The organism is Aliinostoc maniaoense (genome assembly GCF_058172895.1).
The window spans coordinates 2,132,228-2,189,898 of sequence record NZ_CP187952.1; the positions used below are offsets into that span (position 1 = coordinate 2,132,228).

The 57,671-nt window shown below is 41.5% G+C and carries 52 protein-coding genes (2 of these 52 running past the window's edge); 18 read left to right on the forward strand and 34 right to left on the reverse strand.

Annotated features, from left to right (window positions below; translation table 11 throughout):
• Both rppB and rppA read right to left on the reverse strand, forming a co-directional pair.
• A protein-coding gene (rppB, locus tag ACPZ3T_RS09500; RefSeq protein ID WP_490275533.1) for a two-component system sensor histidine kinase RppB crosses the window boundary here: on the reverse strand, positions 1–970 show its 5' portion. 503 nt of this gene lie to the left of the window's left edge; only the first 970 of its 1,473 coding nucleotides appear in the window; it begins with the start codon at positions 968–970; its stop codon lies beyond the left edge, outside the window.
• Positions 903–1,601: a two-component system response regulator RppA gene (rppA, locus tag ACPZ3T_RS09505; protein ID WP_490277171.1), complete on the reverse strand. Its 699-nt coding sequence runs from the start codon at positions 1,599–1,601 to the stop codon at positions 903–905. The genes rppB and rppA overlap by 68 nt, the downstream gene beginning before the upstream one ends.
• 127 nt (positions 1,602–1,728) lie before the next feature.
• On the opposite strand from rppA, the gene ACPZ3T_RS09510 reads away from it, so the two are divergent.
• From ACPZ3T_RS09510 to ACPZ3T_RS09520, 3 genes are all read left to right on the forward strand, one after another.
• Positions 1,729–2,349, forward strand: coding sequence for a permuted SH3 domain-containing protein (locus tag ACPZ3T_RS09510; protein WP_490275535.1), 621 nt, complete (start codon positions 1,729–1,731; stop codon positions 2,347–2,349).
• 5 nt (positions 2,350–2,354) lie between these two features.
• Positions 2,355–5,483 carry an efflux RND transporter permease subunit gene (locus ACPZ3T_RS09515; protein WP_490275537.1) on the forward strand — a complete coding sequence of 1,043 codons (3,129 nt, stop codon included), beginning with the start codon at positions 2,355–2,357 and terminating at the stop codon, positions 5,481–5,483.
• Between the two features lie 462 nt (positions 5,484–5,945).
• Positions 5,946–7,790, forward strand: coding sequence for a bifunctional serine/threonine-protein kinase/formylglycine-generating enzyme family protein (locus ACPZ3T_RS09520; protein ID WP_490275539.1), 1,845 nt, complete (start codon positions 5,946–5,948; stop codon positions 7,788–7,790).
• 210 nt (positions 7,791–8,000) lie between these two features.
• Here the strand turns inward: ACPZ3T_RS09520 and hisC are convergent, their stop codons facing one another.
• Positions 8,001–9,047, reverse strand: a complete 1,047-nt coding sequence (gene hisC / locus ACPZ3T_RS09525) for a histidinol-phosphate transaminase (RefSeq protein WP_490275541.1) — start codon at positions 9,045–9,047, stop codon at positions 8,001–8,003.
• Positions 9,048–9,070: 23 nt separating this feature from the next.
• A complete protein-coding gene (locus tag ACPZ3T_RS09530; RefSeq protein WP_490275543.1) occupies positions 9,071–10,012 on the reverse strand; it encodes a DMT family transporter in 942 nt (313 codons plus the stop codon).
• Positions 10,013–10,214: 202 nt separating this feature from the next.
• Between ACPZ3T_RS09530 and ACPZ3T_RS09535 the strand changes: the two genes are divergently transcribed.
• Entirely contained in the window at positions 10,215–10,565 is a 351-nt protein-coding gene (locus tag ACPZ3T_RS09535; protein ID WP_490275545.1) for a hypothetical protein, read from the forward strand.
• A gap of 425 nt (positions 10,566–10,990) precedes the next feature.
• Positions 10,991–11,770 carry a hypothetical protein gene (locus ACPZ3T_RS09540; protein WP_490275547.1) on the forward strand — a complete coding sequence of 260 codons (780 nt, stop codon included), beginning with the start codon at positions 10,991–10,993 and terminating at the stop codon, positions 11,768–11,770.
• A 156-nt stretch (positions 11,771–11,926) separates the two neighbouring features.
• Here the strand turns inward: ACPZ3T_RS09540 and ACPZ3T_RS09545 are convergent, their stop codons facing one another.
• Positions 11,927–13,252 (reverse strand): DUF58 domain-containing protein, encoded by a 1,326-nt coding sequence (locus tag ACPZ3T_RS09545; RefSeq protein ID WP_490275549.1) that lies wholly within the window; start codon positions 13,250–13,252, stop codon positions 11,927–11,929.
• 251 nt (positions 13,253–13,503) lie between these two features.
• On the opposite strand from ACPZ3T_RS09545, the gene ACPZ3T_RS09550 reads away from it, so the two are divergent.
• Complete coding sequence (locus tag ACPZ3T_RS09550; RefSeq protein WP_490275551.1) at positions 13,504–13,836, forward strand: winged helix-turn-helix transcriptional regulator; 333 nt, start codon at positions 13,504–13,506, stop codon at positions 13,834–13,836.
• Positions 13,837–14,109: 273 nt separating this feature from the next.
• Here the strand turns inward: ACPZ3T_RS09550 and ACPZ3T_RS09555 are convergent, their stop codons facing one another.
• The 6 genes from ACPZ3T_RS09555 to ACPZ3T_RS09580 all read right to left on the reverse strand — a co-directional run bounded on the left by ACPZ3T_RS09555 (position 14,110) and on the right by ACPZ3T_RS09580 (position 17,904).
• The gene (locus tag ACPZ3T_RS09555; protein WP_490277172.1) at positions 14,110–14,520 is read right to left on the reverse strand and encodes a salt stress protein, Slr1339 family; all 411 of its coding nucleotides are present in this window, start codon (positions 14,518–14,520) and stop codon (positions 14,110–14,112) included.
• 98 nt (positions 14,521–14,618) lie between these two features.
• A complete protein-coding gene (locus tag ACPZ3T_RS09560; protein ID WP_490275553.1) occupies positions 14,619–15,224 on the reverse strand; it encodes a vWA domain-containing protein in 606 nt (201 codons plus the stop codon).
• Between the two features lie 39 nt (positions 15,225–15,263).
• Positions 15,264–15,869 carry a vWA domain-containing protein gene (locus tag ACPZ3T_RS09565; protein WP_490277173.1) on the reverse strand — a complete coding sequence of 202 codons (606 nt, stop codon included), beginning with the start codon at positions 15,867–15,869 and terminating at the stop codon, positions 15,264–15,266.
• 22 nt (positions 15,870–15,891) lie between these two features.
• On the reverse strand, positions 15,892–16,497 hold the full coding sequence (locus tag ACPZ3T_RS09570; protein ID WP_490275555.1) for a vWA domain-containing protein: 606 nt from the start codon (positions 16,495–16,497) through the stop codon (positions 15,892–15,894).
• 68 nt (positions 16,498–16,565) lie between these two features.
• The gene (locus tag ACPZ3T_RS09575; RefSeq protein ID WP_490275556.1) at positions 16,566–17,402 is read right to left on the reverse strand and encodes an FAD-binding domain-containing protein; all 837 of its coding nucleotides are present in this window, start codon (positions 17,400–17,402) and stop codon (positions 16,566–16,568) included.
• Positions 17,403–17,559: 157 nt separating this feature from the next.
• Positions 17,560–17,904: a hypothetical protein gene (locus ACPZ3T_RS09580; protein WP_490275558.1), complete on the reverse strand. Its 345-nt coding sequence runs from the start codon at positions 17,902–17,904 to the stop codon at positions 17,560–17,562.
• 88 nt (positions 17,905–17,992) lie between these two features.
• Here ACPZ3T_RS09580 and ACPZ3T_RS09585 point away from each other — a divergent pair, with 88 nt between their 5' ends.
• Both ACPZ3T_RS09585 and ACPZ3T_RS09590 read left to right on the forward strand, forming a co-directional pair.
• The gene (locus tag ACPZ3T_RS09585) at positions 17,993–18,838 is read left to right on the forward strand and encodes a sulfurtransferase (protein WP_490275560.1); all 846 of its coding nucleotides are present in this window, start codon (positions 17,993–17,995) and stop codon (positions 18,836–18,838) included.
• 3 nt (positions 18,839–18,841) lie between these two features.
• Entirely contained in the window at positions 18,842–19,429 is a 588-nt protein-coding gene (locus ACPZ3T_RS09590; protein ID WP_490275562.1) for a nucleotidyltransferase family protein, read from the forward strand.
• A gap of 297 nt (positions 19,430–19,726) precedes the next feature.
• Here ACPZ3T_RS09590 and ACPZ3T_RS09595 read toward each other — a convergent pair whose 3' ends face one another.
• The 9 genes from ACPZ3T_RS09595 to ACPZ3T_RS09635 all read right to left on the reverse strand — a co-directional run bounded on the left by ACPZ3T_RS09595 (position 19,727) and on the right by ACPZ3T_RS09635 (position 28,438).
• Complete coding sequence (locus ACPZ3T_RS09595) at positions 19,727–20,884, reverse strand: glycosyltransferase (RefSeq protein ID WP_490275564.1); 1,158 nt, start codon at positions 20,882–20,884, stop codon at positions 19,727–19,729.
• A 35-nt stretch (positions 20,885–20,919) separates the two neighbouring features.
• On the reverse strand, positions 20,920–22,089 hold the full coding sequence (locus tag ACPZ3T_RS09600; RefSeq protein ID WP_490275566.1) for a glycosyltransferase family 4 protein: 1,170 nt from the start codon (positions 22,087–22,089) through the stop codon (positions 20,920–20,922).
• A gap of 816 nt (positions 22,090–22,905) precedes the next feature.
• Positions 22,906–23,427: a rhodanese-like domain-containing protein gene (locus tag ACPZ3T_RS09605; RefSeq protein WP_490275568.1), complete on the reverse strand. Its 522-nt coding sequence runs from the start codon at positions 23,425–23,427 to the stop codon at positions 22,906–22,908.
• 355 nt (positions 23,428–23,782) lie between these two features.
• Complete coding sequence (locus ACPZ3T_RS09610) at positions 23,783–24,043, reverse strand: hypothetical protein (protein WP_490275570.1); 261 nt, start codon at positions 24,041–24,043, stop codon at positions 23,783–23,785.
• Between the two features lie 16 nt (positions 24,044–24,059).
• Positions 24,060–24,932 (reverse strand): CoB--CoM heterodisulfide reductase iron-sulfur subunit B family protein, encoded by an 873-nt coding sequence (locus tag ACPZ3T_RS09615; RefSeq protein ID WP_490275572.1) that lies wholly within the window; start codon positions 24,930–24,932, stop codon positions 24,060–24,062.
• On the reverse strand, positions 24,929–25,510 hold the full coding sequence (locus tag ACPZ3T_RS09620) for a 4Fe-4S dicluster domain-containing protein (RefSeq protein WP_015141188.1): 582 nt from the start codon (positions 25,508–25,510) through the stop codon (positions 24,929–24,931). The genes ACPZ3T_RS09615 and ACPZ3T_RS09620 overlap by 4 nt, the downstream gene beginning before the upstream one ends.
• An 11-nt stretch (positions 25,511–25,521) precedes the next feature.
• Positions 25,522–26,586 carry an FAD-dependent oxidoreductase gene (locus ACPZ3T_RS09625; RefSeq protein WP_490275574.1) on the reverse strand — a complete coding sequence of 355 codons (1,065 nt, stop codon included), beginning with the start codon at positions 26,584–26,586 and terminating at the stop codon, positions 25,522–25,524.
• Positions 26,587–26,673: 87 nt separating this feature from the next.
• Positions 26,674–27,720: a heterodisulfide reductase-related iron-sulfur binding cluster gene (locus ACPZ3T_RS09630; RefSeq protein ID WP_490275576.1), complete on the reverse strand. Its 1,047-nt coding sequence runs from the start codon at positions 27,718–27,720 to the stop codon at positions 26,674–26,676.
• Between the two features lie 19 nt (positions 27,721–27,739).
• Positions 27,740–28,438 carry a 4Fe-4S dicluster domain-containing protein gene (locus tag ACPZ3T_RS09635; RefSeq protein ID WP_490275578.1) on the reverse strand — a complete coding sequence of 233 codons (699 nt, stop codon included), beginning with the start codon at positions 28,436–28,438 and terminating at the stop codon, positions 27,740–27,742.
• 511 nt (positions 28,439–28,949) lie between these two features.
• Between ACPZ3T_RS09635 and ACPZ3T_RS09640 the strand changes: the two genes are divergently transcribed.
• A complete protein-coding gene (locus ACPZ3T_RS09640) occupies positions 28,950–29,261 on the forward strand; it encodes a hypothetical protein (protein WP_490275580.1) in 312 nt (103 codons plus the stop codon).
• Positions 29,262–29,458: 197 nt separating this feature from the next.
• Here the strand turns inward: ACPZ3T_RS09640 and ilvB are convergent, their stop codons facing one another.
• Complete coding sequence (ilvB, locus tag ACPZ3T_RS09645; RefSeq protein ID WP_490275583.1) at positions 29,459–31,357, reverse strand: biosynthetic-type acetolactate synthase large subunit; 1,899 nt, start codon at positions 31,355–31,357, stop codon at positions 29,459–29,461.
• 222 nt (positions 31,358–31,579) lie between these two features.
• Between ilvB and ACPZ3T_RS09650 the strand changes: the two genes are divergently transcribed.
• Positions 31,580–31,774, forward strand: a complete 195-nt coding sequence (locus ACPZ3T_RS09650; RefSeq protein WP_490275585.1) for a hypothetical protein — start codon at positions 31,580–31,582, stop codon at positions 31,772–31,774.
• Between the two features lie 38 nt (positions 31,775–31,812).
• Here the strand turns inward: ACPZ3T_RS09650 and ACPZ3T_RS09655 are convergent, their stop codons facing one another.
• The 3 genes from ACPZ3T_RS09655 to ACPZ3T_RS09665 form a co-directional block, all read right to left on the reverse strand.
• Entirely contained in the window at positions 31,813–33,078 is a 1,266-nt protein-coding gene (locus ACPZ3T_RS09655) for an MFS transporter (protein WP_490275587.1), read from the reverse strand.
• A gap of 279 nt (positions 33,079–33,357) precedes the next feature.
• Positions 33,358–34,002: a hypothetical protein gene (locus ACPZ3T_RS09660; protein WP_490275590.1), complete on the reverse strand. Its 645-nt coding sequence runs from the start codon at positions 34,000–34,002 to the stop codon at positions 33,358–33,360.
• Positions 34,002–34,148, reverse strand: coding sequence for a hypothetical protein (locus ACPZ3T_RS09665; protein ID WP_490275592.1), 147 nt, complete (start codon positions 34,146–34,148; stop codon positions 34,002–34,004). Before ACPZ3T_RS09665 ends, ACPZ3T_RS09660 begins: the two co-directional genes overlap by 1 nt.
• A gap of 288 nt (positions 34,149–34,436) precedes the next feature.
• Between ACPZ3T_RS09665 and ACPZ3T_RS09670 the strand changes: the two genes are divergently transcribed.
• From ACPZ3T_RS09670 to ACPZ3T_RS09680, 3 genes are all read left to right on the forward strand, one after another.
• Complete coding sequence (locus ACPZ3T_RS09670) at positions 34,437–35,552, forward strand: ferrochelatase (protein ID WP_490277174.1); 1,116 nt, start codon at positions 34,437–34,439, stop codon at positions 35,550–35,552.
• A 637-nt stretch (positions 35,553–36,189) separates the two neighbouring features.
• Positions 36,190–36,891 (forward strand): conjugal transfer protein TrbI, encoded by a 702-nt coding sequence (locus tag ACPZ3T_RS09675; RefSeq protein ID WP_490275594.1) that lies wholly within the window; start codon positions 36,190–36,192, stop codon positions 36,889–36,891.
• A 425-nt stretch (positions 36,892–37,316) separates the two neighbouring features.
• A complete protein-coding gene (locus ACPZ3T_RS09680; protein ID WP_490275596.1) occupies positions 37,317–38,558 on the forward strand; it encodes an S-layer homology domain-containing protein in 1,242 nt (413 codons plus the stop codon).
• A 403-nt stretch (positions 38,559–38,961) separates the two neighbouring features.
• On the opposite strand, the gene ccmS is transcribed toward ACPZ3T_RS09680, so the two are convergent.
• Both ccmS and ACPZ3T_RS09690 read right to left on the reverse strand, forming a co-directional pair.
• Positions 38,962–39,399: a beta-carboxysome assembly chaperone CcmS gene (ccmS, locus tag ACPZ3T_RS09685; protein WP_490275598.1), complete on the reverse strand. Its 438-nt coding sequence runs from the start codon at positions 39,397–39,399 to the stop codon at positions 38,962–38,964.
• Positions 39,400–39,700: 301 nt separating this feature from the next.
• Positions 39,701–39,889 carry a hypothetical protein gene (locus ACPZ3T_RS09690; protein ID WP_490275600.1) on the reverse strand — a complete coding sequence of 63 codons (189 nt, stop codon included), beginning with the start codon at positions 39,887–39,889 and terminating at the stop codon, positions 39,701–39,703.
• A 706-nt stretch (positions 39,890–40,595) separates the two neighbouring features.
• Between ACPZ3T_RS09690 and ACPZ3T_RS09695 the strand changes: the two genes are divergently transcribed.
• The 5 genes from ACPZ3T_RS09695 (at position 40,596) to purT (ending at position 46,571) form a co-directional block, all read left to right on the forward strand.
• Positions 40,596–41,438, forward strand: a complete 843-nt coding sequence (locus tag ACPZ3T_RS09695) for a prohibitin family protein (protein ID WP_490275602.1) — start codon at positions 40,596–40,598, stop codon at positions 41,436–41,438.
• A gap of 100 nt (positions 41,439–41,538) precedes the next feature.
• Positions 41,539–41,955, forward strand: a complete 417-nt coding sequence (locus ACPZ3T_RS09700) for a DUF1824 family protein (RefSeq protein ID WP_490277175.1) — start codon at positions 41,539–41,541, stop codon at positions 41,953–41,955.
• 318 nt (positions 41,956–42,273) lie between these two features.
• Positions 42,274–44,214, forward strand: a complete 1,941-nt coding sequence (locus tag ACPZ3T_RS09705; RefSeq protein ID WP_490275605.1) for an ABC-F family ATP-binding cassette domain-containing protein — start codon at positions 42,274–42,276, stop codon at positions 44,212–44,214.
• Between the two features lie 449 nt (positions 44,215–44,663).
• On the forward strand, positions 44,664–45,158 hold the full coding sequence (locus ACPZ3T_RS09710) for a pentapeptide repeat-containing protein (RefSeq protein WP_490275608.1): 495 nt from the start codon (positions 44,664–44,666) through the stop codon (positions 45,156–45,158).
• Between the two features lie 240 nt (positions 45,159–45,398).
• On the forward strand, positions 45,399–46,571 hold the full coding sequence (gene purT / locus ACPZ3T_RS09715) for a formate-dependent phosphoribosylglycinamide formyltransferase (RefSeq protein WP_490275610.1): 1,173 nt from the start codon (positions 45,399–45,401) through the stop codon (positions 46,569–46,571).
• 214 nt (positions 46,572–46,785) lie between these two features.
• Here purT and ACPZ3T_RS09720 read toward each other — a convergent pair whose 3' ends face one another.
• The 8 genes from ACPZ3T_RS09720 to smc all read right to left on the reverse strand — a co-directional run.
• Positions 46,786–48,468 (reverse strand): sodium:solute symporter family protein, encoded by a 1,683-nt coding sequence (locus tag ACPZ3T_RS09720; RefSeq protein ID WP_490275612.1) that lies wholly within the window; start codon positions 48,466–48,468, stop codon positions 46,786–46,788.
• 9 nt (positions 48,469–48,477) lie between these two features.
• Positions 48,478–48,732: a DUF4212 domain-containing protein gene (locus ACPZ3T_RS09725; protein ID WP_490275613.1), complete on the reverse strand. Its 255-nt coding sequence runs from the start codon at positions 48,730–48,732 to the stop codon at positions 48,478–48,480.
• Between the two features lie 330 nt (positions 48,733–49,062).
• Positions 49,063–50,487 carry an aldehyde dehydrogenase family protein gene (locus tag ACPZ3T_RS09730; protein WP_490275615.1) on the reverse strand — a complete coding sequence of 475 codons (1,425 nt, stop codon included), beginning with the start codon at positions 50,485–50,487 and terminating at the stop codon, positions 49,063–49,065.
• Between the two features lie 153 nt (positions 50,488–50,640).
• Complete coding sequence (locus ACPZ3T_RS09735) at positions 50,641–51,684, reverse strand: nitrilase-related carbon-nitrogen hydrolase (RefSeq protein WP_490275617.1); 1,044 nt, start codon at positions 51,682–51,684, stop codon at positions 50,641–50,643.
• A 165-nt stretch (positions 51,685–51,849) separates the two neighbouring features.
• Entirely contained in the window at positions 51,850–52,140 is a 291-nt protein-coding gene (locus ACPZ3T_RS09740) for a hypothetical protein (RefSeq protein ID WP_490275619.1), read from the reverse strand.
• Between the two features lie 439 nt (positions 52,141–52,579).
• Positions 52,580–53,242 carry a hypothetical protein gene (locus ACPZ3T_RS09745; RefSeq protein WP_490275621.1) on the reverse strand — a complete coding sequence of 221 codons (663 nt, stop codon included), beginning with the start codon at positions 53,240–53,242 and terminating at the stop codon, positions 52,580–52,582.
• Between the two features lie 257 nt (positions 53,243–53,499).
• Positions 53,500–54,483, reverse strand: a complete 984-nt coding sequence (locus tag ACPZ3T_RS09750) for a PRC-barrel domain-containing protein (RefSeq protein ID WP_490275623.1) — start codon at positions 54,481–54,483, stop codon at positions 53,500–53,502.
• A 58-nt stretch (positions 54,484–54,541) separates the two neighbouring features.
• Positions 54,542–57,671, reverse strand: partial view of a chromosome segregation protein SMC gene (smc, locus tag ACPZ3T_RS09755; protein WP_490275625.1) — the 3' portion only. The gene runs 512 nt beyond the window's last position; 3,130 of the gene's 3,642 nt are visible here — the last part of the coding sequence; the start codon falls outside the window, past its right edge — the gene reads right to left on this strand; its stop codon occupies positions 54,542–54,544.

Here is a 57,671-nt window from a genome sequence, read left to right on the forward strand (position 1 = left end):
GAAAAGGTTTTGAGGATGAATTTTGCTCCAGACTGGTTAACAAGAGTAAATCAGCGATCAAATGGCTCAACCTTCGCCCCTGTCGCTCAACAGTATGAAGCATGATTTGCATATCTTGTTGATTTGATTGCGGTATGCGGAGGATAGCTTCTACAGTTGCCAATAGGCTGGCGAGAGGCGATCGCAATTCATGGGCAGCATTAGCGGTAAACTGTTGCTGTTGCTGATAGGACTGGTAAATTGGCTGCATTGCTAATCCTGAAAGCCACCAACTGGAAGTAGCAACCAAGCTCAGAGCAATAGGCAAACCAATCGCCATAATCCATTGAATCCGCCTGATTTCCGCATCAAAATGTTCTAAAGTGCGGCCAATTTGCAAATAGCCCCAGGATGAATCAGCATTGGCTGTATTAGCTAAAGGATGGGTATTGGCACTATGCAAAATCGTGGTGAATTGGTGATAGCGAATGCCGTTAGCCGTGCGAAAGGTTTGCCATGAAGTGCGGTTGAGAGTTGGCGGCAGAGATAACGGTTGATTAGGTGAAAAAGCTAGGAGCTTGCCTTGATGATTGAACAGACGAATATAATATGTGGTGCGATCGCTGATGCCGATGGTGTGCCGTTGAATCAGCGTTGGGGTAGCCTTGCAAGGTTGTCCACTCAAACAAAGATCGGGAAAAATTTGTTGCAGCACAGCAGTCGGTTCTTCGGAAGCAGGAAGCAGTGGCTCGACGCTATCGTGTAAAGTTCCAGCAATTGATTCAATCTCGCGCTCCATTGCTGCCCAGTTGGTTTGTACCATTGCGCGATACATCCCCAAGCCAGAAACACTCAAAATCACGCCCATGACTCCGGCATACCAGAGGGCTAACCGTAGACGACTGCGCCGAAAAAGTGAGTAGCTATTCATGTTGAGAGTTAAAGCGATAGCCAGCACCCGGAACAGTTTCAATAGGGCAGGGACAGCCATGATTTGCTAACTTGCGACGTAGTAGGCGCATTTGTGCTGCAACTACATTACTAATCGGTTCTTCATCCATGTCCCAAAGTTGATGACGCAATTTGCTACCGGGAATGATGCGATTGGGGTTCTGCATCAAATACATGAGCAACTGAAATTCTTTGGTGGTTAGGGGAATGACTAAGGGCGTAGATCCATCTGAATTTACTCGTAAGACATTGTTTGCTGTATCTAAAGTAAAACCTGCAACAGTCAGGGTAGACGGTTGTAGTTGAGGCGATCGCCTCTGAAGGGCGCGCAACCGTGCCAGCAATTCTTCCATGACAAACGGTTTGACTAAATAATCATCAGCTCCCGCATCCAGTCCCGCCACACGATTTTCCGGCTGACCTAAAGCAGTCAGCATCAGCACTGGTAAGGGATTTTGGTGTAGTCTGAGCTTTTGACATAACTGTAATCCCGACATTTCGGGCAGTAGCCAATCAACAATAGCAACTGTGTAGTCTGTCCACTGGCTTTCCAGGCACAGCCATGCTTGAGTGCCATCTGTTACCCAATCCACGACATATCTTTCGTTAATTAAGACTTGCTTGATTGCCAGTCCCAAATCCGCTTCATCTTCCACCAGTAAAATTCGCATCACTCCAAGAAAATCAACCATGAGCCTGATCTTACAAAAACATCTGCCATTTCACCTGGATTTCATCTGCCCTTTGGCAAACTATGGAGAACTTTTGTTTAACCCGTATCCATTGTGAGGAGTGAGTATGAAACCTTTTATGTTAGTGAGTTCTATTCTGGCAGCCAGTTTAATGATCAGTGCGCCCACAGTTGTGTTTGCTCACGTTGGACATGGTGATGAATTTCAAGCAACGGGCGGCATTAATCGCGTCAAAGTCAATCCCCAAACCGATCAACTATTAGGCATTGTGGTAACACCGATCGCCTCCTCTGCAAAATCTGGATCTGCCGTGATGATTCCGGTGACAGCATTGGTTGATGCCAATGGTAAACAAATAGTCTTTGTGCGGTATGAGAATTTTTATGAGCCGGTGGAAATTACCACTGGCGAGACTAAAGGCGAACTAATCGCAGTGACCAAAGGATTGTCAGTTGGCGAAAAACTTGTTACTCAAGGTGGTTTGTCGCTCTATGCTGAATCGCGCAAAACCCAAACCGCCAGTCCAGCAGCGATCGCCACTCCCAAAACAGAAACTGAACACCAACAGGCACACAATCAAGGTACTGCCCATAGCCATAACACCACAGAGCAAGCAAGTGGTGGATTGCGGATGGGCATCTTAGCAGGAGTCGGCGGTGGAGTCGTCCTTGTGGGTGGAGCGATCGCTGTTATCGCAGGCAATCGCAAGAACAAGGGAGGCGTTTAATTGCGATGTTGAACTCCATTCTGAATCAGATTCTCAAAAACTCCATTGCCCAGCGTTGGTTCATAGTTATCTGTGCGATTCTAGTAACGGTGTGGGGAGTGTTCACTGTCACTCAGATGCCACTGGACGTGTTTCCTGAATTTGCGCCCCCCCAAGTGGATATTCACACCGAAGCGACTGGACTAGCTCCAGAGGAAGTAGAATCACAAATTACCGTGCCGATTGAAAGCGCGGTGAATGGTTTGCCAGGGGTGACTACGGTGCGTTCTTCCTCTAAAGTCGGACTGTCGATGGTACAGGTAGTGTTTGACCAGGATGCCGACATTTACAAAGCTCGGCAATCAGTGACAGAACGACTCCAGCAGGTAACAAATCAGTTACCTGAAGGGGTGCATCCACCGGAAATTTCACCGTTAGCATCGCCATTAGGCACAATTTTACAGTATGCCTTTACTGTGAATGGACAGGGGAAAACCTCGCTGATGGATTTGCGCCGTCTGGTAGATAGCACCCTGAGCAACCAAATTTTGTCTGTGCCGGGAGTTACCCAAGTCACCGTTTACGGTGGGGATGAACGACAGGAACAGGTGCTAGTCGATCCAGCAAAATTGCGATCGCTCAATGTTTCCCTGACCGAAGTTACCAATGCTGCTAAGGGTGCAAATTCTAACGCCCCTGGTGGATTCTTGATTGGTGGTGGTCAAGAACTGTTGGTGCGCGGTATTGGGCAGGTAAAATCAATTGCAGACTTGCAGCAATCTGTGGTGAAGGTGCAAGATGGGAAACCGATTTTGCTCAAAGATGTAGCGGAAGTAAAAACGGGTGCAGCACTGAAACGGGGGGATGCTAGTTTTAATGGGCAGCCGGCTGTGGTGATGATGGTTAACAAACAGCCTGATGTTGATACTCCCACGGTGACAAAAGCAGTAGAAGCGTTGTTGCAATCCTTGCAAGCGACATTTCCCCCTGATGTACAAGTAAAACGGACATTCCGGCAGTCCAACTTTATTGATACTGCTATTGGTAATGTCAGCAGTTCCCTGATTCAAGGCATCATCATTGTATCGGTGATTATGCTGTTATTTCTGATGAATTGGCGTACCGCCGTAATTACTCTGAGTGCGATTCCTATGTCATTGTTGATTGGCTTAATGTTCATGAAAGCTTTTGGCTTGGGCATTAACACCATGACCTTGGGCGGTTTAGTCGTAGCCATTGGCTCAGTTGTAGATGACTCAATTGTGGACATGGAGAACTGCTATCGGGGATTGCGAACCAATCAGGCGCAGGGAAACCCGAAGCATCCATTTCAAGTAGTGTATGACACATCAGTGGAAGTACGGTTAGCCGTGATTTTTTCCACGGTGATTATCGTAGTCGTGTTTGCACCAATTTTTAGTTTGACAGGCGTTGAAGGCAACATTTTTGCCCCAATGGGTTGGGCGTATTTGCTTTCCATCTGCGCGTCTACTTTAGTGGCCATGACCCTTTCGCCTGCCTTGTGTGCAATTCTGTTGGCAAACCAAACCCTACCGCAAGAAGGTACATTCATTTCCCGTTGGGCAGAACGGTTATATCGTCCATTGTTAAATCTATCGCTGCGATGGCCGCAAATGATTCTGGGCGTGGCACTGGCAGCATTGGTTGCTGCTTTTGCGATTATTCCCTCCCTGGGACGGGTGTTTCTGCCCGAATTTCAGGAGAAATCATTGGTCAATTCAATGGTTTTATTTCCGGGGGTTTCCCTCGATATGACCAATCGGGCAGGGATAGCACTGTCTACTGCGCTCAAAGATAATCCTTTGTATGAGTGGGTGCAAGTACGGGCAGGACGCACTCCAGGAGATGCAGATGGGGCGGGAGTGAGTATGGCTCATGTTGACGTAGAACTGAGCGATCGCGCCCTCCAAGACCGGGAAGCCAGCATTAAACAATTGCGCCAAGAGTTCAATCAACTGCCTGGTGTGGCATCTAACATTGGTGGATTTATTTCTCACCGTATGGATGAAGTGTTATCTGGAGTCAGAAGTGCGATCGCTGTGAAAATCTTTGGCCCGGATTTAATTGAACTGCGAAAGATTGGCGAACAAGTGCGAGATGTGATTGGTCCCATCGCTGGCGTTGTAGACTTGCAGCTTGAACCTCAACTGCCCATTCGTCAGGTACAAATACATTATGATCGCGCGGCAGCCGCTACTTATGGATTGAGTATGGAGCAGTTATCTAATGTGGTAGAAACTGCTCTAAATGGTCGTCTAGTGTCGCAAGTAGCAGAAAATCAGCAGCTTATTGATATTTCTATCTCCTTGACGGAGAAAGCCCGCAATAGTTTAGATGCCATTCGCGCTATTCCTCTGATTACCCCAACTGGGCAAAACATCCAACTGGGTGCTGTAGCCAAAGTAGACTACGGGATGGGGGCGAATGTTGTGAATCGGGAAGATGTATCACGGCTGATAGTTGTTTCCGCAAACGTTGCCGAGCGCGATTTGGGCAGTGTCGTTGGCGATATTCAGTCCCAAATTCAACAGAAAATCAAACTCCCCAATGGCTACTTCATCCAGTACGGTGGACAGTTTGAATCGGAGCAACGTGCTACTAATAATCTACTGGTATTTAGTATCTTGGCAGCGATTGCGATCGCGGTGTTGATGTTCTTCTCCGTTAAATCGCTCTCCGCGACAATCGCTATCATGCTCAATCTGCCCTTGGCGTTGGTGGGTGGTATTGTTTCCATTGCCTTGAGTGGCGGTGTGATTTCGATCGCTTCTTTGATTGGATTTATTACCCTATTTGGTGTTGCTGTCCGCAATGGCTTGTTGTTGGTAGACAACTATAACAATAAGTTTGCTCAGGGAATGCCCCTCAAAGATGTGATTATCAACGGTTCTCTAGAACGAGTGAACGCCATTCTGATGACTGCACTCACTTCTGCACTAGGGATGCTGCCTTTGGCGATCGCTAGTGGGGCTGGAAATGAAATTCTACAACCCTTGGCAATTGTAGTTTTGGGCGGTTTATTTACATCTACAGCTTTGACTTTATTGGTTATTCCGGCTCTCTACGCCAAATTTGGCAAACAGTTGATGCCTCAACAGAAACCTGTTTTGATTAACCAAACCTGGTCAAACTAATAACAACATTTTTACATTTTCAGGTTGACAATCCCCACGGCTTTTAGCTGGGGGATTTTTGCTACCCTGCGGAAACACTCCGTAAACACTAGAATTTTATTGATTTGAGAGTAACTATACAACTTTAAAAATATTGAAATTAATTCGCTCTTGACAATGACAATATATATTAATTTGGCATAATTACTTGTATAACCTGCTCAATTTTCCATTGGTATTAGACAAGTTATTGACAACTCCAACGCCTTAGTTATATGATTAATTTATTCATGAAAATATGGTTACTAATATCAATAGTAACCCAAAAAAAGTAACAAATAAATCAAACTGCTAAATATGTATATTTTGATAGCAAATATATATACATACCAAGCAGTAAGAAAATTGTATTTGTTTCAATATCAGTTTCCAATTACATAATATTGGGGCTAAATTTGGACAAGATGCTACCCTCTCCTCATTATGCAAATTTGCCAAAATCCCAATTGCTCAAATCCATTCAATCCTGATGGCAATAAATTTTGCATGACTTGCGGACATAGCAGCTTTGGCCAATTGCTGAGAAACCGCTATCGTGTATTGCGGCTATTAGGTGAAGGTGGATTTAGTAAAACCTACGCAGCCGAAGACGTAGACAGACTGAATGCGCCTTGTGTGATCAAACAATTCTTTCCCCAAATTCAGGGAACAGGGCAACGAACTAAAGCCGCCGAGTTCTTTAAAGATGAAGCTTTTCGCTTATATGAACTGGGGGAAAATCATCCTCAAATTCCCAGATTATTGGCTTACTTTGAACAAGGTTCAAGCTTATATTTGGTACAGGAATTTATTCCGGGCTTAACTTTGTTGCAAGAGTTACTAAAACAGCCTTTTAATGAGGTGCAAATTCGCCAAGTTTTGTTTGATTTATTACCAGTTTTAGACTTTATTCATTCTTGTAATGTTATTCACCGGGATATTAAACCAGAAAATATTATTCGCCGTGACAGTGACGGCAAATTAGTATTAATAGATTTTGGTGGTGCTAAACAGGTGACACAAACTAGTGTAGCTAGACAAGCCACAGTAATTTATACCCTAGGTTATGCCCCAACAGAACAGATGGCTGGGTTTGCTTGTCCGGCTAGTGATTTATATGCTTTGGGTGTGACTTGTGTGCGTCTTTTAACTCAATGTTTGCCCATACAAAATCTTTATGGCAATATCGATGATGGTCTTTATGATCCCATGAGTGCCAAGTGGTTATGGCAAGATTATTTAGAGAAAAAAGGCATTATTGTTAGTGATAATTTAAGCAAAGTTTTAGATAGATTAATTCAACATTTACCGAATGATCGATATCAGTCAGCTACAGAAGCATTAGACGATTTAAAAAATACAACTATTCCTGATATTGAAACCCAAATAGTATTAGTTAGCCAACCAACTTTAGTGCCATTACAGCCAAGTTTACCGAAAACTAAATTGCCCTTACCATCCTTAGAAACCTGTGAATTTGAGGTAGTGACAGTAGATACAGGGGGAAGGGAAGTAAACCGCGATCGCTATACTACCCAATTCTTTATAGAAGAAATCAGCAAAGACATCACCCTAGAAATGATAGAAATTCCTGGGGGTGAGTTTATGATGGGTTCGCCCAACTTTGAAGGCGACGCTGACGAACGCCCACAACATCAAGTAGCGATCGCACCTTTGTTCATGGGTAAATATCCCATCACTCAAGCCCAATGGCGGGCTGTTGCTGCTTTACCCAAAATCAACCAACCGCTAAATCCTTATCCCTCCAAATTTAAAGGTAACAATCGGCCAGTAGAAAACGTTTCTTGGCACGAAGCTGTGGAATTTTGCGCCAGATTATCCGAAAAAACCGGGAGAGACTATCGTTTACCCAGTGAAGCGGAATGGGAATATGCCTGTCGTGCCGGGACGACTACATCCTTCCACTTTGGCGAAACCATCAGCCCAAATTTAGTTAACTATAGCAGTGGCGACAATACAGACAAAGAAGCCAAAAACCGCTACCGCAGAGAAACCAGTGATGTTGGCAGTTTTCGCGTAGCTAACGCCTTTGGATTGTACGATATGCACGGGCTAGTGTGGGAATGGTGCGCCGATCCTTGGCATAACAATTATCATGGCGCGCCTACTGACGGTAGTGTCTGGGAAGAAGGCGGTGACATATATCGGCGAGTGCTGCGCGGTGGCTCATGGAACTTTGCGGCGGAACTATGTCGCAGTGCCAGCCGCAGTTGGAATGAGTCAGACGGGGGATTGAGGATTTGCGGGTTTAGGGTTGTGATTAGTTGATGGGCATGGGGCATAGGGCATAGGGCATGGGGCATGAGTGAATAATATTGTCTAATACCAATTCTCTATGAAGTTGCGCCAAATAAATGATGTAGAGACGTTGCATGCAACGTCTCTACAGTACAGAATAAAGTGCATCTATGGCTACGCCAGGCAAGCTACATCAAGAAACGGTATAACTCTCCAAGTTTATTAATTACGAATTACGAATTACGAATTAAATAAGGCTTTTACCAAAATTTGATTTTGCTCATCAGTGCCAACGGTGATGCGTAATTTATCATCTAAGCCTGGTTGTTTGAAATAGCGAATCAGGATGTTTTGTGCTTTGAGTTTTTGGTAGAGATATTCAGCATTGTTTTGGGGAGGTTGCACTAAGAGGAAGTTGGTTTGAGAATCCCAGACGCGAAAGCCTAATTGCTGTAATTCTTGGGCTAACTTGTGGCGAGAGGCTGTGATTTTGGCGATGCACTCGTTTTTATAAGCTTGATCGATGATGGCGGCTGTCCCAACTTTACAGGCGATCGCATCAATGTTATAACTATCCTTGACTTTAAATAATCCTGCCAATAATTTGGGATTGGCTATACCAAAGCCTAAACGTAACCCCGCTAAAGAATAACCTTTAGATAGGGTTCTAATCACTATCACGTTTTCAAATTCTTGCACCACATCTAAAGCGTTCTCATCAGCAAAGTCTGTATAGGCTTCATCAATTACCAGCACCCCTGATAAATTACTCGCTAATTTTCGTAAGTCATTTTTGGGGACAACGTGACCAGAAGGACTGTTAGGTGAAGCAATAAATGTTACAGCCCCATCTGCGGTGATTAATTCTGTAACTGGCAAACTGTAATCTTCTGGGTAAGGAATCTCAATAATTTCCGCAGCTTGCATTTGTGTTAATGTACGATATAACACATATGTTGGCATAGGATAAACTACCTTTCGCCCCGGTTCAGCAAAGGCGCGAATTACAATACTCAAAACTTCATCGCTGCCATTACCAACGATAATCCAATCACTGGGAACTCCTAAGACTTGGCTAACAGCTTGGCGAAATTGTCCGCCAAAGGGTTCTGGATAGCGTCGCAACCATTCACCATCAATCGTTTGCAGTGCTGCTAGTGCTTGCGGTGATGGGGGATAGGGGTTTTCATTACTGTTGAGTTTAATGATTGGTGTTTCCCGTGGCGGCTGTTCACCAGGAACGTAGCTAGCCATTGCCTCAACATTAGCCCGGAAGTAGTTCGACATAGTTTCTGTAATACCCAGTGCAGTCAGATATTGTAAAACAATAATGCAATACCCACGATCGCAATTATCACACCTGCGATCGCTCGCCAACTCACTTTCTCACCCATCCACATCGTGAGAGGAATCACGAATAAGGGGCTAGTCTGTAACAGTGTGGAAGCAATACCCGCAGCCGTCAATTTAATTGCTGTCTGTTGTAGCCAAATGCCTAAATACGTACCACAGAAAGCAGCAAAACAAGTAATAAAAATTACTCTTGATGATTGCCCGTAGGGGGAGGACAATTCTAGGTTTTTTCTCTCCAAACATAGCCATACTACAAGAATTAACTCGGCTGCACCCAACCGCAATAAAGCCGCCCATAAAGGTGTAACACCACCAGTAGCAAAAGCACCACGAGCAATCACCGTGGCGATCGCATTAGTCAAGGCTGATAATAACCCAAAGCCAATACCTGGCCATAGTTGCACTTGAGTATTTTCGCTGTTATCGGCAACTCTTTCTGTAATTACCCAGGCAACTCCTAAGATGGTGAGTAAAATTCCACACCAAGCTCTAATACTCAGCTGTTCTCGTAAGAATATATTAGCAGCGATCGCTGTCATGGGAGGTGCAAGAGTTCCCATGAGTAAAACACGGCGCGCCCCTAAATGATTTATCGCTGCTAAAAAGGCTGTATCACCCCAACTAATACCGATTACTCCGCTTAAACACAGCATCAAAATCGGTATTGGGGCAGAAATCGGCAAGGATTCTCTAGTAAATAGGATAGTCAAGATTAAAAAAGCGATCGCTATGATTCCCTTGAGCAAATTCAGCTTCAGAGGCGGAATCTGTTGCCCCACAATCCCATATACCACTGAAGCTATCGCCCATAAACCAGCAGCTAATAATGCGGCTAACTCACCCTTGCCCTGAGTAATTATAAAACTTAAATAATTATTAAAAATGAAATATTTCTCCAAAAAAATGAACGAAACTCTTTAATAATACATCAAGACAACTGCCTAAAAAATTAGCACTCAACCCTAACAAGTGCTAATTTCTCAAGAACCTAAATACCTAATAAATAGGTAAATCATCTAATTTTCCCAGGTAAGATTCAGGGAATTATATTCACACAATCCATGTGTTCCCTACCACTAATTAACTATTGGGAGGAATGGAATGAAATATACTTTTGATCTAGTCGGTGTGTCTCCAGTTTGGCAATTTTTCACTCACCAACAGGAAAGCTTAGAAAAGTCACAACCTCAAGCCATAGAATATTTATCAACCTATAAATGTACACTCGACGCATTCATAGAATGTGTAGAACCAGTACCAATCAAATGGGGTTGGAATACAGAACAAGTAATAGATACTGTTGTACAGTTTTGGTTAAATAACTCCGAAACTATCAGTTATTGGAAAGCCCGTTTAACTGACGCAGGTAATGATAATATCTTGGTGGCTAGGCTAGCAGATATTACCGCGTTGCAAGCTGAATTTGAATCTCTACTAGGCAAGAATTGGTAAATCATCAGCTATAGGAATCCGGTTTCGTTTCTGAAAAATCTATAGGTAGTGGCGCGTCTAGACTAAAATAGTGCATTAGATGTAGGTTGGGTTGAGCTTGGCGAAACCCAACATGGATATCGGTGTTGGGTTTCCTTACGTCAACCCAACCTACAGTTTTTTTGGTATTTTGTATTGCAACATTTAAGGCTTGTCACGCCAGTAGGGTGTGTTAGGCGTAAGCCGTAACGCACCGCCCCAAAGTTTTCACTGCCGTACTCTCCCTGCTAACAAACCCTACCTGCGAAACATCAAATATGAGTTCCATATGCAACAGGTGCAATCATTGGTTGCTCCTGTGTCAAGAAAATTAATATACAAAATCCAGAAATTGTATTGTAAGTTAACAAGTAGCCAAAAAAACTAGCCACTTGCGGAGATTATTAATGCAGCTGCTTCAATTCCCCAGTGTCCCAGTTATAGCAGGAGAGAATGCTGTTACTGTGGCGCAACTTCCTTCTATCTGGCAAGACATAGCTAAAGGTGCAGTTAATACCGGCACCAGCAATCCACAGATTTATGTTGAGATGGCACAATTGTTCTTATACAAGTTAGAACAGGGTGATGTTGACTTATTTAACGAACGCCCAGAACTTAGCCACCTCAAGCCATCTTTTTGTCAGTTATTTGCACAATTAGCACAAGAAACCCTAGAGTTCTATGGTCATGATTTCCTGACTTATAATTATCCTAATTTTGCAGAAATTTTACAGAATTTAGAGTTAAAGGGTTCTGATTACGCTGATGAAATAAAAGTAGCGCGGATTGGTTTAGAACTGTTCGGTGAATTTGGTTACGAACTCCCAGCTAGTTTTTATCATGTGCATTTAGCACCAATTTATCGAGATCATGTATTTGAAGAACGCGCCTTAAGATTTGACAAGCGGGATATAGAACATAAACGTTCTTGGGATGCCATACTTCATGCTTGTAAAGTATTTGCCATGCAAATGAAGGTACAAAGTATCGCCTCTAAATATGGTTTTACATATCAGCATGGTTGCGGTTGTAACTCCCATCTTTCAGCGATTGATTTATCTCATGGTAAATTTGAGTATGAATTAAGCCCAGAAAAACGCGATCGCTGGATTCGCAGTTTTATCTGGACTGCTTGGTATGAGTATGCTTTCTTTCCTATTGTGCCGAATACTAGTTATTTGGTCTAATTGGGCATTGGGCATGGGGCATTGGGCATGGGGCATTGGGCATGGGGCATTGGGCATGAGTTATTCTCTCCTTTGTCTACCCTACACCCCTACACCCCTATACCCCTATACCCCTATACCCCTACACCCCCACACCCCCACACCTGCCCCCTTTGCCTACAACAGATTCCTCGTTTTAAGATGCAGATATCGTTCCACTAACTGATCAGTAATTTGATTAGCTGGTGCATCTAATACCAACACACCTTTTTGTTTTAACTGGGCAAAAGCAACTTGACGCTGTGCTAATAAATCTAAAGCGACTGCACGGGCGTAAGCTTGCGTAATATCATCAGTAAAAGTATGGGCTAAATGATCTACTTTAGGATCTCTCAAAGTGACGCAAAATGGTAGATACCGGGGTGCTAACCGAGTCAAAGCCGCTAGCATTTCAGTAGAGGCGGTGACATCAACTAAATCTGTAATAATGACTACTAGCGATCGCCTGGTTTGTTTCTGGACTACATGAGTTACAGCCCCCAAGTAATCTGATTCTTGTAAAACCGGTTGAATTGGCGTTAAACGGTCGATAATTTGATTTAAATGATTTTGTCCTCGTTCTGGGGGTATCCATGTGTGCATTTGGTGATCAAATACACCCACACCCACGCGATCGCCTCGGTGTAATCCTGCTAAAGCCAGAGATAAGGTTGCATTCAAACCCCAATCAAAGCGTTGTAAACCCTGGACTTGAGAGGTCATCAATCGCCCACGGTCTAGTAAAATCAATAAAGTTTGTTCCTGTTCTGGTTCTAGCACCCTCACTAAAGGGGGTGTATTTCCATGTGTTCCCACGCGCCTAGCTGTAGCTTTCCAATCAATGAGGCGCAAATCATCACCGGTGCGATAATTTCGCAGTTCAGCAAATTCTGTGCCAATACCTAATCGTCTAGATTGGCGAATAGCACCAGATGATTGTAATGTCAAGCGAATGGAGAGCGATCGCAACCCAATTAAATCAGGATAAACTTTAACTGTAAGACCGTGGCGAATCTGCCAATCATCCCAAGCCAAACCCCAAGGGCTTAATTGTCTGACTTGAATGTTACCCCAATTAAACTCACCTCGTTGTCTGGGGTGGACGGTGTAAGTTAATTCTTGGGTAGTGTTGGCAGCAATAGTAGTATTTAATGTAAGCGTTGATACACCAAAATCGGCGGGGTAATAATCCCGGATTTGCAGGATAGCGTTAGTTTTCTGGGATGTAATTGTCAATATCACCGGATTATCTCGCCCAATAGAAAAGCGGGATGGTAACTGGCGAGTGATTTGCACCCGCACAGGCTTGACACGCGAACCATCGACAATCATCAAAACCAAGACAGCGATATCATAGATGAGAGTGATAGCGATGCTAGCAGAAATACTGATGAACAAAGATAATAAAATAGCGATCGCTAAACCCAAAAGTAATAAGAAGTAAACCCTTTTAGCAGCAACCATAGATTTTTTTGTAAAACTTGATTATACCTGCCATTACCTAATTCGTAATTCGTAATTCGTAATTCGTAATTCGTAATTCGTAATTAATAAGAATTGATATAATGTTTATCACTAATTAGTGAGGCACTTCAAGCTAGAGATTTAAATGATCACTAATAACTATTAAAAATACTTGCCCAATAGTCTTTAAACTATATAAGCTTAATAAAAAAGTACGTATTTAAAAGTAAGCTAATTACTCAAAAGTAACTATGAAAGCTGAAGCAGAAAAACATGATAGGCTCACTTGTGAAGTTGAAACAACTTTAAAAGTTATTGGCGGACGCTGGAAAGTTTTAATCATCAGAGAATTAATGTCAGGTGTACAACGGTTTGGTGAGTTACAGCGTTCCTTACCTGGAATTACACAAAAGATGCTTACGCAACAACTGCGAGAATTAGAAGAAGATGGAATCATACACCGAGAAGTATATGCACAAATCCCTCCCAAGGTGGAATATTCTTTAACTTCTTTAGGGGAAAGTTTACAACCAATTCTCTATGCCATGCACGAATGGGCTGTTAAGCATTTTCATCAGAAATAGGGGATGGGGCATGGGGCATAGGGCATGGATGAATCTTTCTAAGTATTAGTTTTTTATTTAAATTTCAAGTTATAGCATTGGCTTAGATAGATTAGGACATCAAAGCCTGACAATAAATCCAAATTAATTTATAGCGTTTCTTACTCTGCTGAGGTACTGAGTACACCACTAATAAAATTGGGCAAATCTCCGCGCACCTCTGCGTTTTCCTCTGCGCCCCTCCGCGTTTAAAAACATTATTTCTGTACCTCACTTAAATAGGAATCGCTATATTTACTGAGTTTGTAAATATTCAATTGCGGCTTCTAACTTAGAAGCATAGCTTTGGGCGAATCTTTCAAACCAAAGTCCTTCAGGAGAAAACGGATCTAACTTGGCTAGCCAATCTTGTGCCTGCTTTTGCAAAGCTTGGCGTTGTTTTGCTTTAATTTGTTCTTGTCGAATCCTTTCTTGTTCTAGTTCTTCCTGCTTTCTCAATTCCTCAGCTTGATCTTGGGCTATGATATCAGCCTGAACCTCTGCCAAGAGATTGTCGATAAAAGAGCCTGATTTATTAGCAGGTGGAGCAGGCGGAGCAGGTGGAGTATAAGATTTACCTACATCCGGTTTTGGCTTTGGCTTTTGTTGTTGTTCGCTATCATATTCAGCCTTAATTTGTGCTAACAATTTATCGAGAGAATCCATAATTAATTTGTCCCCCTTGTCTCCCTTGTCTACCTTGTCTCCCTTGTCCCCCTTGTCTCCCCCACACCCCCACACCCCCACACCCCACCCCACACACTCTAATCAGTAATGGCATTAAGTAGCACTTCTGAAAGACTTAAATCTTCCATATCTTCCATTGTAATGGTGTCGCAAATATCAAATTTTGCTCCAGCACTTTGCAATTCATCATCTAATACTTTGAGAAAGCGGGTAGCTTGAGCATCTTTACCAACTTGGATAAAAGAAATAGCTAGTTCTTCATCTCTATCCATGCGGCGGGAAGCTTCTATAATGACCTTCATTACCGCTTTGCGATCGTCTGGTTCACCATCAGTCACAACTAAGATTGTTTCACCATTGGGTTTAGTTTGACCAGAAGTTTTACGTTGAAAATAATCATCAGTGGCGTGTTTTAAGACGGCTGCTAAATCAGTCGTGCCAGAGGGATCATTTTCCATGAAAATTTGCGCCACCTTAGCAGCAGTAACATTTTCATATCGCTTAAATCTACCAGAAAAGACATACACAGTAATGCCATCTGGATCAAATTGTTCACACTTACTTGCTAAAGCTAAAGTGGATTCTTGGGCAGTTACCCATCTATTTCTACCACCCTTTTGGTCTGGGGTAGCCATGCTACCACTTTTATCAATAATTAGAGTGTAATCACGATTGTCTAGCATGAAAAACTTCTCCTATTACAACCATAAACTCTAGAATTATTAGTCAGTTATCGCTTTAATCAATACATCTGATAAACTAGTTGTTTCTAATTCATGTAAAGTGATAGTGTCACAGATATCAAACTTAGCACCAACACTTTGCAGATGATCATCTAAAGCTTTGAGAAACTTAGTCGCTAGGGAACTTGAACCTACTTGAATCAGGGAAATTCTCAATTCATCAGCACTTTCTACGCGATGAGTCGCTTTAATGATAACTTCACATACAGCTTGGCGGTCATCTGTTGAAGCATCTGTAATGACTAAAATTACTTCTCCTCTAGGCTTTGTTTGGCCTAGAGATTTGCGCTGAAAGTAATTATTGATAGCATCCTGGAGTACACCAGCCAGGTTTGTGCTTTCATGAGGAGAATTTTGTGCAAGTAGCTGTTTAATTTGTTCAGAGGTTACATGATCATAGCGGTGAAAACTTTTAGAAAATAAATACACAGTGAGTCCATCAGCATCAAACTCTTCGCATTTTTGAGCTAAAGCCAAGGTAGATTCTTGTATGGCCTGCCATCTGGTATTGTTGCTATCATCATCTAGCCAAGCCATACTGCCACTATGGTCAATAATGAGGGTGTAATCCCGGTTTTCTAGCATAATGTTTAGTGTTAAGTAATGACTAGTCAGTAATTGCATTCATTAACACATCTGCCAGACTCATATCTTCTAAATCATCTAGGGTGATAGTATCGCAGATATCGAATTTAGCCCCTACACCTTGTAGTTGGTCATCTAAAGCTTTGAGAAACTTAGTAGCTTGAGGATCTGAACCGACTTGAATCATGGAAATCCCTAATTCTTCATCACGATCCATTTGGCGTGTAGCATGGATAATAACTTCAAATACGGCTTTGCGATCGTCTGGTTCGCCGTCCGTAATGACTAAAATTGTCTCGCCATTGGGTTTAGTTTGGCCAGATGCTTTGCGTTGAAAGTAATTGTTGAGTGCGTCTTGGAGGACACCGGCTAAATTTGTAGTTCCGGCTGGGTCATTTTCTTGAAATATCTGAGCTACTTTGGCTGTAGTCACATCATCATAGCGTTTAAATCTACCAGAAAAAACGTAAACAGTAATCCCATCTGGGTCAAACTGTTCGCATTTTCTGGCTAAAGCTATGGTTGATTCTTGGGCTATTTCCCATCTGCTTCTACCACCAGCTTGGTCAGGGGTAGACATACTACCACTTTTGTCGATGATTAGTGTGTAGTCACGATCGCTCATCATAATATTCCTTAAATTATTACCCTGTGTGTTCTAGTCTAGCCGCTCGTTGACACTCCATTCAGGGAGTATCACTTTTTCCTCCCCTTTTGCCAACTTTGACTGTTGGGTTGTTTGGTAAATTCTCCTTTGGGAAACAGGCGTTGTTCTAATTGTTCATAACTACCTTCAAAGTCACAATGACCATATAGAGAACACTGTTGACAATATACACCCTTAGTGTAGCGTTCTAAATTCTCGCGGTTGAAAAAATAAGGTTTATGGCTAAAGGTGCTGCCTACCCATTGCCATGACATATTATTACTGGCAGGATCACCGTCTAATAAATGTTCTAGAAACCATTTTGCACCTGCTTGCCAACGAATCCGTCGCCAATGAATAATATAGGCTGCTAACCACATCCGCATATGGTTATGTAAGTAGCCTGTTGTGCGTAATTCCTGACTGAAGTTATCTATACAAACTAAGCCTGTGTTACCGTCTTTAATATCTGCGGGTAATTCCGGTGCATATTCTGCTGTGGTGTAGCCTGTTTTGTATTCTTCTTGGTCTTGCCAAATCTTATTTCCTAGCTTGATATATAATCTTTGCCAGTAGTCGCGCCAACCTAATTCATTAATCAGTTTGGTGGCATCATCGGGGTTTTGAACTTTATCCAGGACATAATCACGAATTTCCCGCAGACTCAAGACACCATAACGAATGTAGGGTGAAAGTCTAGTTACGTCACCTGTTAAAAAATTACGTGTTTTGGCGTAGGATGCTGGATTAATTTTTTTTAAGGCTGTTTCGGCGGCTTTTCTTCCTCCCACCGTGTCGCTAATATGATGATCTCGTTCGGCAGCTTGGGGGAATTGTTCCCGTAGATAGGTGATTAATTCATCTCGACTGGCAAATTCACGCTGCATAATACATATTTACAAAATTTAAATTGTAACTGGATTATCTCTAAATTTTCTTTGTTGATACTGTTTCTTGATGAAGTAGAGACGTTGCATGCAACGTCTCTACATTATTGTGTTTGGCGCAACTTCATAGAGAATTGGTATGAGTATGAGAACTGCGTCAGCGAGTATTTTTACTTCGTGAATGAGTATCAGAACTGCGTCGGCGAGTATTTTTATCTCGTGAATGAGTATCAGAACTGCGTCGGCGAGTATTTTTACCTCGTGAATGAGTATCAGAACTGCGTCGGCGAGTATTTTTACTTCGTCGATGAGTATCAGAACTGCGTCGGCGAGTATTTTTATCTCGTGAATGAGTATCAGAACTGCGTCGGCGAGTATTTTTATCTCGTGAATGAGTATCAGAACTGCGTCGGCGAGTATTTTTACTTCGTCGATGAGTATCAGAACTGCGTCGGCGAGTATTTTTACTTCGTGAACAGCTAAATCTTCTCCCCTCAGACAATCAATATTTGTGATTATGTAAATTTCATACCAAAGTGCAAATTAACAGAGGGCGATAATGCCTAATGGTAAGATAACAGTTGGAAAGCGTGAATACAAAACTCCTCATTTCTCCTCAAGAACTCACGTTTCTGTTAACAGAAAAATCCCCAAAAACTGTCATTATAGATACACGCTCACCAGAAGAATATGCTGTAGGTCATATTCCTGAATCTATAAATATTCGAGAGTTTTTTACTTATCTTTTAGACAATTCATCACTTACTGGCTTAAAACAATTGCAAGAGCATTTTGCCAAAATTATGAGCGAGGTAGGAATTTCCGGTAGAGAACGTTTAGTTGTGTATGAAGATGCTTGGAATAAAAGTTATGGTCAATCTTGTAGAGCCGCTTTTTTATTAAAATATTTGGGTTGTCCTCATGTCTATGTTTTACATGGAGGATATCAAGCCTGGTTAGCGGCAGAATTACCTACTACTGATGAAGTCCCGGAAGTTGAAAGCAGCATCTTTCGATTGCATCCTCAAGCTGAGATGATGGTGACAACGATGGAAATGTTGGAGGCTATCAATAATCCAGCAATTATAAAATTAGATGTGCGCGATCGCAATGAATGGGAAGGACTGAGTTCTTCACCCTACGGTGCTGATTTTTGTCCTCGCAAGGGGAGAATACCTAACGCTATTTGGCTAGAATGGCATAGGTTGATGATAACTGATTCAGGAATCCCCTTGTTTCGCTCTCCGGCAGAGATTTTAGAAATTTGTCAATCTGTGGGTATAACTGGGGAATCAGTTGTTTATATTTATTGTTTTAAAGGTTCGAGAGCTGCTAATACACTATTTGCTTTGCAAGAGGTGGGAATTAATGCCAAAAATTATTTTGGTTCTTGGAATGAATGGTCTCGTGATTTCTCGTTACCAATTGAGAGTTGACAATTGACAAACTTTGCTATTGTTTTAGCTGCGGGTAAATCCACTCGCATGGGTATGTGCAAAACCTTACTACCCTGGGGTCAAAATCAAACTTTATTAACTTATCAACTCACACAGTGGTTAAGTATTGGTGTGACACCTGTGGTAGTTTTGGGTTTACATAACATTGACCGACAAAAAGATTGTCTAGGGGGGAGTTTAGTGATTATCAATCCTCATAGTCATGTCGGGAAGACAACTTCTATTTTGGCAGGCTTAGAAAATATTACTCAGGACTGGCAAATTTTAGCAATTTCCGCAGTTGACCAACCGAGAACAGCAGAGGTTTATCAAACACTAATACAAGCACATCAAGACAATTCAGCATTAATTACCGCACCCATATATAACCATAAAATGGGGCATCCTTTATTATTTAGTCATCAAATGCGATCGCACTTAGCAAATATTCAGGAAGAAACTCTAGGTTTACGTCAAATTATCCAAGAATTTCACAGTCAAATTATTAAAATTCCCTTTGATAATCCGGCTATATTATTAGATATTAATACACCAGAACAACACGAAAATTATAACTCCTATTCCATGTAATCAGGATTTACAAAAAGCAGGGTGTAGGAGATGGAGAGAAAACTTTATAGCGATTCCCAGTTAAGTGAGGTACAGACAATATTTTGAAACGCAAAGGGGCGCAAAGTAAAGCGCAGAGGTACGCAAAGATTTGTACCTCACCAGAGTAGAAAACGCTATATTTTCAATTCCACACTTTTAAACGTGGGTCACTACACCCTACACCCTTTTGAACTGAGTCCTCTTAATTACAAATTTCCTCTCTTAAACTCTCACTCTCTGCGCCTCTGCGCCTCTGCGTGAAACAAATTCATATTTTCAATCAGCAACGCCCGAATTACGAATTAAATGAATGGTTTCAGCTAATTGCTGATTCACATTTGCTACATTAAAACGCTGACTAGCAATATTTCTTGCTTGACTAGCAATAGTTGCTGTGATTTCTGTTTCTTGTACACAAGTATTAATGGCTTGTGCTAATTCTTGGGGTTCTCCTGGTGTCACCAAAAAACCGTTTACCCCATGTTCTACTAATTCCATTGCACCACCGGCTTTAGCAGCAATTACAGGTGTACCGGACAGCATCGCCTCAACAATGACTCTACCGAATGGTTCGGGTGCGGTGGAAGTATGGGTAACTAAATCACAAGCTGCCATTAGTTGGGGAATATCGGCACGAAATCCTAAAAATTTGATGCGATTTTCTAGCCCCAATTGGTTAATTTTTTGGTGTAATTGCTGCACATACTCTTGCTCACCAAACAAAGCATCTCCTACTAAAATTGCTGTTACCTGTGGGGGACATTGAGCTATTGCCTCAATTAAGATATGTTGACCTTTCCACGGTGAAAGGCGGCTAAAATGTCCAACTACGAATTTATTTTCTATTCCCAATTCTTGCCGTAGTTTTTGGATATCTTCATCGGCAGTTTGATAAATTTGGGGGTCGAAACCGTTATAGATAACTTTAGTAAGTTCTCGCTTTCCTCCCGCTTGGACAAATGCCTTTTGACTAGCTTCAGAATTAGCGATAACTAAAGATGCAAATCGATTAGCTAAGTTAATAGCAACTCGGAGGTTAATTTTACTAAAGTGTTCTAAAGACAGAATATCATGTAAATGATATACCAAAGGACGACGAGTGATAAAGCTAGCGATCGCACCTACAACTAAAGCTTTTTGAGTGTTGGCATAGATGAGATCATATTGATAAGCTTTTGCTACTACTTTGGCTATAAGTGGGGCAATTTGTCCTACACTTGCGCCAGCTTGGAGTAAGTTGCTTTGTTTACGAACATTAATAGATTTATTAGTGAGAACTTCAACGGGAATGTGATTTTGTGCTAATAAATTTTTAAAATCACCATCAGCAAATAAAGCCACCAAAGCCTGATCACGATAGGGTTTAGCAATATCAATTAAACACAGTTCCGCGCCGCCAGGTTTACCACTTTGGTCTAAAAATAATATTTTCATATGACTGAATTAATAGAAATTAAAGAACTCAATTTTCAAGCTAAAATTACTTGTCGTACTCGCTGACCAATTTTTGCCCAATCAAAGTTATTGATTGTATATTGACGACAATCTTGCCGTGAAGGAATAGGCAGTTTTTCGAGTAATATTTGTTCTAACTTTTCAGCAATGGCTGAAGTTTCAGGAGAACTAGTAATTAATTGTGGTGAAAATGGTTGTAAAATTTCTGGCATTCCCCCAATTGGTGTAGATAAAACTGGAGTACCACAAGCTAAAGATTCGATAATTGCTAACCCAAAACCTTCAAAAGATTGGCTAGGCATGACAGTTAAGTCAGCAGCTTGGTAAGCTAAAGGTAATTGCTCATCAGGGAGAAAACCTAGAAATTTGACGTTATTTTCTAGACCTAATTCTTTAGCTTGTTGTTGGAGGGTAGCTTGCAGATGACCACGACCGGCGATCGCTAACCACACATCAGGTATTCTGGGTTTAATGATGGCTATGGCTGCTAAGAGTTTATCTAGTCCCATGCGCTGCACTAACCGCCGGGATGTAAATAAAATCGGACGATTCTCCGGCCATTCTAGTTGTTGGCGCGCCTCTTGGGGTGATAAGCTAGGCTGGAAACGATCAGTATTCACCCCACCAGGAATCACATGAATTTTGCTCCAGGGTATTTGATACTTTTGGTGTAAAATATTACCAAATGCCTTACTTAAAACCACAAAGCGATCGCACCGATTATAAGTAGTTTGTTCAATTAAGCGACGCTTGAGAAAAATACTTAATTGATTATTCCCTATTTCCTGTTTACTTTCAAATGCCCAAGGGCCATGAAAATTAAATGTAATTGGGACTCCTTTGGGTAAAATATCTAAAATAGGAAAACTATATAAAGCAAAATGTAAATTAATAGCATCTGGTTTACTAACTCTAGTTTTCTGAAAATTAGCTCTAATCGACCAAAATCTTTGCCAGATTGCACTTTCTGGCGATGCTAAGTTAGTTAACTTAATAGGTGTATGCAGTTGATTTTCTGGTAAACCAACTCCACATAATTCCACTTTGTCTTGATGAGCAACTAAGGTATGAATTAAGTCATAAACATACCTTTCTAACCCTCCAGGAGTTTGCGGAAACCAACCTGTACCGATGGTAAGAATAGATGCAGACATTGAATGACTATTTTCTTTTTTATCTTCCACAGGTAATCTCCAAAGCGAAGTTTTTCACCATTAGTTGATTTTTATACAAAGAGTAATTATTTTTGTATATAATGGTAAATTGATACTGTTTAATCTTTATATTCTGTTATTCATCAATCTGATCAGTAAAATTTATCTATGTCTAGATAAATATTTTAGATAAAATTATTTTTCACTAAATACCCTATCTTGTTACTGATAAATAGTTAAGAATTTTAGGAATTATTGTATATTTATTAACATTTAATTAGTAGTATATGTAGGGGAGGCAAATTGCAGTGTGGATTTTCCTCGTGCAATATTGCCGTTGTGTTAGGCGTAATACCGTTTCTTGATGTAGCTTGCCTGGCGTAGCCATAGATGCACTTTATTCTGTACTGTAGAGACGTTCCATGCAACGTCTCTACATCATTTATTTGGCGCATCTTCATAGAGAATTGGTATAAGCCGTAACGCACCGAAATTTATAGGGTGCGTCAGACTAATCAAATACTGTCAATAAACAGATTTTTGATATCTGACGCACCCTACTAAGTAGAACGACTTGAAAAAACCAAACTATGTAAAGTAATGTAAAAAAATTGAATTTAGTTCGTAGTGAGGACTTTAGTCCTTAAGAGAGGACTAAAGTCCTCACTACAAACCTTTAATTATTTACACCGTTCTACTTAATATACGAGTTGCGTAAGTTCTAAAGATTTCAGCCGCCTATTTTATTTTGAATTTTGAATTTTGCGAAAAGTTCTGTAGGCGGGTTTCCCGCCGTAGGAAACTTTTCAAGACGAATTTTGAATTGATTCATCCCAATTTGCGGATTCAGTGTAATGATTCACCGGCTGCCTTCCAACCGTTGACACTGGCGGGAAAACCTCGTACATTGTCATAACCCAAAAGCCTTAAAGACATCACCGCCATTGCTGAACGATAACCAGAGGTACAATAAATCACAACTGGCTGGTTTTGTGGAATTTTATCAAGGTTTTGAGTCAGCGTTGGCAGAGGAATATTAATAGCATTATCAATATAACCAGTTGCATACTCAGAAGGCTCTCGGACATCAATTAAAAGAATATTATCTTCCTTGAGTAAACCTTTTAACTCTCCCACATTACCCACAGTATAATAGCCTCTGGGGATGGAATTGAGATAATGATCTAAAGCCGTTTCTAGTTGTGAATTTGGATTAAACATTGCTGTAATTTTTGGCTGTGGAGTAGATAAACTTTTATTCAAAGATGGCGAAAAGGCTAATGCTGATGAATTATAGGGATTACCAAGAGAAATCCATAAAAATATCCCTAAGCTGAGTAAAATTGTGATCAATTTATGATGCTTCATGGTCTAGATTTGATAGCGTTTTTTGGTCTGCTGAGGTACAAACTTATCTGCGTGCAATTATTGTTGTTTGTACTTCAATGTGGCAAGAAAAGATATAATATAGAAATGCGGTTTGATTTATGAAAAAATCTCAGGATATCTAGTATATGTAGGGTGTGTTAGGCGTAAGCCGTAACGCACCTGTCCCAAATGTTTCGGTGCGTTACGCTGTCGCTAACACACCCTACCTATTGTTTCAAAAATCAAATATGATTCCTATAGTATTTCCTGATTCTCAATAAATAAATATTTTGCCACTTTATTCTAGACCATCAAGATAATCTTCTCATCCGATTAAAGGATGAACATGAAAGTTTTAGCTAGGGGTTTTAGTAGCAATTTCCGCTTTAGCTTCTGAGATCAGTTCTTGACTACCTTCATAGGCAACGATACCGCCTTTGATGGTTTCTTTAGCGATGGACTTACCAAGTTTCTTGACTGCTGGTAGCAGCATTGGTACGAGAATAAAACCAGTAACACCAACAAGTAGTAATTTTGTCATACCTGGAAACAGGCAGTATTTGCCAAATAGAGGATTCCTCGTTAATGCCTTGCTCAATTGATATTCTAATTTCATAATTGATGTCTCCTACTTACTCATAAGTATTCAATTTTTGTAAAACCGACTTAGTAGAAATTATGTGCTGATGCAAGCCTAATTTCCTCGGTGAAATCCCACAAGCTAGCCCAATTAACTCCGTAATGTAAATAACTGGTAGCCCATAGTTAACATTATATTTCTTCTCAATATCTGGTTGTTTGATTTCTAAGTTTGTAGCACACAAAGGACAAGCCAAAACTATACAATCAGCCTCAAGAGATTTAGCCTCATCTAATATTTGCTTAGTCAACTCTAAGGCGACATCTTCTTTTGGGATGACCATAGAACCGCCGCAACATTTGGTTTTGGATCGGAAATCAACGACCTCAGCCCCACACTTTTGAGCTAATTTATCCATTGACATTGGGAATACAGGAGAATCCCATCCAGTAATGTCTGCTGGTCTAGTTAGCAGACAACCATAATAACAAGCCACCTTCAAACCTTTGAGGGGTTTTTTGATATGGGTGGAGATATCAACATCATTGAGTAAAACATCCACCACATTCCTAACTTTAATATTGGAATCAGTAATAGATATCCCCATTTGTGACAAAATCGCGGTGATTTTATCTCGTTCTGTCTCTTTTTCTAATGCCTGTGCTGCCCTAGCTGATTTGTTGTAACAACCAGAACAAGATGCTAACAAATCGAGATTTTGTTGCTGTGCCAAAGCCACATTTCTCGCCGCCAAAGCCATACCCACATCATGGGAGACAGCACCAGCAACAGAACCGCCACAACATGACCAATCATGCAAATCCTCAAGTTCAATTCCCATCTCCCGCATCACAACTTTAGTGGAGATATCAAACTCTTTAGCAGTTGTGTGCAGACTACATCCCGGATAGTAAGAAAATTTCATTGTTCAACTGCCTTTGCTAATGCTGCACTAAATTGTTTGGGGTCTTTGACTTTGGCGGGGAATGGAGAGATTTTGCCCCGTAAAGCTAATTTGATACCTAATTGCGCTTGTTCCAGCACGGCAGACATACCCCCGTACTCTTGCATTAATTCCGGTTCAAAGAGGATACCGCGCTTCTTGATTAACTCCACAAATATTTGATTGAATCTGACAGAATCATTTTTGATCCCTTCCCGAATTGCGATCGCCTTTACCGCTTCAATCACATCCGCCGGACGCACCCCACGCGGACATCGGGAAGTACAAATTTGACAGGAAGTACACAACCACAAAGCCTGACTTTGCAGAACTTTTTCCCACTCACCCCTCTGAATCATCAATACCAAGCTGCGCGGTAAAATATCCATCCGGTCAGCATTGGTACAGCCACCGCTACAAGTACCACATTGCATACAACTTGCGATCGCCGCATAATCACCACCCTCCGCCAGCACTTTCTTGAGAAACTCGCGGTTCATCTTGTCGCCATCCACCTGGCGATCGACCTTCAACCCAAAGAAACACTTTTTTGCTGCCATTTTTTTACACCCTAATGAAGTGAAGCTGCAATTTCCGTCACAGGCGAGTAACCATTTTGAGAACCTACAGACTGACTAGCTAAAAAAGCCGCAATTTCCGCCGCAGCTGAACGTCCATCGGTAATAGATTCCATAATTGCTTTCGGCCCTGTAGCTGTCCCCGCCAGAAAAATTCCTTTTCTGAGAGAAGAATTGTTAGAGTATTGCATATTTGCAGTTTCATAAAAGCGGTCTGCACCAACCTTCAACCCTGCTACATCTGACAATTCCGTATTGGCGCACATCCCCACCATCAACACCAACATATCTACAGTCAACCGCATCGGTCTAGCTGTGAGTGTATCTTCCAGCCTTAACAATAAATTACCGTCAGTTTTCTCATTCGCCTCAGACAACCGACCGCGAATAAACTGAATCCCATAATCTTCCTGAGAAGTGCGATACAGTTCCTCATAACCGCGACCAAACACCCGAATATCCATGTAGAGACAATAAATCTCACAATCAGGAATCTGCTGTTTAAGTTCAATGGCTACCTTAATCGTGTTCGTACAACAGACCCTAGAACAGTAATTATTATTGACCTTCTCATCCCTAGAACCAACACAGTGAATCATCGCCACCTTCTTAGGTATTTTCCCAGCAGCCGTCTTCACCGTGTGATGTTTCAACATGGCATCTAACTCAATTGAGGTGAAAGAATTATCGTAGATACCATAACCATATTCCTCCTTCAAAGCAGCATCAAACGGCTTAAATCCCGTCGCCACCAAAATTGCAGCCGCATTGATAATTTCACCCGTCGAAGTAGTCACTTGAAAATGAGGTGCTGACCCACTAATCCCAGTCACCGTACAATCAGTTAAAATCCTAGTCTTACCGAGATTACCCTTCAAATTACCGATAATTTCCGTAGCATCAGTAAAATCAGGAAACACCTTATACCAATTCTTAACATGACCCCCAATAGCAGCCGCCTTCTCAACTAACACCACCTCATACCCAAAATCCTGCAACCTCCCCGCCGCCGCAATCCCAGCAACACCGCCCCCAATTACTACCACATTCTTACCCATGATATTTAACCCTTAAAATTCTTCTACTCTTTGCGTCTTTGCGCCTTTGCGTGAGACAAAACCAAAACCATACAACACCGCAGACTATTAAAACGGCCTCCTACGCTCCTCCGCCGTCTTACTCCTGTCATAAGGAATACCAATCTTATCCAACAAAGGCTCAATCGGCACAGCCTTAGCATTCAACCCACAATCCTTAAACGGGTCATAACCCAACAACAACCCAGTCAATTGAGCATAGTCAATAATACTGACATTAAACTCCTCTTCCAACACCTCTTTGATCGTGCCTTGTTCCGCATCAAGAAACACCGTACACCCCGGACAATTAGTGAGAATTAAATTACAGTCTGGATGCGCCTCCTTCAGACTCACCATTTTCTTATAAACACTACTAGCGGTGTAATCCCTATTTTCTGGAAAAGCACACTGACGAAAGCCCATCCCACAGCAATGTCTGCGTTCAGGATAGTCAACAATCTCTGCACCAAAAGCTTCTAACAACCCAACTAGCACCTGTGGGAACTCAGCCCCACCCATCGCCTCACCTGGAAAAATCTTCCCGTAGTGGCATCCCACATGGTCTGTAGCTTTAATGCCCTTGAGACTGTACTTAGCTTTGGCGGCTAATTTATGACGATTCGCAAAGAACACATCCGAAGCATGAACCACAGAAGGTCTACCACCAGAAACATGAGGAATCCAAAATTCCCTTCCGGTAGTTTCCTTCAAAGTCTTTTCTGTATATTCTTTTAACTCTGGTTCTTCCTCCCAAAGTTTAATTACTTCTGTGTAGTTAGCGAAAGAAGTAACGCAAAAGGAAAAAAGATTATCTACACCCAGTTCATGATGCGCCACAGAAAAATTCCTCGCCGCCATCACCATCTGTGTTTCCAGGTTCGACACATCCCCGTGATAACCAATAGCACCACAGGAAGTATGTCCGGCTGCTTCCCGCAGTTCCATACCTAAATCATTTTTCAAAATTTTATATGCAATGCCTTCTGTGTAAGGGGCAGCACTCTGAAGAAAACAACTCCGAAAGCATCCCCACAACTTCCCACCTTCATCATCTACGGATGGCACAGCTTTTTGGTGTCTTTCCCAAGCCTGATTTTTTCCTGCCAGTTTCATTATTTTTCAACCTATGTATTTATTTCAGTTCGTAATTTCTGCTATCGCCGGTTTCTAGCCAGGTTTGCCAATATTCCTCTACTTCTTTCTTGCTACCTAGTTTCTTTTCCATGCCTTGTTCCACTGCATCCATCAAAGAAACCGCACCAGTGGTTTGATAAATTGCCCGCACTTCTTTCATATCTTTTTCAGGAATCATCCGATGCGAACCTGCGCTATTTTCCAGATTCATCGGTACATCCCACCATTGCCGCATTTCTTGCATATGCTCGTAATAGTATTCCCAGTTGTCACCGAGTTCAGGGAAGTGGGAAGGCGAAATATTCTCCGCCAGCAAGGTGTAACCACGTTTGAGCATATTTTCCCCAAACACCCGCTTGGCGATTAATTGCTGTCTGCCTTTTTCTGACTCAGCAAAGTAACCATGTCTAATTGAAAGGCGACGTAAAGCGAGAATTACGGAGGCTGCACTGTTACCTCTAGGACACCGAGTTTTACAAGAAAAACACTGTCCGCAATACCAAATTTTGTCTGATTTAAGTAATTCCTCAATCATTTCGTCATCTTCCGACTGCACCGTGTTCATCACTTCCCTAGGAGAATAATCGCTAAACTCAGCCGCCGGACATACCGCAGTACATACACCACAATTCAAACAAGCATTCATTCCATGCTGATACAAAATATCTTTCTTCAGCTCGTTAAATAATTTCCCCATAAATCAAACCTCGTCATTCCACTAACTGAATGACATCTCTTGAATGTTTTTCAATTATATAACTATATAGTAATATTATCAATCAGATTAGGGAAACTTTTGTTACATTTCTTAACAATATTTTTATAAAAAAAGCTGGCATCATTGCCAGTGCTGAGTTAAATTTTCTACTTATGCTTGATTTATGGTGGTTATTGCTGTGCTGATAATATTGCCAACTTATAAGCTTGGTATTACCATAAACAATACCTTGGACAAAATTTATAATCATGCGACTGTCAAAAAACCTAAATCAATAAATGTCAAGGGTTTGAAGCTAATCAAGTCAGATGGAAGTCCTTAGCTCAAAATTTCTCTGTTACGGATTTACTCGTTGGAACGTATGTATTATTACTTACTAAGTAAATAAGTGTTAACAGTACTTTCTCTGACATACCTATGCTGGCAAAGGTGTTTTAATTTTTAATTTTGTAACCTGTCACAGTAAAATATTTTTAATTTTGAAGTGCTTATGCCTTTTTACCCAGTCAATACACATCAGCTGACAAATGATATACCTCCTCTAGTCCGAGATGAAGGTGAAGATATTGATGCAGACTATGAAGTAATTGAGTCAAGTATATTCATCAGTTCTTTCCCTGAGTGGTATGCTGAACAAGTCCAGCAGACTATCCGGGAATTAAATTTTGATTTGCACTTAGCTGTTTGTGAAGTAGAAATGAAAAATGGTATCAGTGCGAGTCTAGAGCCTATGCCGCCGCCTGAATTACCACCAGATATGAGTATTTATAATTTAAATGCGATTTTGGATGGAGTGGAGTAGTAATTCGTAATTCGTAATTCGTAATTCGTAATTCGTAACGATGCTCCCCCCCGTTACGCTTCGCTTCATTACGCTATGCGGAAGCAAGCTACGTAAGCAGAATTGGCAAATATATCTATATACATGAGAACCCCAGTTTATTGACGAAACTGGGGTTATGGTGTTGGTGTTAGAGGTTTGGCTGAAATAGCAAGTATCTACAATTTAGTGCCGCACTCAGAACAGAATTTATGGTCTGGTAGGTTTTTTGTACCACAATGGCTGCAATGAATTGGTTCTAAGTTTGCTTTTGGTGGTTGCTTGGGTAAACCGACCATTTGAGCATTGCTCTTACCAGGGGCTACCATTGGGTAGCAGTTTTCGTCTTTGGTGACGTGAACATCTAAAATTACTGGGCCATCATAGGCTAACATTTGCGCGATCGCATCTTTTAATTGCTCACGCTCAGTTACGATTATCCCCTTAATGCCGTAAGCTTGTGCCAATAGTTCAATATTTGGCATCCCTACTTCCATATTGGAGCATGAGTAGCGTTCACCGTGGAAGGCTTGTTGCCACTGGCGTACCATTCCTTGCCAACCGTTGTTGATAATTACGGTCTTGACATTAATGCCATATTGTGCTGCTGTTCCCAATTCTTGTAAACACATTTGGAAACTTGCATCACCACTAATACAGATGACTTGCTCATTAGGAAAAGCTACCTTTGCACCAATAGCGGCTGGTAGACCAAAACCCATTGTGCCTAAACCTGCGCTGGAAATCCAACGTCGAGGGGCATTCTTGAGGAATTGTGCTGCCCACATTTGATGTTGACCAACATCTGTCGTGTAGAAAGCCTGGGGTGCTTGGCGACCAACTTCAACGATTACCTCTTGCGGTGCAATACTGTCAGGATGTTGGGGGACAATTAAGGGATATTCTTCCCGCCAACGATTCACTAAATTGAGCCATTCAGTATTTTGGTTGGCTGTGGTTTTTGCGCCTGCTTGTTTACAGCGATGCAACAACTCAATTAACACCTTCCGCACATCACCAACAATGGGTACTTCTGGGACGCGGTTTTTCCCGACTTCTGCGGGGTCGATGTCGATATGAATGACTTTGGCGCGGGAGGCAAACTCATCTAATTTGCCGGTAACGCGGTCATCAAACCTTGCACCTACACAAATGAGTAAATCACAATCACTAACTGCAAAGTTAGCGTAAGCTGTGCCGTGCATCCCCAACATTCCCAACGATAGGGGATGGTTTTCATCAAAAGCACCGATACCCATCAAAGTAGTTGTGACGGGGATATTAAATAACTCTGCTAATTCTTGAATTTCTGCGTGGGCATTAGATGCGATCGCACCCCCACCAACGTAAAGTAGAGGACGACGGCTTTCTTGAATTAACTGAATTGCGGCGTTAATTTGTCGGGGATTCCCCTTCACCGTTGGACGATAACCCGGTAACTTGACTGTCCCTGGTTCTACAGGCACATAATCAAATTCTTCAAAGGCCACATCTTTTGGCACATCAATTAAAACTGGCCCTGGACGACCTGTACTAGCAATGTGAAACGCCTCTGCTACAATGCGTGCCATATCAGCCGGTTCACGCACCACATAGGAGTGTTTGACTATTGGTAAGGTGATACCGTAAATATCTGTTTCTTGGAAAGCATCTGTACCGATCATTTTCCGGGGTACTTGTCCTGTGACAATTACCATTGGAATCGAATCCATGTAAGCTGTAGCGATACCTGTCACCAAGTTAGTCGCCCCAGGGCCAGAAGTACCAAAGCATACACCAACTTTACCAGTTGCACGGGCATATCCATCAGCAGCGTGAGCCGCCCCTTGCTCATGTCTCACAAGAATATGCTTCAGACTACCAGTCGCTTCTACTTTGTACAGGTCATCATAAATCGGCAGAATTGCTCCACCGGGATAGCCAAAAATATATTCAACACCGTGGCGCAGCAGGCTATCCAGTAGGGCAAAACCACCAGTTGCCCGTTTTGGGGTCACAACTGATGAAGTAGAGCCGGCAGACTGGGCGTGTTGCTCTGTTTGTGAGGGACTAGTCGGGGAAGGCAAGCTGACAGTCACGATCAAACCTCAGACGATAGCTAAGTTAATACGGAATTTCTGTATTTAATATGTCAATTTTAATGTAAAACTTCAACCAAATTATGACTGAAATTTCTCTCTCTAGGATGTAGCTGAGTGATCTAGATCATGCTTAAAACTGACTACACAAGATAACTCATAATTTTAGTGTATGACTGGAATAATTCAAATTAGTTAATTTTCCCTGACTTATGCTGGAAGGTGAGGGGAGGGAGGGGGCAGGGGTGTAGGGGAGCGGGGGGAGACAAGGGAGACAAGGGAGCAGGGGAGCAGGGGAGCAGGGGGAGTGTGGGGAGAGAGGGGAGTGTGGGGGGGAAAAATTTGTTCTCCACCATCCCACACCCTGCCGGATGCCCGATGCCCGATGCCCCAAAATTCCCTAATTTTGAATTTTGAATTTTGAATTTTGAATTTATATGCCCCATGCCCAATAACTAAATCACATCCTGCAAAACTCGTCTGGTGTTTTTCCATGCCCAAATGCCGACGGTGGCAACTACAAAACTCATTCCTACTAATACAGTTCTTAAGCCGAGAGCGTCAGTTAATGGGCCAGTAATAGCTAAGGGTGCTGATAGGGCAATGTTTACTGCATGATTTTGAAAGCCGAACACCTTACCATACATTGTTGGTGGGGTTTGGTGTTGAATGAGAGTTTGCATCGGTACACCGATTAAGGAAGCTCCTATACCTAATAATCCACAAAGTCCTAGAGCGAGTAAAAGACTGTGAGTAAAGGTAAATACGCCTAAAACTAAGGCCATCACCAAAAATCCGATTAAGGGTAAGGGTTTATGATGAAGTTTATCGCCCCAGTGACCTAAAATGGCTGCACCTAAAACCATACCTACCCCGGCTGCTGCTAAGAAAAAGCCAAATTGTTTTTCTTTTAAACCAAAATCGGCGGCTAATCTAATCGCCAACACCATTAAAGCTGCAAACACACAATACAAGGTGGTGAGTTGCAGCATGGCATTTAATACCAGACGATTTTTTTTGAGATAGCGCAAGCCTTCTTTGAAATCAGCCCAAGGATCGATTCCTGATCTGCGATCGCTCACTGATTTGTGTTCTGATTTAAAATCAACTAACTGAAAGGCTAATGCTGAGAATAAATATAATCCCCCCACCACCGCTTCTTGACCATAGCCTGCTCCCAACCAAGACTTAGCCAAACTCAATATCGGCTCTCCAATGGCAAAACCGACAATTAAAGCCCCCATCATGGTGCTACTGTACAGAGCGTTGGCAGCCATAAAATTTTCTTTGCGTACCAATACAGGAATAGCCGCCTGTTCGGCTGGGGCAAAAAACTGTGCTAAAGCAGAAATTGCAAACGTCAGAATTAAAAACAGTAGAAAATCTCGTGGCGCAAAGGCTATTAATAATACCAATATTGCCTGTATGACATCCGAGCCAACCAATATCAGCTTTTTCGAGAAGCGGTCAACAAAAATACCACCAGCAGAACCCAATAAAATTGCAGGTAGAGTAAATGCTACCATCAAAATTGAGTACATGGAGTTTTGTGCTAAACCCGGAAGCGGTGGATAATTCTCCAGCAACGCCACCATTAAGACGAAGAAGACTTTATCTCCTAACTGGGATAACAATTGTCCCATCCACAGGAGCATAAAATTTCGATTTTTTAGCAGTGCGCCAAACCCATTATTGACGGCAGCCGGTTCAGTTGGAAACATGGGTCACTTTGGTATTTTAACTACGGTAGATGGGCATGGGGCATATAAATTCAAAATTCAAAATTCAAAATTAAGAAATTTTGGGGCATTGGGCATTGGGCATAGGGCATTGGGTATATAAATTCAAAATTCAAAATTGAAAAGTTTTACTCCCCCTGCCCCCTGCTCCCCTGCCTCCTCTGCCCTCTGCTCCCCCTGTGCCTAATCTTCATTGCTCATTGTCATTTCTGCCAATATGCTATATTTCTCACTCCTATGTACTGATAATCTTTTCCGGAATTATTTTTCTTCATAACGTTTTAATAATAAATTTAAAAATGCGGCTGCTGTTAGACGGGTTTTTGGGGTGGTAATTTCACCTTGGGAGGTATCTATCCGGCAACCTGGGACATTTTGGGGCGATCGCCACATGGTTAAATGATCAACAGGTGGGTCTGCATAAAAGTTATCTTGCCCACTACCGAGTAATAATGAACTCCAATGAGTAAAATAATCATGGCTGAGACGGTGAATGGGAAAGTTTCCCCATAGTGGCACTCCCCATCCATCTATGGCAATAAACGCTTTGACATTACCTCCCATCATTTGCCATTGTGTAGCAGCTGCGATCGCTCCCACTACACCAGCACTAAAGCTGATGAACATAACTGGCGATTTTAGCCTATTGTGCAGGCGATCGTGCAGAAACTGCCAAATATGAAGTCCTGATAAAGCGGAAATTCCCTCTACTGGTACAACTAATAAATCGGAATTGGGGGTATAAGGATCTAAAGGTAAAGCGATTTTCTTGCCCTCCTTATCAGACAGCACCTGTTGATCTCTATTTTGACTCATGGAGTGATTTGAGCCTCCATATAAGCATCCCGAAATAAAGTTTTCAGTCAATTGTTTCTCATGGATGCCAGGGCAAATAATTATAGTCATTATTCAATAGGAATTGGGCATTGGGCATTGGGCATCGGGCATTGGGCATCGGGCATCGGGCATTGGGGAATGGCACGCTTGTTAAGCTGAAACCTCGTCAGGGCAGGGTGTGCTTGGTGTGCTTGGTGTGGGATGGTGGAGAACAAATCTTTCCCCCCACACTCCCCCCTCCCTTGTCTCCCTTGTCTCCCCCTGCACCCTGCCCCCTGCCCCCCTGCACCCTACCCCCCTGCCTCTTAGTCTTCATCCCTTAACCATGTTTAACACTCGGTATCAAGTAATAACACTAGTATGTCTTTTGATATATTATTATCAATTTTCTCGTTATCCCATCCGGGGGGATGGGATAATAGATTTATTAATTAGAAAAGACCTCAGCTATCTGATAGTTGGTGGTTTCTCTGTGCATTCTGGTTTATATTGAGGAACTCATTGTGGTTGCCACGCCGGAAAAATTACAAAACACCCAGGAGCATTTATCGACTCACGACAGAGTAGCAGTTTTGCTCATGGGATATGGTGAAGTTGAAAGCTACGAAGATTTCGCCAACTATAACGAACAGGCTTTAAATCTACTTACTGCTAAATTCGCACCTGTACCAACCTGGATTTATCCACCTTTAGCAAAATTATTAGCATTATTTGACCGCCACGAGTGGGGACACCAACACCACGATTTTATCTCCCCCCACAATGCTATCTTTGAACAGCAACGGGCTGGACTTGAACAAATATTACAAGCTAAATGGGGTAATAGTGTCCAAGTTTTCAAAGCGTTTAATTTCTGCGCTCCTTTTTTACCGCAACAAGTTCTAGCAGAAATTAAAGACCAAGGCTTTGATAAAATACTGATTTACCCCCTATTAGTGGTTGATTCTATCTTCACTAGTGGAATTGCGATCGAGCAAGTTAATAAAGCTCTCGCTGGCATGACTGATGGAGATCACCATTGGGTAAAAGGACTGCGTTATATTCCGTCTTTTTATAACGAACCGGAATATATTAATTTAATGGCGCGTTTAGTTGAGGAGAAAATTAACGCTGATTTAGCCGCAGCATATTTACCTTCTCAAATTGGTATTGTGTTGATGAATCATGGTTGCCCTCATAAAGCCAAAGGATTCACATCTGGGATTACTGAAAGTCAAGCATTATATGATTTGGTGCGGGATAAGTTAATCAATCGCTATCCCTTAATTTCGGTAGGTTGGCTCAATCATGACACACCGTTAATTGAATGGACACAACCAAATGCTACACAAGCAGCCAATAACCTGATTCAATTGGGTGCAAAAGCAGTCGTATTTATGCCTATTGGTTTTGCTACCGAAAACCATGAAACTTTATTAGATGTACACCACATTATTCATGCTTTAGAGAAAAAGTATCCTGATGTGGATTATGTACAAATGTCTTGTGTAAATGACCATCCAGAGTTTTTAGCAATGGTTGCACAATGGGCAGATCATCACATTGCTGAGTTACAACATGAGCAAGGTGTGACTGTAAATCCACACATAGCTATTCATCATCATCACCATCACCATTAAGCAAATTCGTAATTCGTAATACTCGCAAAGCGAGTAGCAAGCTACGTAATTCGTAATTCCCTGCGGCAAGCAAGCTACTTAATTCACAATGGACTTAGTCCCGCGTCTCTACGAGATGCTACGGGTAGCTTGCTTCCATAATAATTACCTCTTGGAAGAAGGATTTAGACTCTTACACTTTGTTACAGCTGAGCATCGCAGTCAAAATACTGGATGAATAGATTCGCCTGCTTAAACAAGATTGAACCTTATTTAGCGGATGCTAACAAAAAATTAACATCCGTTAAATAAGGGATTCCCACAGGGTTTTTATAGTCAAAATTTTATCATAAATTTTTGTTCAGTGCTTTGAGTGTCGGTAAATTTTTACGATACATGACATGAAAAGCGATCGCTAAAAGTAATATACAAACAATCCAATTAAATTGGCATAAATGCGTTGAAATTGTGTCTCTCAAAACGATTGGCTGCGTATTTTTTCTATACAGAATTTATACTTTTTCTCTCCCTTCATCACTACTCTTACTCTCCTGATATTTTTGTAAATATGCCTACATACAGGTTTAAAAGAACGCAGAAACAATCTCAGTAAATGGCCGTCATTAAACCTATCAACGGCATGAAACCTCAAAAGTTTATGAAACACCTGAATCAATGGAAACCTGGAGCAGCCGCACTCATGGCAATGACAATTACCACAGGTGCAATGACCCCGATAATTGCCTTTGCTCCTGTGGCCAATGCTCAATACAATATTGGACAAACTAGAAGAGTAGCTATCCCGTCTGGAGTGACATTTCCCGTCAGACATGAAAAAGAAAAAGTTGTTGTTAGTCGTGGAGAAACCTTAAACTTAACTTTGAGAGTTGCTAACAATATTATTGATGGCAATAGAAATGTCTTGATTCCTGCTGGTACTCAAGTGATTGGACAACTAGAACCAGTATATTTTGATGGACAATATTCCACAGATAGCAACAGTAGAGATAATGTTAGAGGCGTAAGATTTGTAGCTAGAGAATTAGTCTATGCCTCTGGCAGACGGCAAATGATTAATGCTAATTCTCAAACTATCACCCAAACTGAAAAAATCAGTAAAAATGACTCTAGCAAGGTACTAACAGACGCAGCAATTGGGGCTGGTGCTGCTACTGCAATTTCCCTGATTACAGGTAATAGAAAAATAGAGTTGGGAGAACCTTTAATTGGGGCGGCGGCTGGTGCTTTAGCTAGTATTACACTACGCAAGAAAGAAACTGAAGTATTTGTCATTAGACCAGAATCTGACCTCAGATTATCACTGACTTCTAACTTGAATGTGGATGTAGTTCCCTACTAAGATTTACCTAATTTTAGTTGTGAACGTCATCATCATAAATCAGCGATCGCTAATTAATTAAAAATAGCGATCGCTGATTTTTTGACCATTATCTAAGAGTTTCATCAATCAAATTCAATTCCTATCTAAAATTTGCATGATTATACCAATTCTCTATGAAGTTGCGCCAAATAAATGATGTAGAGACGTTGCATGCAACGTCTCTACAGTACAGAATAAAGTGCATCTATGGCTACGCCAGGCAAGCTACATCAAGAAACGGTATTACTTATTAAATAAGATGACCGAGATAAATACCCACATAATTAAAAATTGCTAGAAAACCAATTTTTCTCATAAAACAGATAAATAGGAAACCTTTTAATGTATAAAATGTCTAAGGAGTTAACAGCAGAAACAAATAATGGTGTGGAAAAATAAAGTATATGTTTAAACTAAATCATTGGCAATCTAGCACAGCTGCACTTATGGCTTTGAGCATCACAACTGGGGCTATTGCGCCTTTTGTTGTGGCTGCTCCATCCTTTGCTCAAACTACTTTTTCTGACGTTTCATCTAATTACTGGGCAGCCCAATTTATTCGAGAATTATCACAGCGTGGTGTCATTGCTGGTTTTCCTGATGGTAGTTTCCGTCCAGAAGAACCAGTCACCCGCGCTCAATTTGCCGCAATGGTCAACAAAGCTTTTTCAAAAGCACCCCAACGCCAACCCATTGGATTTGTTGATGTACCCAGCAACTATTGGGCATACAATGCTATTCAGCAAGCCTACACCATTGGTTTTTTATCAGGGTATCCCGGTAATAACTTCAGACCAAATGAAAACATTCCTCGGCAGCAAGTTTTAGTTGCGCTAGCCAATGGTTTAGAATATGCTCCTAGCGGTAACGTTGAAAGCACTCTGCAATATTTCAACGATGCTAATAACATAGCAGGTTATGCCCGTAGTCCCATTGCTGCGGCTACCGAAAAACAAATTGTAGTCAACTATCCCAACCTGAGATTTTTAAGTCCCACCAGCACCGCCACACGCGCCCAGGTAGCGGCTTTTATTTACCAAGCATTAGTTAGCTCTAATCAAGCTTCAGCAATTAATTCGCCCTATATTGTAGCTATTCAACCCACAACCCCCACACCAGTAGCTGTAACCATTCCTCAAGGAACAGTTATTCCTGTGAAGTACGATAAAGCCCAAAAGATTCTCGTCACCAAGGATGAAACAGCACCTTTATCATTAACAGTGGCGCAAAACGTCGTGACTCAAGAAGGTAATGTAGTTGTGGCGGCTGGTAGTCAAGTAGTTGGTCAACTCAGACCTGCGCCTGGTGGTTCTCAGTTTGTTGCTCAAAAACTGGTGTTAACCACAGGTCAAGAGTATGATCTTAACGCCACATCTGAAGTTATTACCAAGACTCAAACTGTGAATAAAGGTACTAGCACTAGTACAATTCTCAAAAATACTGTTTTAGGTGCAGGCGCGGCTGCTGCGGTATCTGCGGTAACAGGCGATCGCGCCATTGCTACGGAGGAAGTTTTAGGCGGTGCGGCTATTGGTGGGTTAATTGGTTTATTCTTTGGCCGTAACAGCGTAGACTTAATCGTCATTGACCCAGATACAGACCTACAAATGACCATTAATCAAAATCTACTGGTTTCCTTGAGATAGTTTGCACACACTAGTAGTAGACTGAGAAGCCTAAAGTGATGGATTAGCGAAACCCAACATTGGTTATGGCGTTGGGTTTCCTAACGTCAACCCAACCTACAATTTTTCGACTATTTTAGCCTTGCCAAGCCACTAGAGTGTTGATTTTGTAACTTTTCAGAAGTGAAAAACTCATGCACAATCTTTGGGAAAAGAGATTTTTCGCATTCTTTAACTAACAAGTAATAATTCATGGGTATTTAAGTAGAACGACTTGAAAAAACCAAACTATGTAAAGTAATGTAAAAAAAATTGCATTTAGTTCGTAGTATGAGAGGACTAAAGTCCTTACTACAAACCTTTAATTATTTACACCGTTCTACTTACTCATTACTCATTACTTATTACTTATGGTGTACCTCGCTTACTTCAAAAGTGCTGTAATCGCGTCACTCATGCGTTGTTCAAGTAAATCCAACAACCCATCAACATCTTGACCAACTTGCTCAAAACAAACTGGCGGTGGTGGTTCTGGTGCAAACTGAATTAACTTAATTTCACCCTTACCAATTCCTATCATTAATACTTCTACTTCTGGCTGATGATGCTCAATAATCCCTAAAATTTCTTGCAGTCGATTTTCTACATTACTATTTAATTTTTCCACAGATTCTTGAGGACAATAAACAAAATGTGGTGTCGGTTGCAAATCAATGCCAATAGTACCTTGACTATCACCATTTGCTAACCACAAACCCCAAGCTAAAGCAGCTAATTCTTGCTGATTTCCCTTAACAAATCGATCTAATTGACCGCGCCACTGATTGTCCCCTGATTCGGGCTGATTAATACCAAACATCATAATTAATTCGTAATTTGTAATTCGTAATTCGTAATTGACCGAATTTTAGATTCAAGCCCCTGCATTAATGTATGGGGATAATCTAAAATCTAAAATCCAAAATCTAAAATTGATTGACTTTGTTCCGCTTCTGAAGCCAGAGGCCACGGGTAGCTTGCTTCCACGAAGTGTTACGCTCTAAGGGCAGCTATTCCCCTGGCTCTCATCCCCTGATTACGCTTAGTGTCATCTGGGTTCTTGCTGCCAGGATTGATAAATCTGAATGAATTTGTGACTCAACTCATTGTCCACGTTTGATGGACTAAATACAATCAGTATTGCGAATTGCAGAAAGATGCTGGGTGATGATAGTTCCAGCCATTGAAGCCAAAAGTATCAATAGTATTAGTACAATAGCTATCCACGCTACACTGGGAGCTAAGACAAAGAATGCGTCACCAATGACTACAATAGTTGTGGTGACTTGGATAATATTGTGAGCTTCCCACATTCCAAAAACCCTCAAGTTGGTTAACCTCATCACTGAGGATAGACATTAAACCCCCCGTGCTACGTTCTCCATTCATAAGCTAACTCCAACTCCTGTAGGTGTTTATATGCGTCCAACTGTAAGTTATGCTGGATATTCTGTGCCAAGTTACGCCAAAATAACTGATAACGATACTCAAAAAATGACTCTAGTATCCAAGTGATAACGGTGAGCAGGGAAAAAATTCAAAATTGCCCTAAAGATATGTTTATATTCCCCACTGAGCAATGATAGAATCCTGCTGCTTAACTACCATATCCACCGCAATATCAATAAAGCGGGTGAGGCTAAGTCCAAAATATTATGCAAAACTGAACAAAGAGTTTAATCACCAACCAAATTGGTTAATCATACTGGTTTTTATAGTCAAACAGGCGATACAGAGGATTTACGGAATGTCTACTCCCTTTTAAGAGTGTTAGGTGTTGGGTAAAATTCGAGAGTGAAACACCACACACATTACTAGAAAATGTTGGTGCGCTTTTACACCACACCATACACCGTCAGGACTGATAACTGATAACTGCTTTAAGACCCAATGAGATGGAGATGCTATAGTCACAGCCCTTTAAAATTGGGAGAACCTGATACTACCACGGAAGACAGTTGGATCTGTAAGTGTTGTTCGCGGTAAGGCAGCATTTAGCACTATTAAGGAGATAGGAGCTTGAAAAATCAACAATTAGCAAGTTTACAAAGCACAGTTTTGGGAATTTTATTAGCCATAATTGTGATTGTTGGGTTAAATTCTTTTATTATTATCAATCCAGGACAAGCAGGAGTTATTAGCATTTTAGGTAAAGCTAGGGACGGTGCTTTAATAGAGGGTATTCACTTGAAACCTCCTTTTATTTCTGTAATAGACGTGTATGATTTAACGGTGCAAAAATTTGAAGTGCCTGCGGAAAGCTCTACTAAAGACTTGCAAAATTTAACTGCTAGATTTGCCATTAACTTTCGCATCGATCCCACCCAGGTAGTAGAAGTGAGAAGAAAACAAGGCACTCTCGAAAATATTGTCTCGAAAATCATTGCTCCCCAAACCCAGGAATCATTCAAAATTGCTGCCGCTAGAAGAACAGTGGAAGAAGCAATTACTAAACGTAGTGAACTCAAGGAAGACTTTGATAATGCCCTAGGCGATCGCCTGGATAAATATGGAATAATTGTGTTAGACACTAGCGTAGTTGACCTAACTTTCTCCCCGGAGTTTGCCAGAGCTGTAGAAGAAAAACAAATTGCTGAACAACGCGCCCAAAGAGCCGTCTATGTAGCACGAGAAGCTGAACAAGAAGCCCAAGCAGAAATTAATCGTGCCAAAGGTAAAGCTGAAGCGCAAAGACTTTTAGCCGAAACCCTCAAAGCTCAAGGGGGACAATTAGTACTACAAAAAGAAGCAATTGAAGCATGGAAAACGGGTGGAGCGCAAATGCCCAAAGTATTAGTCATGGGTAGTGAGTCCCAGGGTAATGTTCCCTTTATTTTCAATCTTGGCAATACCCAAGACTGACTATAATTAATTCGCCTAGTCAGCATAACTCCCAGTCCCAGCAGTCGGTTATCCTTACCTCATACATACAACTACAACTACGAACACAATGAAACAATATATGCCAATGCCCAATCATCCCAACATCACCACTACAGAAGCCAAAAAAATCCTCAATAAATTTAACTGTCTAGATATCGCACCCATTCTGAAACCAGCAGAAAAAGAATTGGTACGCCAAGCCCTGATTTTATTCACTAAGCTTTCAGATTATCAAATTCTAGGAATTTGCGCTGACACAGCCGCCGAAGGACTACTAGCCATGAGAACATATTCTCATGCTTTAGGTTATGAAGTACCCATTGATTTACCTGTGGTAGAAGGGCCAGTTTATATCAAATTAAATGGCAAAAATGGCTTATGTTACCTCGATTCTTATGCAGGACATCATCGCGGAGTACTAGTTTCGTGTCAGTCTTATGAAGAAGGAGGTATTAACGAAATGTATGGACATCTACCCCTGGATTTATTTGTGTAGAATCAGGCAAAAATCTGAGGTGCATTCGACAAAATCAATGCACCTCATTTTTACTCATCACCTAAAACTCCCTAATGATCAAAGTAGAACAAGTTGAAAAACCAAACTATGTTCAGGAATGTAAAAAAACTAAGATTGAGTTCGTAGTAAGGACTTTAGTCCTTATTATTTGAGAACTAAAGTTCTCACTACAAACCTTTAATTATTTTCCTTGTTCTACTTATTGTGTCTCTGAGTCTCTAGGTGAGATGCCGTCAAACCTCCATGCAATAACCACACTTCATCAGTAATAGATTCAACGGTTGCTTTTAAAATTTTATGAGTATCATCACCCTACAATCAGTTAAAAAAGACTTTGGAATCAAAGAAATTTTAAAAGATGCCAGCTTTAGTTTAGATGCTACTGATAAAGTGGGTTTAATTGGCACAAATGGTTCTGGAAAATCAACTTTATTAAAAATGATTGCTGGACTAGAAACAATTGATAGTGGTCAAATTATCTGCAACTCTAGTTCTAAAATAATTTACTTACCCCAACAGCCAGACTTAGATGAAAACCACACAGTTTTAGAGCAAATTTTTGCTGACAGTGGCGAACAAATGGCCTTAGTGCGTGAGTATGAAGAAATCTCTGATAAACTAGCTCACCACCCAGAAGATAATCAGTTAATGTCCCGCCTTTCTGTTGTCATGCAGCGTATGGACGCAACAGGGGCATGGGAATTAGAAACCAACGCCAAAATTATCCTGAGTCAATTAGGAATTGTTGACTTTGACGCACCCATCGGCACTTTATCGGGAGGCTATCGTAAACGTATCGCCTTAGCTACAGCTTTACTAGCTGATCCTGATGTCTTGCTCATGGATGAGCCAACTAACCATCTCGATGCTTTATCTGTAGAATGGTTACAAACTTATCTTAATCGCTTTCGCGGTGCATTATTTTTAATCACCCACGATCGCTATTTTCTAGACCAAGTTACCAATCGGATTATCGAAATAGATAGAGGTGATATTTACAGCTACTCAGGTAATTACTCATACTACCTCGAAAAGAAAGCCTTAGCCGAAGAATCAGCCCTCAGTAGTCAACGGAAACACCAAGGTGTATTACGGCGAGAATTAGAATGGTTAAAACGGGGACCAAAAGCCCGTAGTACCAAACAAAAAGCCCGTATTCAACGGGTTGAAGCCATGCGCGAAACTGAGTTTAAACAAACTCAGGGTAAAGTCGATATCTCTACAGTCAGTCGGCGCATCGGCAAAAAAGTTATTGAACTGAATAATATTACCAAATCCTATAGCGATCGCACCCTCATTCAGAATTTTACCTATGAGTTTAGTCCCGAAGACCGCGTGGGCATCATCGGAGGGAATGGTGCTGGCAAGTCCACATTAATGAATATCATTACTGGCAGGGTAGAGCCAGATGCAGGCAATGTAGAAATTGGTTCTACTATTCACATCGGTTATTTTGACCAACATTCGGAAGAATTACTCACAGCTTTAGATGAAAATCAACGCGTGATTGACTACATTAAAGAAGAGGGGGAATTTGTCAAAATCGCCGACGGTACTAAAATTACTGCTTCCCAAATGTTAGAACGGTTTCTCTTTCCGGGAAATCAACAGTACGCTCCCATTCACAAACTCTCTGGCGGTGAGAAACGACGCTTATTTCTGTTGCGAATCCTGATTAGTGCGCCCAATGTGCTAATTTTAGACGAACCAACCAATGATTTGGATGTACAGACATTGGCAGTATTAGAGGAATACCTAGAAGATTTTAGCGGTTGTGTGATTGTGGTTTCCCACGATCGCTACTTTTTAGACCGCACTGTCGATACTATATTCGCCCTCGAAGCAGATGGCAACCTGCGCCAATACCCAGGCAATTATTCAGTCTATCTAGACTACAAAAAAGCTGAAGAAGCACAACAAAACACCACTAACACTAAAGAAAAAACAAAAAATTCTCAAGAATCAAAAGTTACATCGCAAACTAAAGATGTAGAAAATAAAAAGCGTCGCAGGTTATCTAATTGGGAAAAACGGGAATTTGAGCAACTAGAAACTAAAATTGCTCAGTTAGAGGATGAAAAAGCCCAAACTGAGCAAGCACTAGCTAAAGTCGCTCCCAGCAATTATACCCAAGTCCAAAAACTCTACGAGCAAGTAGAGATGCTCAAACAAGCAATTGATAATGCTACCGAACGCTGGTTAGAATTAGCTGAGATCGAGTCTTTGCAGAATGGGTGACAGTAAAATGAACGCTCTAAGGCCAAATTTACTACCAACCTTGGCATTGAATAATGCACAATATAAGCATATTTGTCAAGTAAATCGTGATTTACACATGGAGCGTACATATGAGGGGAGATTGATAAATATACCACCCGCAGACACTATGAGGAATTGAGTATCTCGACTCTATTGCAGGGAAAACCTCAAATCACACAGACACCACCTGGAAAAAATGCCAACCTGGAAATAGTTAGACTATGGTGTCTGGGAGTCATCAACAGAAACTAATTCTTTAAAAATTCTGCAACTGAGTTTACCAAAAGTTTGTCGTAGTCATGAAAGTCAGATGTTACCCTTTGTCTGAGTGGGAGATTTGACTAGGTTCTCATGTTACTGTTGTTCATCTGGCTATAGATAACTTTAGCCGTGCATCCGATAGTTAGATATAGTGCCAAGTAATGATCATGATCAATCATCATACTCAAGACCTCCGCTCGAATGCTATTCACTTTTTAGAGCAGACTCCACCACAACGTTTACAAATTCTCCAAGAATTAGGCTTAGGACGCTACCATTTCTTGACTAAAATTCGTCTCAATGATGCCAACATCAATTGTGTGATGGAATTTTTTCAAAATCCTAGTCAAGTGAAATTTCCTAACTTATCTGGGGCAGATTTATCGGGGATGATTTTAAATGAGGTGAATTTAATTCGGGCAAATTTAACAGGGGCAAACTTACAAGGTAGCAGTTTATTAAATGCTGACCTGATTTTTGTCAATTTTACCAAAGCTGACTTGAGAAAAGCCGATTTAAGAGGAGCGGCACTCAATGAAACCATTTGGATAGATGCACTAGTTGATGAATGTCAGATGGGCTTGGGTAATGGCTTAACAAAACAGCAACGTAAAGATTTACAACTCCGTGGAGCTAGGTTTAACTATTTGGCAGATGATTAATTAACATCCCACAATTATCAGACTGCTAAATATAGCAGGGTTAGGGAAACAGGAAACAGAAAACAAGGTTAGGGAAAGTTGAAACTTCTTTGCTATCCCATTTGTTTGGAAAATTTTATGTTCTCGGCCAATTAACAACTGCTATAAATACACTGTTCCAAATCAAATTTGTAGACAGTTTATAGTGAGGAGGCTGATAGATGATGATGTTTTTATTTTGAACTTTGAATCGCTCTGTCAATGATTAACTCCATCAAACTTCCCCAAAAACTGATGTTACTGGGTGCAGGGGAACTCGGCAAAGAATTTGTAATTGCAGCGCAACGGCTAGGTAATTATGTTATAGCCGTTGATCGCTATGCTAATGCTCCAGCGATGCAAGTTGCTGATAGTTGTGAAGTTATATCTATGCTGAGTGCTGATGATTTAGAAGCGGTAGTTACTCAGCATAAACCTAACTTCATCATACCAGAAATCGAAGCAATTAGAACAGAGAAACTGCTGGAATTTGAACAAAGAGGGATAACTGTAATTCCGACAGCAGCCGCGACTAATTACACAATGAATCGTGACAGAATTAGGGAATTAGCCCATCAGAAATTAGGGATTAGAACAGCTAAATATGGGTATGCAGTTAGCTTAGAAGAATTAATCACAGTTGCGGATCAAATTGGTTTTCCTAATGTGATTAAACCTGTGATGTCTTCCTCTGGAAAAGGGCAGTCTGTAGTGCAGAATAAAGAGGAAGTAGAACAGGCTTGGAATTATGCGATCGCTAATTCTAGAGGTGACAGTCAAAAGGTAATCATCGAAGAATTTATTAACTTTGAAATTGAAATTACCCTGCTGACGATTAAACAGTGGAACGCCCCCACTATTTACTGTGAACCCATTGGGCATCGACAAGAAAGAGGAGATTATCAAGAGTCTTGGCAACCCGCAGGCATATCACCAGGTAAAATCTTCCAAGCCCAAGAAATCGCTAAAAAAGTCACCGATGCTTTAGGCGGTGCAGGCATTTTTGGAGTAGAGTTTTTCATCACCAAAGATGAGGTAATTTTTTCAGAACTTTCTCCCCGTCCTCATGATACGGGCATGGTGACATTAATTTCCCAAAACCTCAACGAATTTGAATTACATTTAAGGGCAATTTTAGGCTTACCAATTCCACATATAGAACAGTTAGGGGCTTCAGCTAGTGCAGTAATTTTAGCCTCAGAAAAATCAGAGTGTATTAACTACACAGGTGTAGCTGAAGCCTTGTCAGAAAAAGATGTAGATATCAGATTATTTGGTAAACCAAACGCCCATCCTTATCGTCGTATGGGAGTAGCTTTAGCAAAAGCTGATAGTGTAGAAGCTGCTAGAGAAAAAGCGACGAAAGCAGCAGGTAAAATTCAAATTGTTGGTTGATGGGGCATGGGGCAGAAAAATTCAAAATTCAAAATTCAAAATTCAAAATTAAAGAATTTTGGGGCATGGGGAATGGGGCATGGGGAATGGGTAGACAAGGTAGACAAGGTAGACAAGGTAGACAAGGTAGAATTTATTTCCAGTACACCCCTAAACCCCTACACCCCTAAACCCCTACACCCTTACTCCCCTACACCCCTACACCCTTACACCCTTACTCCCCAATTCCTACAGCTTGTGATTCTTCCTCTAGAGATGGAGAACGTAAATCTTCTACCATCGCCTGAATTTCTGCTGGGGGTGGTGGGGTGAGGCGAGAAACTACCACTGTCACCGCGAAGTTAATTAGCATACCTAAAGTACCGATACCTTCGGGAGATACGCCAAAAAACCAAGGCTGCATTCCTAAAAACTTGACCCCAATAATGTAGACAATGGTAAAAATTAACCCTGTCAACATTCCAGCGATCGCACCCTCGGAATTGGTACGCTTATCAAAAATGCCCAAAACTATCACCGGGAAAAAGCTAGCAGCCGCTAACCCAAAGGCAAAAGCTACTACTTGTCCTACAAACCCTGGCGGATTTACACCAAAGTAACCAGCTAATACCAAGGATAAACCCACCATCACACGCCCGACAAACACCCGTTTTTGTTCTGAGGCACTAGAATCAACAATGCGGTAGTAGATATCATGGGCAACAGAACTTGAGATCACCAGCAACAAACCTGATGCTGTAGATAACGCCGCCGCTAACCCCCCAGCCGCTACTAAGGCAATTATCCAAGGTGGAAGTTTAGCTACCTCTGGGGTAGACAGCACAATAATATCTGGATCGATTTTAATTTCGCTGGTGTCTTTGTTGGGAGTTAATTGATAACGCCCATCCTTATTTTTATCGTCAAAGGTTAACAACCCAGTTTTTTCCCATTTTTGCGCCCAGTCTAACTGTTGTACTTGAGTTACAGTTTGATTGTTCAAAGAAGTAATCAAGTTATAACGGGCAAACATGGAAACTGCCGGTGCAGTGGTGTACAGAATAGCAATGAATAATAATGCCCACCCAGCAGAAGACCTTGCTGCACGTACACTGGGAACCGTGTAAAATCTGACAATAATGTGAGGTAAACCCGCAGTACCTACCATCAAGGCGATAGTGATGAACAGTACATCTAACATCGACTTGTTCACAAAGGGCTTAGTATACTCTTGAAACCCTAAATCAACCTGAATTTGATTCAGTTTCGTTGCAACATCACTAAAGGTAAATGCTAACTGGGGAACAGGATTACCGGTTAGTATCCAGGCGATCGCAATTGCCGGAATCAAGTAAGCTACAATTAACACCCCATACTGGGCTACCTGTGTCCAGGTAATTCCTTTCATCCCGCCCAACACCGCAAAAAAACCGACAATTACCATACCGATAATTACGCCGGTGTTAATGTCTACTTGTAGGAAACGGCTGAAAACAATGCCCACACCGCGCATTTGTCCAGCCACATAGGTGAGGGAGACGAAAATTGCTGCTACTACTGCCACCAAACGGGCAATATTAGAATAATAGCGATCGCCTACAAAATCCGGGACTGTATACTTACCAAATTTCCGCAGATAGGGAGCAAGTAATAAAGCCAGCAGTACGTAACCCCCAGTCCAACCCATCAAATAAATAGAACCGTCATACCCCAAAAACGAAATCAGCCCCGCCATTGAAATAAACGAAGCCGCAGACATCCAATCGGCCGCAGTAGCCGCACCATTAGCAATAGAGGGGATATCTTGCCCTGCGACATAAAAGTCTTTGCTACTTTTAACTCTTGATTGCCAACCAATGTAAATATAAGCAACAAAAGACAGTCCAACTATCAAAATTGTCCAAAGTTCAACTGACACTGTTTTTCCTTACTTCTTAATATTATACTTGCGGTCTAATTTGTCCATCTGCACAGCGTAAATAAAAATCAATCCTACAAAAACCAAGATTGATCCTTGCTGTGCCATCCAGAACCCGAAAGGCACGCCAAAAAAGCGCAATCCATTCAAAGGTTGCACCAACAAAATACTAAAAACTAGGGATACTAATCCCCAAATAATTAAAAGATTGCGAATTAAAGCAGTATTAGCACGCCAGTAAGCTTGACGTTGATCTTCATTCATGATTGTCTAGCGTAAGTGCATCAAAAATCTTACCAGTAACCCTTGATTACACTTAAGCTTTTTGTATATTTATTTAAATTTATTGATTAATTTTTATTGAAAGCGGTGGGAAACTCCGTCCCCTTGCGGGTGAAGAGGGACTTCTCAACAAGCCCTAAAAAACCGGGTTTCTGAACGAAAGATTAAGCTTTTAAGCTGAGGGATTTGCAAGAAACCCGGTTTTTAAACGAGGTGAGAGGGCATTGGTAACTTCTTTCCCATGCCCCATGCCCCATGCCCCAAAATTCTTTAATTTTGAATTTTGAATTTTTCTGCCCCATGCCCTCAAACCTATGAAGACGAATGCTCAAACCACCAAGGATCATGGTTAGAGTTAGTTTTAATCAAAAATGCTTGTTTGCGTAGAAATCGCTGGAATGCGGCTGCACCCATACGTGAACCACCTATACCAGAAAATTTAAAAGCATTTTTCTCTCCTTCGTGCATCATCGCAGTTAAGGAAGCATCATTAATACTAACCGCACCAGCATTAATTTGCCGTGCCACAACTAAAGCTTCCTCCTCTGAACCAGCAAACACGGCTGCACTCAGTCCATAAATGGAATCGTTCGCTAAATATACCGCTTCTGCAATACTACGAAAAGGCATCACGGGCATAATTGGGCCGAAAGTTTCCTCAGTCATCACTTTCATGGAATGATTAACTTGAGTTAGCACTGTCGGACGACACCACCAACCACCCCCTAATTCCTCGACTTTCCCGCCACAGTGAACGACTGCACCCTTTTCCACTGCATCAGCAAGATGATCACTAATTAGTGCGGCTTGTCTTTCGGCAATAATCGGGCCAATCTGTCCACTATCAATGTTAGGGTAGGCAAGCTGAAGACGATGTGCTTTGGCGACTAGTTGATGATAAAACTCTTCAAATATGGCTTCAGCAACATAAATCCTTTCAATAGAAACACATGACTGTCCAGTATTAACAACTGCACCCCACAAAATAGCAGAGGTGGCTAAATCTACATTAGCTGATTCTAAAACGATCGCCGGATCTTTGCCTCCCAACTCTAAAAACGCCGGGATAAAACGTTTAGCTGCCGCTTCTCCTACTCTCCGCCCTGTGGATACACTACCTGTAAAACAAATTAAATCTACATAATCAATTAAAGCTGTCCCCGTTTCTCCTGTTCCCTCAATAAAAATTAAGACATCCCGCAAATGATTAACATTATTCAATGCCGTCAACAGAGGCGCAACAAAACGAGGTGTAGTTTTACTGGGTTTGACAACCACAGCACAACCCGCCAACAACGCCGGGATAGTATCAATTATCGATAGCAATAAGGGGAAATTCCACGGACTAATTACCCCCACTAAAGGGTAAGGTACAAAAGCTTGTTGCAAGGCGATAAAAGGAATACTAGTATTTTTCGCTGATGTTTGTAGCAAATCTGGTGCTAAATCGCACCAACGGTCAATACTGCTTAAGCAAGAATCAATTTCTAATATAGATATAGACAATCTGCCAGTGTCATTAACTAAAGCGTCTGTCAGTTGTTGACGTACAGCTAATATTGCTTCCTTCCATTGTTTTAAAGCAGTGATTCTCCCTTCCACACCTAACTCATACCATTGAGTTTGCGCCCGTCGCGCCCGATTACATTGTTGTGCTAGCAACCGAGGCGGTGGCGGAATAATCACATAGTCAAATTTTCCCGTCCGAGGATTACGCACTTCTATAGGACTACTCATTACTTATTACTCATTACTCATTACTCATTACTCATTACTCATTACTTATTACTCATTACTCATTACTTATTACTTATTACTCATTACTTATTACTCATTACTCATTACTCATTACTCATTACTCATTATTGTGAATTGATTTCACCCCCACGATCAAATTATCCCCAAATTGCTCAAGCGTTCAATGGTTTTTTGTTGGGTTGCGATAAAATGCTTACGTTCTATTGGCTGAGTCAGCATGGTGTTGGCGGGGTAAAATGTTGACTGAGCATAACTTTCGGCGTATAGTTCAAATCGCTGACGTGATAGTAAATTATTTAACCCTGGACGATGGCGATCGCGTCTTAAGGCTACTAAATCTATTTCTGCAAAGGCTGCCATGCTTTCCCCCGCGCCTGTTTCGGCTAGAACTAAGCCACGATAATCAATGATTTTTGAACCGCCATCTACTGAACCAATGGGAATGGAACTATTACCTAGTCCGGCGGTGTTAGCTGAGACTACATAAGCCATATTCTCCACGGCGCGGGTGATTTTGGCTGCATCTTTAGGGGTGAGGCGTTGACTATAAATTTCTGAGGTGGAATGTAGGAAGATTTCTGCTCCTCGCATAGCTAAACATCGGGCTACTTCTGGGTATAAAATTTCCTCTGATGCTAAAGCTGCTAAATTGCCGATCGCGGTTTTGGCGACGGGGAAAACCCCCTCTAAACCGTAACAATCTAGATATTTATCCCAGACATCATGAGGTGTAGGGGCAAACATCGAGTTTAACCGCCGATAACGCAACACTACTGTACCACCTGGATCGATCACAAAGCAGGTTTGAAAATACAACCCCGGAAAATTCGGGTCAAGTTCGTAGGCATTACCAGCTAAAAATATACTATGTTTTTGAGCAATTTTACTGAGAGCAGTATACTCAGCACCATTCATTTCTAAACAGGCTTTGTTTGCCCATACTTCCATAGATTCCCCCATTGGAAAACCTGTGAGGAAGTATTCTGGTAACACTATTAACCGACAATCAGCACCAATAAACGCCACACTAGCAGCAATTTGCTCTGCCAAGCGGGTAATAGTTTTTTCCATCAGTAACCTGACTTCTTGGCGATCGCGTGCTTGATTGACTGCGTGACAGGTGACTTGCAGTGCTAAAGCGCGGAATGTGTCCAGAGATTGACTAGAATCTGTCATGTTATTTATGAGGGATATGTTGAAAACCCTGTGACTGTCTTCCTCATTCGGAGCAACAGTTTAAATTACCGTGATTTTAGTCCGATGAGAGTCAAGATTACTCAGGTTATATTATTTTCTCCCCTTATGCGATCGCTTTTATTAATCGGATCAGTAAATCTGTTTCTAAATTATATGAGTATCTTTTAAAGTGCAAGAGAAACGAAGTTGTCCAGTCAACTCATCAAAATAAGAAGTACAAGTTCCAAATTTATTACTAAAACTTTGATTTGGTGATACTTTTCCTAATTCTATACGAATTTTAGCACTAGCTTTGTCAATGCCGATGTTAGTAGGATTATTTGTAGTATCACTGGTAATGGGTGTTTTAACGCCACCAATTATCTTAGCCTCTGCTTCTGGAGTAAGGGGAATCAATAGTTGTGCATGAAATGTTGAAATAATTTCAGGTAACATAATTCTCCATTTTATTTATATAACTATTGAGCTAGTTGTTATTCCCAATCTAAGCAGTATTTGTAATTAATTCATAATCCATAAGATAGAAAAGAAATTCATTCGTGCGATAGTTTACAAAAATAAAAATGGAGGATTAAAGATGCACAGAATATAGCTATGCTTGGCGAATAAATTGGACTGTAGATTGATATAAAAAGCTTCAAAAGTGAACTCTCATGAGAAAAGATATTGGTTAGGTTATAAACCCTAACTAAGCAAAAAAAGTAAGCAAGAGAATTTTTAACTTGCTCAAAAACACTATTATTGAGGCTTCTAAGAGCCTCGGCATCGCAACTTTCTTGCACCACATTAGTTGAGAAGGAAGTTATCTTTAAAAAATACTATAAATCGAGAGATTTATTATAATATGCAGACAGAAGTTTAAAAGTTAACTAATTTAAAATATTGTCAATTCTGGTGCATTAATATTATTATTTTGAATTATAACTTGCGCTTTTGACATTGGATTACAGTCATTTATATAGATCATTGATGCCTTATGATAACGCTCTAAATACCTTTTTTTTGTTTCTGACTCTCCTCCAAGACGTGCTTGATCTCGTTGAACACCGCGATTTAAAGCAATCTCAAAGTCAGTCTGAACAAAAATACGAAAGTCCCAATAATCATTTAGCTTTTCTTTGAACAAGAAAGTACCATCAACAACCAAAATTGTATTTCTATCTGCAATTTGCAGTTCAGGATTTACGGAGATATCTGTTTCTAAGTCAAGAGATTGAGTTTGATAAGTTAAATTACCTCCTTTACCTAAAGGTTTTAGTAGACGTTCAATGAGTGCGTCATAATCATGAGCATTTTCATAATAACCATGAGCTAAACTTAGAGCTTCTGAATAGCGTAGTTTTTTGGGATTATGAAAATCATCGATAGATGCCTTAATACACGGATAGCCTCGGCTGATAATTTCTAAAGCGATTTCTTGAGCTAATGTACTTTTCCCTGAAGCTGTAATCCCACTCACTCCTACTCTAATAGGATGCTCCAGTCTTAATTTCTCTATTTCATTGACAATGAGTTTTACAACTTCTTTTCTTTTCATGAAAAGTTTTGGAAATTTTATATTTTTATAATATATCAAAACTAAAAAATTTTAATAGAGTTGTGATTTGTTAATAAAGTATTACATAGTTTATCAATTTACTGATTACCCACCGGATAAACAATTCTTGCACTTTATCCATAGCAAACCCTATATAAATGATATTTGTAACTAATAAGCTACAAATATAATACACGACTATTATAAAATAACCCCAGTTCTGTGAATCAAAACTGGGGTTATTTCTACAAGGGGTTTTAATATCCGCTTTCTTCTTCGTATTCTGGCTGTCTTTCTTTGACTTTCTTAGGAATATTCACTGGTTGCGGTGGTGTATCTTCCCAAGCATCGCCTTCTACATCATCATAGTCGTCGTAATCGTTGCTGTAGGGCTGAGACTTGTAGGGTTGGGCTGGTGGCTCTTGATACCTATCTTTGCCTGTGGCTTCACTCCAGTTATCTTCTTCGTCTTCCTCGTATTGAATCGACTCGTAAGAACGCGCCCGCATCACTTCGCGCCTTGGTCTTTCTTCTTCGATGTAGTCCTCATTCCATTCTTCTTCTAAAGCCACGGGTTCGGGGGTGCGGACTTTGGGTTTAGGTGGTTGTAGGGGTACGCCGCTAGGGAGTTGATTGGAGGGGGCGACGGCGCGGGGTGCGGAATAGCCGTATTCTTCCTCTTCTCCTCTTTCCCAAGGTGCTTTCCCAATACCTAGTCTTTCCAAGACACCGACTGTTAATTGGTTAACTCGTTCTTCCGCACCTTCAAACACAATTAATCTACTGGGGCCAGTGCTGACGACTTCTTCGATTGATATCTCGTAGGTACTCAAAAACTGGTCGGGAATTTGCGGTACTCCCAAGGAGGCGATGACGATAGAGGTTAACTTACCTGTTTCCGCTTCAAATTTGAAGCCCCGCACTCTACCTAAGACTTCACCTGTTTCGGTGATGACTTCCCAGTTCATCAAGTTACTGAAGGCTTCAACTTCAATGTCTTCGATGACATCTTCGTTATCAACCAGGATGACATCACCAAATTGGTTGATGCTGCTCAGGTACATATAACGCGGTAGACCAGAAATAGAGATCAGGCTGTCTCGCAAACCAAGAGCCACAACCTCTCTTTGATCAATATCTACCCAAACTTGGCTGACTATCCCTAATCGTTTGCCATTGTCGCGGGTAATTACCTGGGTATTTAATATGTCGGAACGCCTAATTATCTGTTCAGAGGTCATTCTATACGGAGTCCTGATCTCGAATCCGGTTTATCTATACACTATTATTAACAAAAACTCAAGCAGATGTATTGGAAGATTGCAATTTAATTCCCAAAACTTGGGTGTAAGCTCCCCTTGCCTGAGTAACGCCAATGGTGCGTTCGGCTGATTCTATCATCGGACGACGCAAACTCACAACTATGAACTGGGCTTGTTGTGCCTGTTTTTTAATCATTCTTGATAAACGTTCCACGTTTGCGCCATCGAGGAACATATCTACTTCATCAAAAGCGTAAAAGGGTGAGGGGCGGTAACGTTGTAGCGCAAAAATAAAGCTTAAAGCGGTGAGTGATTTTTCTCCCCCAGACATGGAAGCGAGTCTTTGCACTGGTTTACCTTTGGGGTGGGCGACTAAATTTAAGCCGCTAGCAAAGGGATCTTCGGGGTTATCGAGTTGGAGGTAGCCGTCACCGTCGGAAAGGGTGGCGAAAATCCCTTGAAAGTTTTCGTTCACAGCGTCGAAGGCTTCTTTAAAGGCTTGTTGGCGCAAGGTGGTAAAGTTTTCAATCCTTAAGAGTAATTCTGTGCGTTCGGCTTCTAATGTCTGCAATTTTTGGCTGAGTTCTTCCAGGCGGTTTTGGGTGCGTTCGTATTCTTCCAACGCCAACATATTTACAGGTTCCATCGCTTGCAAGCGTTTGGCTAGCGATCGCAATTCTTTCTGCAATTCTTCTAAGTCTACCTGATCGGGTACTTCTGGCAAAGGGTTGGGCAATTCGGGGGCGAGTTCTTGAATTTGAGTTTGCAGGTTGGCTAAATCTTCCCGACGTTTGATTTGGCTTTCTTCCAGCTTTTGGATTTCCCATTCTAATTGTTGCTGACGCAGGAGATGCGATCGCACTTGTTGTTCTAATGCGTCGCGTTTTTGTTTCTCCTCACCCAAATTCTTTTCCATTTCACTCATTTGGGCGCGGGTAGCAGCAATTTGAGTGCTGAGTGCTGAGTGCTGAGTGCTGAGGGTGGCGATTTGGGTTTGTTGGGTTTGTTGTTCTTGTTGGTATTGGGTAATGCGTTGTTCGGCTTCTTGGATGCGCTCTTGTAGGCGTTGCTGTTGATTCTCTAAATTTTTTAATCGTTGTTCGGCTTCTCTAAAGGCGGTTTCCCGTTGCTGTAATTGCTGTTCTTGGGTTTTTATCGTCCCTTGGATTTGTTGCCATTCGCTGGGGGTTTGGGAGGCTTCTAAATCGGCTAGGGTGTGGCGTAATTGCTGTAATTGCGTTTCTTGTCCTGGAAGTTCATTGTCTAATACTTCCAGGCGAGTTTGGGCGGTGTGAAATTTTTCGGTGTTTTGGGTGAGTTGCGATCGCGTCCCTTCTAACTGGGCTGTTAAACTTTTAATGTCCTTCTGTAACTGTTCCAATTGCAACTGCTGTTCTCGCCGTGCTTGACGCGCTTCCGTGAGTTCTTGGGATAATTGCTTACTTCTAGATGATAAATTGGCGATCGCTTCCGTACAACGGTCTAAAATTCTATCAATATCCTGCAAACGCTGTTTTAAAGCTACCGCCTCATCTGATTCCGCCGCTTCTCCCTTGCCAAAACGTAATGATGAACGCTGATTCATACTACCGCCAGTCATCGCGCCACTGGTTTCTAGTAATTCCCCGTCTAAGGTAACGATGCGATATAAACCAAGATTTTTCCGCGCCTGTTCTAAGTTGCTAAATACTACCGTGTTACCGAAAACATAATTAAATACATCACGATAACGGCGATCGCATTCTACTAAATTCACCGCATAGCTGACAAAGCCATGAGCTAACCGCAAGGTTGCATCCTGGGTAATTCTGGGAGCTTGAATTTTGTTTAAGGGTAAAAACGTCGCCCTCCCCGCCCGTTTTTGTTTGAGTAATTCAATTCCGGCGGCGGCTATCCCATCATCTTCTACTACAATGTGTCCTAAACGCGCGCCAGCCGCAATTTCTAACGCCAATTGATAACGGGGTTCAACTCGTCCTAAATGCACCACCAAGCCGCAAACGCCGGGTAATCCTGATTGAATAATCACCTTACTAGCTTGTGTTCCCTGAACTTCCTGCTGTGCTTGGGTTTGGGCTTCGATTTTATCTAACTGACGCTGTTTTTCCCGTTGTTCTTGCAATAGCCGCTTTTGAGTTTCCTGTTGAATTTGTAATTCTTGATCTGTGGCGGTGAGATTTTGGGCTAAATCTTGAATAGGTTCACTAGAACTATTAAACTCAGTTTCTAACTTAGAACATTCCGCTTGTTTTTCTGCCAACTGCGGCTCTAAATTGGTAATTAATTGCGTTTCCTCTTGAATTAACTCCTGTAACTGATTATTCCGCTCTCTCAATTGTGCTTGTTCTGTACGCTGCGGTTCTAGAGTTTGCAACAAAGTTTCAATTTGACGGTTGAGTGCAGTTTGTTGCTGTACCCAAGCTTCCGAAGCTGTAGCGATAGCTGCGGCGGCTTCACGGGACTTTTCTAAAGCTTGTTGAGTTTCATCCCGTTGCTGCTGACAGTAAACGATAGATTGCTGTTCTAACCCCTGTGCTTGAGCAATTTCAGATAAACCCTGCTGATGCTGTTGAATTTCTTGCTGAGTTTGCGTCAACCGCCTAGCAGTTTCTTGGGAAGTGTTGGTTAAATCCGCTTGCTGACGTTCTAGTTGCTTGCGTTCCGCTTCTTGGGTAGCCAGGGTAGATTGTACCGCTAATAGTTCTTCCTCGCCCAAAGCCTTGACGTGTGCATTGAGTTGTTCTAATTCTGCCGTTTTTTGGGCAATTTCTGTATTTAAGTTGGTGAGTTGGGTTGTGAGTTCGCTAAAATTGCGATCGCCTGCTTGAATTTCCGTGGCTAACTTTTCCTGCTGTGCTTGCAAAGAACGCCAAGATAACACCGCTTCCCAAGACTGCTTATGTAAATATTCAGTACGTAACTTTTGATACTTCTCCGCCTTAGCTTTATCTTGAGACAGGCGATCGCGTTGTAAAGTTAACTCATTCTCAATAATCCGACAACTATCTTCCTTTTCCTTCACCTCATCCAGGGTCGCCTTAGCCTGATTAATCTTACGGTCAAAAGCTGCCACCCCAGCCAACTCATCAATAATTTCCCGACGCTCCTTAGCATTCATCGAGATAATACTAGTTACGTCACCTTGCAGCACGACATTATACCCTTCC

What these genes read in the sequence shown, in the direction of transcription:
- rppA (WP_490277171.1), bottom strand. Translation starts at nt 1,601, where the DNA reads ATGCGAATTTTACTGGTGGAAGATGAAGCGGATTTGGGACTGGCAATC.
- ACPZ3T_RS09510 (WP_490275535.1), top strand. Translation starts at nt 1,729, where the DNA reads ATGAAACCTTTTATGTTAGTGAGTTCTATTCTGGCAGCCAGTTTAATG.
- ACPZ3T_RS09515 (WP_490275537.1), top strand. Translation starts at nt 2,355, where the DNA reads ATGTTGAACTCCATTCTGAATCAGATTCTCAAAAACTCCATTGCCCAG.
- ACPZ3T_RS09520 (WP_490275539.1), top strand. Translation starts at nt 5,946, where the DNA reads ATGCAAATTTGCCAAAATCCCAATTGCTCAAATCCATTCAATCCTGAT.
- hisC (WP_490275541.1), bottom strand. Translation starts at nt 9,047, where the DNA reads ATGTCGAACTACTTCCGGGCTAATGTTGAGGCAATGGCTAGCTACGTT.
- ACPZ3T_RS09535 (WP_490275545.1), top strand. Translation starts at nt 10,215, where the DNA reads ATGAAATATACTTTTGATCTAGTCGGTGTGTCTCCAGTTTGGCAATTT.
- ACPZ3T_RS09540 (WP_490275547.1), top strand. Translation starts at nt 10,991, where the DNA reads ATGCAGCTGCTTCAATTCCCCAGTGTCCCAGTTATAGCAGGAGAGAAT.
- ACPZ3T_RS09545 (WP_490275549.1), bottom strand. Translation starts at nt 13,252, where the DNA reads ATGGTTGCTGCTAAAAGGGTTTACTTCTTATTACTTTTGGGTTTAGCG.
- ACPZ3T_RS09550 (WP_490275551.1), top strand. Translation starts at nt 13,504, where the DNA reads ATGAAAGCTGAAGCAGAAAAACATGATAGGCTCACTTGTGAAGTTGAA.
- ACPZ3T_RS09555 (WP_490277172.1), bottom strand. Translation starts at nt 14,520, where the DNA reads ATGGATTCTCTCGATAAATTGTTAGCACAAATTAAGGCTGAATATGAT.
- ACPZ3T_RS09560 (WP_490275553.1), bottom strand. Translation starts at nt 15,224, where the DNA reads ATGCTAGACAATCGTGATTACACTCTAATTATTGATAAAAGTGGTAGC.
- ACPZ3T_RS09565 (WP_490277173.1), bottom strand. Translation starts at nt 15,869, where the DNA reads ATGCTAGAAAACCGGGATTACACCCTCATTATTGACCATAGTGGCAGT.
- ACPZ3T_RS09570 (WP_490275555.1), bottom strand. Translation starts at nt 16,497, where the DNA reads ATGATGAGCGATCGTGACTACACACTAATCATCGACAAAAGTGGTAGT.
- ACPZ3T_RS09575 (WP_490275556.1), bottom strand. Translation starts at nt 17,402, where the DNA reads ATGCAGCGTGAATTTGCCAGTCGAGATGAATTAATCACCTATCTACGG.
- ACPZ3T_RS09595 (WP_490275564.1), bottom strand. Translation starts at nt 20,884, where the DNA reads ATGAAAATATTATTTTTAGACCAAAGTGGTAAACCTGGCGGCGCGGAA.
- ACPZ3T_RS09605 (WP_490275568.1), bottom strand. Translation starts at nt 23,427, where the DNA reads ATGAAGCATCATAAATTGATCACAATTTTACTCAGCTTAGGGATATTT.
- ACPZ3T_RS09610 (WP_490275570.1), bottom strand. Translation starts at nt 24,043, where the DNA reads ATGAAATTAGAATATCAATTGAGCAAGGCATTAACGAGGAATCCTCTA.
- ACPZ3T_RS09615 (WP_490275572.1), bottom strand. Translation starts at nt 24,932, where the DNA reads ATGAAATTTTCTTACTATCCGGGATGTAGTCTGCACACAACTGCTAAA.
- ACPZ3T_RS09620 (WP_015141188.1), bottom strand. Translation starts at nt 25,510, where the DNA reads ATGGCAGCAAAAAAGTGTTTCTTTGGGTTGAAGGTCGATCGCCAGGTG.
- ACPZ3T_RS09625 (WP_490275574.1), bottom strand. Translation starts at nt 26,586, where the DNA reads ATGGGTAAGAATGTGGTAGTAATTGGGGGCGGTGTTGCTGGGATTGCG.
- ACPZ3T_RS09630 (WP_490275576.1), bottom strand. Translation starts at nt 27,720, where the DNA reads ATGAAACTGGCAGGAAAAAATCAGGCTTGGGAAAGACACCAAAAAGCT.
- ACPZ3T_RS09635 (WP_490275578.1), bottom strand. Translation starts at nt 28,438, where the DNA reads ATGGGGAAATTATTTAACGAGCTGAAGAAAGATATTTTGTATCAGCAT.
- ACPZ3T_RS09640 (WP_490275580.1), top strand. Translation starts at nt 28,950, where the DNA reads ATGCCTTTTTACCCAGTCAATACACATCAGCTGACAAATGATATACCT.
- ACPZ3T_RS09655 (WP_490275587.1), bottom strand. Translation starts at nt 33,078, where the DNA reads ATGTTTCCAACTGAACCGGCTGCCGTCAATAATGGGTTTGGCGCACTG.
- ACPZ3T_RS09660 (WP_490275590.1), bottom strand. Translation starts at nt 34,002, where the DNA reads ATGACTATAATTATTTGCCCTGGCATCCATGAGAAACAATTGACTGAA.
- ACPZ3T_RS09675 (WP_490275594.1), top strand. Translation starts at nt 36,190, where the DNA reads ATGAAACACCTGAATCAATGGAAACCTGGAGCAGCCGCACTCATGGCA.
- ACPZ3T_RS09680 (WP_490275596.1), top strand. Translation starts at nt 37,317, where the DNA reads ATGTTTAAACTAAATCATTGGCAATCTAGCACAGCTGCACTTATGGCT.
- ccmS (WP_490275598.1), bottom strand. Translation starts at nt 39,399, where the DNA reads ATGATGTTTGGTATTAATCAGCCCGAATCAGGGGACAATCAGTGGCGC.
- ACPZ3T_RS09690 (WP_490275600.1), bottom strand. Translation starts at nt 39,889, where the DNA reads ATGTGGGAAGCTCACAATATTATCCAAGTCACCACAACTATTGTAGTC.
- ACPZ3T_RS09700 (WP_490277175.1), top strand. Translation starts at nt 41,539, where the DNA reads ATGCCAATGCCCAATCATCCCAACATCACCACTACAGAAGCCAAAAAA.
- ACPZ3T_RS09705 (WP_490275605.1), top strand. Translation starts at nt 42,274, where the DNA reads ATGAGTATCATCACCCTACAATCAGTTAAAAAAGACTTTGGAATCAAA.
- ACPZ3T_RS09710 (WP_490275608.1), top strand. Translation starts at nt 44,664, where the DNA reads ATGATCAATCATCATACTCAAGACCTCCGCTCGAATGCTATTCACTTT.
- purT (WP_490275610.1), top strand. Translation starts at nt 45,399, where the DNA reads ATGATTAACTCCATCAAACTTCCCCAAAAACTGATGTTACTGGGTGCA.
- ACPZ3T_RS09725 (WP_490275613.1), bottom strand. Translation starts at nt 48,732, where the DNA reads ATGAATGAAGATCAACGTCAAGCTTACTGGCGTGCTAATACTGCTTTA.
- ACPZ3T_RS09730 (WP_490275615.1), bottom strand. Translation starts at nt 50,487, where the DNA reads ATGAGTAGTCCTATAGAAGTGCGTAATCCTCGGACGGGAAAATTTGAC.
- ACPZ3T_RS09735 (WP_490275617.1), bottom strand. Translation starts at nt 51,684, where the DNA reads ATGACAGATTCTAGTCAATCTCTGGACACATTCCGCGCTTTAGCACTG.
- ACPZ3T_RS09740 (WP_490275619.1), bottom strand. Translation starts at nt 52,140, where the DNA reads ATGTTACCTGAAATTATTTCAACATTTCATGCACAACTATTGATTCCC.
- ACPZ3T_RS09745 (WP_490275621.1), bottom strand. Translation starts at nt 53,242, where the DNA reads ATGAAAAGAAAAGAAGTTGTAAAACTCATTGTCAATGAAATAGAGAAA.
- ACPZ3T_RS09750 (WP_490275623.1), bottom strand. Translation starts at nt 54,483, where the DNA reads ATGACCTCTGAACAGATAATTAGGCGTTCCGACATATTAAATACCCAG.